Below are 55861 nucleotides of genomic sequence, written 5' to 3'. Positions count from 1 at the left end.
GTCGCTGTTCACATGCTGGACGGCTCGACCCTCACCCACGGTCTGAACGACTCCCCCATCGGGATGCTCGCCTGGCTGCTGCGGCGGTGGAAGAAGTGGAGCGACAAGCGGGGCGACTTCGAAGAGGCTTTCCCCCGCGACTTCATCCTCACCCAGGCCACCATCTTCTGGGTGACGGAGTCCATCGGCACCTCGATCCGCATGTACCGCAACGCGGTGCGCCACCCGTGGGTGCCCTCCCACAACCGCCGGCCCGTCGTCGAGCCGCCGGCCGGCTTCACCTTCCTGCTCGGTGACGCCTATCCGCCCGCCATCAACACCGTCGAAGAGCGCATCGCCCTCTTCGAGAACGGGCCTACGCGCGGCTCCTTCAACGTGGTCAACGCCAACGCCCACATGAAGGGCGGCCACTTCGTCCACTACGAGAACCCCGAGGCGTTCGCGTCCGACCTCGTTGAGACCTTCCGCAGGATCGGCGGCTGACCCTGCAAGCGACGGGCCTCCGGTTCCGATCCCGGAACAGGAGGCCCGTCGTCGTGGCGCCGCTTCAGCGGGTGCTGCCCGAGGACCCTCGTAACCCGATAGAGCGGTGGAGTGCGGTAAGTGTGTGCACATGTGTCTCACGCGCTCCGAATCGAATGTGAGGAAACGAAATGATCAGCAGACGGAGGCTGACCCAGGCCATGACGGCAGCAGCGGCGACCGGAGCCGCCGGTCTCACCGGATCGGGTCAGGCGTCGGCACTGACGGACACGGCGCCGACGGGCCGGAACGCACGTGGTCTGGGACCGGTCCGCCACACCCGCACCGACGTCCTGGACATCGCTTACCACGACGTCGGACCGGCCCACGGCACCCCGGTGATCCTCCTCCACGGCTGGCCCTTCAGTCCTGTCGGCTCCTACGCCGAGGTGGCACCCGTGCTCGCCCGGCGCGGCTACCGCTGCTACATCCCCTACCTGCGCGGCCACGGAGAGACCCGGTTTCTCCGTGAGGACACCCTCCGGTCCGGCGAGCAGGCGGCGCTCGGCGCGGACCTGATCGCCTTCATGGACGCCGTGCGTCTTCCCCGGGCCCTGTTCGCCGGATACGACTGGGGCGGGCGGGCCGGTGACGTCGCCGCGGCATTGTGGCCGCAGCGCTGCACCGGCGTGGTCTCCGTGAACGGCTACCTCATCCAGAACCTCGCCGTCGCCCAGGAGCCGCTGCCACCCGCGATCGAGGAGGGCACCTGGTACTTCTTCTACTTCCTCACCGAGCGCGGGCGGAAGGGACTCCAGCGCAACCGGGAGGACCTGGCGCGGGTCGTCTGGCACCGCAACTCGCCCGAATGGCAGTTCACCGAGGCCGAGTTCGCGCAGGCGGCGGAACTGTGGACCAACCCGGACTACGTCGACGTCGTGATCCACAGCTACCGGCACCGCCTCGCCGCGGCCCCCGGCGATCCCCGTTACGCGGACCTGGAGAAGCGGTTGCTCGCGCAGCCGAAGATCACCGTTCCTGCCGTCACCCTGGACGGACAGGCCGACGGCGTCATCCCGCCGACCGACGGGAGCGGTTACGCCGCCCACTTCTCGGGCCCCTGGAAGCACCACGTCGTCCCGGCAGCCGGCCACAACCTCCCCCAGGAGCGGCCCGACGCCTTCACCGCCGCGATCCTCGAAGTCGACGCCATGGGCTGACAGGCCTGCGCCCGACATTCGTCACCGCCTTGACGGGTGACGCAAGCGGAGGCATGCTGATAGTCGTCCAAGGCAACAACCGGGACGTTTGCCCACGTCACCGCAGCCCTTGGAGACAGCGGCCCGACGAACGACTTGGACCGCCCGGCCCGCCCTGCCCCGGCACGGCTGGTCGGGCGGGACAACTTCGACGTCATACGGTCCCACTTCAGCGGCTCCGCGATCCACGGCGGGGCTCTCCTGCTGACCGACGAGGCCGGCAGGAGCAAGAGCGCCCTTCTCGACGCACGGCACCCCGCTCGTGCCGGTGGAACCGCCCGCCGCGCTGGGGCGCGAACAGCACACGGCGGCGACGGCGGTCCCGGCCGTCCTGCCCCTCGGCGAGCGCCTCGTGGCATTGTTCGCCTGACGCGTGGCCGATCTGCCGGATCCGAGCCGGGAGTTGCCGCTGCCGCGGTGATCGATGGCACGGGCGATCTCACCATGTTGGAGGCCGGCGCGACCGTCAGTCGGTGCGCCCGCGGAAGGTACGGCGCACGTCGTCGACCCAGGCGTCGGGTACTTCCCAGAACACGAAGTGGCCTCCGCCCGGGTGTGCGGTGACGTTGACGTGGTTGAACCAGGGCGCCCGGGGGCTGTCCAGGAAGTCCTGGACCCGGTTCTCGGTGGTCACGCCGGGCGGGTTCTCGTAGCCGACCAGGGTGATGCCGGTGGGCGCCTGAACGGGCGGGGCGAGGTCGTGGGACGGGGTCCACGGGTAGCGGTTGGCGTTGGCGTACATCCGCATGGACGTACTGATCGAGTTGGTGGCCCAGTAGATCGTCGCGTTGGTGAGGATGTCGTCCTTGCTGAAGACCTTCTCGACGTTGCCGTCGTTGTCGCTCCAGTTCGTCCACCGTTCGAGGATCCAGGCCAGCATGCCGGCCGGGGAGTCGCTCAGCGCGTGGCCGAGGGTGCTGGAGTCGAGGACATGCACGGCGACGTGGGCGACGAAGCGCTTGTGGACGGAGAGGATCCCGGCGCGGATGTCCTCGGGCGTGCCCTCGGGGATCGTCTTGCCGCCGGTGAGGTCCCAGGCCCGGTCGCCGTTGAACATGTTCAGCGGGATCGGTGAGCCGACATGAATGGCGTACAGGGACTCGTAGTACTTGTGGCCGAGTTGAGCGGTCACCATGGAACCGAGGTCGGAGCCGGTGGCCGCGTACTTCTCATAGCCGAGGACTTCCGTCATCAGCTTGTGGAACAGGTCGGCGGCCTTCCAGAAGTTCATGTCCGGGTTGTCGGGCAGGGGCGTGGACCAGCCGAAGCCGGGCGTCGAGGGGACGATGACGTCGAACGCCTCGGCCGGGTCCGCGCCGTGGGCACCCGGATCGGCGAGTTTGTCGATGACCTTGGTGGACATCGCGACGGTCCAGGGCCAGCCATGAAGGAGCAGCATCGGCTTGGGATTGGGCCCGACACCGGCCCTGCGCATGAAGTGGATGGGCACGCCGTCGACTTCGACCTGATACTGCTCGTACTGGTTGAGCCCGGCTTCTGCCTTGCGCCAGTCGTAGCCGTCGATCCAGTAGTCGATCAGTTCTTTCAGGTACTGGCCGTCCACGCCGTAGTACCAGTCGCGATTGCCGGCGTCCACGGCGTAACGGGTGCGCTGCAGACGCTCCTTGAGGTCGACGAGCACCTCGTCGGGGACGTGGATGGTGGTGGGGGTCAGCGGGAAGGGCTTGCTGGACATGGGGGAATCTCTCTTGGGTGATGAGGCGTCGCCGGGACAGCGCCGGGTCAGGGAACGATCTTGAGCCGCAGCCGGGTGAGCTCGCAGTCGGAGATGCGCCACTCGCCGTCGACCTTGCGATACGTGTCGTGGTAGTGGCCGAAGCCGTGCAGGAAGGAGTAAGGAGACTCCGGATGGGCCTCGCGGTCGTGGTAGATCCGGTCCTCCATGGCCCACACACCCTGAGCAGTTGTGTCCGAGGTGAACGTGACCTCGTGCGTGAACAGGTGGTGGATGGGCCGGCCTGCCCCGACACGGCCGCCGATGGTCTTCGCGAATTCGGCGGCGGTGACTTCGTTGGCAAGCGTGCCGTCGACGTTGCGGAATCGCATGACGGCGTCGTCGGTGAAGACCCCCGCCATCTTCTCCCACTGCCTGGTGTCGGCGTACCGGACGTAGCGGGCCCTCAGTTCGCGGATCAGGTCGAGGTCGGTATGTGTCGTGGCGGTCATGTATCCGCCCTCCTTCGCCGAGATGTATCTATTGCCTAACAGATGTGTCTTGCGCACGTATCAGTCATCTGACTGCCGGTGACACATGTGGGGGTGGGCTGAGCTTCGCCCGCCTTCTCAGGAACGGGGTACCGGGGCGGCGCTTTCCGCGGTCTGGTCCGCGCCGATGTGCATGTCCTGCGACTCCTTCTCCTGGTCGCCGGTGGGTATCAGGAGACACGAGGCGAGTCCGGCGACCGCGGCGACGGCCAGTACCAGGAACACGGCGACCCAGCCGCCTTCGCTCGGGTATCCACCCGCCCGCGCGGTGGAGGCGAGAATCGTGGTGACGACGGCCGCGCCGACCGCACCGCCGATGGTGCGGATGTTGGCGTTCATTCCGCTCGCGGCACCTGTGTGTTCGGCGGGCACCGCGTGCACGACGAGCGCCGACAGTGCGGAGAGGCCGATGCCGAATCCGATGCCGCCCATCGCCATGGCGAGAGCGATCTGCCACGGTTCTCCGTGGAAGGCGGCCAGCAGCAGGAGGCTGACCACGACGGGTACGGAGCCGAGGATGAGCAGCGCCTTGGCCGGCATCCGGGTGGCGAGCGGACCGGTCACGACCCCGCTCGCGAACTGAGTCAGCGTCACCGGCAGGAACAGCAGGCCGGACACGGTGATCGACTCGCCGAGCCCGTACCCGGTGGTCGTGGGCACCTGGAGGAAGGACGGGACGAAGCCGAAGACCGAGTAGAGGGTGAAACCGAAGAGGAACGAAGCCAGGTTCGCCGTCCACACAGGGCGCATCCGGAAGACGCGCATGTCGATCAGGGGGTGGCGGGACCGGTTCTCCCACCAGACCCACAGCGTCCCGACCACAAGTGCCCCGGCGAGCAGGCCGAGCGTCCGCCCGGACAGCCATCCCCAGTCCTGGCCGAGACTCAGAGGCAGCAGCAGGAGGACCAGAGTGCCGGCCAGCGTCACGGTGGCACCCACGTTCAGCCGGCCGGCGGCTGTGGCGCCGCTGGACCGCGGCAGGAAGAAGAACACGGTGATTGCCACGAGCCCATTGGCGATGGCGGGAAGCCAGAACAGCCAGGCGACACCCAGCGAGGAGACGATGGGGCCGGCCACCAGTACCCCGAGTGCCCCGCCGACGGAACTGACGGCGGCGATCGTGCCCACCGCGGTGCCGACCTGACGTCGCGGCACCAGGTCGCGTACCAGGCCGAAGGCCAGAGGCAGTGTGGCACCGCCGGCGCCCTGGAGGACGCGGGCGAGGACGAGCACGGGGAGGCTGGTGGCGAGGGCGCCGATCACGCTGCCGAGAGCGAGCAGCGCGAGGACCGAGACGAGTACGCGGCGCTTGCCGACCTGGTCACCGACTCGTCCCAGGACGGGTGTCAGGACGGCGCTCGAGAACAGGAAGCCGGTGAGTACCCATCCCACTCCCAGCTGGCTCGTGTGGACGTGATCGCGCAGCGCCTCCAGACCGGGGTTCACCACGGACTGGACCAGGGCGTACGAGACCGAGGCGACCGACAGAAGCACCAGCGAGGCCTGCGCCCCTTTCGCGCGGAAGGGGCGCGTCCGGGGTGTGGGGTCGGGGGAGCGCTCCAAAGCAGGATTGGATGGCATGGTCCAATCTTGGCTCGCTAAAAATGGACCGTCAAGTCCAATCGCGCGTTCGCGCCTACTCGGCGCTCACGGTCACAGGCCGCAGCGGACTGATCGCAGCGGTCAGGGCCGCGTCGAGATAGTCCGTGCGCCCCGTCCCCTGGAGCATCACCACACCCCCCTGTACGGCCGCCAGGATGCTCCGCGCCCGGCGCCGCACGGCTTCCTCCCCGTCAGAGGTGACTGCCTCCACGCCGCGCACGAGAGCCGCCTCCCATTCGTCGTAGAGGGAGGTGGCGATCGAGCGGGCCTGGGGCGAGGACTTGCCCAGTTCGGTGGTGAGGCTGCCGAGGGGGCACTTCTGTCCCAGCTCCGTGTAGTGGTCGAGCACTGCCTGCCGCCACCCCTGCCAGGACTCCCACGTGGAGAGATCGCCGAGATGCGGCTGCTGCGCCTCGAGGACCTGCCCTGCCTCGTACTCGGCCACGGCCGCAAGGATGTCGGACCTGCCCTCGGGAAAGTAGTGGAACAGCTGGCTCTTGCTGGTGGCCGTGGCTGCCCGCACGTCGTCGAGCGTCGTCTCCGCAGCTCCCTTGTCCCTGGTCAGCATCGCGGCGGCGACGATGATGCGCTGTCGGGTGGCTCTGCCCTTGGCGGTCATTCCCTTGTTCATCCCACCATCATCCCACTTCTTTGGACCTTGCGGTCCATCCTGGTGTCCAGCGCGGAACAGTCCAGGCCCGCCGCGCAAGGTGTGCTTCCCACTGGGATTCCACCGTGCACACCTCGACCGCGCCTTCCCATAGCAAACGTGAACTTCCTCCGGCGCTCGACACGTGTTCGGTGTGAACAGCTCATGTGAACGGGAAGGTGGCAATGCAGCGTTCCTCCAAGGACATGGCAACCGGCGGCCCCGGAATGCCACCTCACGACACCGCAGCCCCCGCGATCGCGAACGTCCGGCACGACGGAAGGCGATGTGTGTGCGGCGGGCGAGCAGACAGGACGGGGGCCGAGGGATGACGACCCTGGCCGAGGCGATCGGACAGACACTCGCCGAGGACGGCGTCCGGCACGCCTTCGGCGTCGTGGCCAACGGCAACGTCCTTGCCGTCGCCGGTCTCACCCGCCACGGCGTGCGGTACCTGTCCGCACGTCACGAAGGCGGAGCGGCCACCATGGCGGACGCCTACTACCGGACCACCGGTGAGGTCGCCGTGTGCACCACGGGCAGCGGTCCTGGACTCACCAACACCGCCACGGGCCTGGCCGACGCGGTCAAACACCGCAGTGGTGTGCTGCTGTTGTGCGGCGATGTGCCCTCGACGGGGCCGCGCAGGATCGACATCGACCAGAACGCCTTCCTGGACTCCCTCGGCGTACCCGTGATGCGGCTGACCGACCTCGCCACGGCGCGCACCGACACCCTGCGGGCACTGCGGCGGGCGCGCGGGGAGCAGCGGCCGGTGGCGCTGTGCCTGCCGCACGACCTGATCACGGCCCAGGTCACCGAGGAAGTGCCGGCCGAGCGGCTGCCGGAGCGACCCCGCCGGAAGGCGGCGGACGCCACCGGGACGGCCGCGGCGCTGGAAGCACTGGCCGCCGCGGAACGGCCCCTCGTCCTGGGCGGGCTGGGCGCCTGGCGTTCGGGAGCCGCCAAGGTCGTCACCGAACTGGGAGACCGGCTCGGCGCGCTCTACGCGACCAGCGCCATGGCCGGCGGCCTCTTCGCCGGAAACACCTGGTCGCTGGGTGTGTGCGGCGGATTCGCCTCGCCGCGCGCCGCAGAGCTGATCGGCCAGGCCGACGTGGTGCTCGCCTTCGGGGCGAGCCTCGACCAGTGGACGCTGGCCGATGGCGGGCTGCTCGCCCCCGAGGCGATGCTCGTGCAGGTGGACACCGCGCCCGCCCCGACCACCGACCGCGTCGACCTCCTCGTCACCGGCGACGCCACCGACGTGGCCGCGGCCCTGCTCGACGGCGTCCAGGAGCGCGGCCTTTCCCGGTCCACCTGGCGCGACGAAGTCACCGACCAGTTCACGAACCTGGGCTGGGACCAGGAGCCCTTCGAGGAGGCGCGTACGGACGGCCGGATCGATCCGCGCACGCTGACCCTCGGCCTGGCCGGGCTCCTGCCCGAAGCACGCACACTCGTCACCGACGGCGGCCACTTCGTGGGCTGGCCGGCCATGTACTGGTCGGTGCCCGATCCGGCCGGCTACGTCTTCACCGGGGCCGCCTTCCAGAGCATCGGCCTCGGCTTCGCGGGCGCGGTCGGCGCGGCCGTGGGCCGACCGGACCGGACGACCGTGGTCGCCCTGGGCGACGGCGGAGCGCTCATGGGCCTGCCCGAACTGGAGACCCTGGTGCGCACCGGACGCTCGGTGCTCGTGGTGATCTACGACGACGGCGGCTACGGCATGGAGGTCGTCCTGTTCGGCGACCGCGGTGCCGACCCCGGCTCCATGCTGTTCGGCGACACCGACTTCGCCGCAACGGCCCGTGCGCTCGGCGCCCGGAGCGCCACCGTGCGCTCCGTGGACGACCTCGCCGTGGTCCGCGACTGGCAGGCCCAGGGAGCCGAAGGCGTCCTGCTCCTCGACTGCAAGGTCGTCCCCGGGGTCGTGGCCGACTGCTTCGCAGGGCTCACCGCGCTCATCAGCGGCCGGCACGCCGACCGTCCGTAGCGGAGAAGGCGCCAACGGGTCTCGGACGGCGTGAGAAGCGACGCCAACTGCGGCCGGCTCGGCGCCGCCTTGGGTACAAGCACCCTTGGCGGCGCCGGCGAACGGGCCCTCACGCGGCGGAGCGTACCTGCGTACCACCGTCGGCGGTCGTGCTCCGGGGGCTCAGGGCGTGGAGCAAGGCCGTCATGGCACGGTTCAGGGGGACGTCGATCCCGTGGGCCTCGGCGTGCCTGACCACGGCCCCGTTGAGCGCTTCCCATTCCAGCGCGTTGCCCGCGAGCCGGTCGTACAGCATCGACGTACCGTTTCCCTCGCTGAACTCGCCCATGAAGGCCAGCGTCTGCTCCACGTCGGCCTCGGTGAGTTCGGCCCCGACCGCGACGGCCACCGCGAGCGTCTCGTGCATGAGGCCCGCGGCGAGCTCGAGAATCATGGAGTCCTGCATCACTTCCATACGGCGCAGGGTGAGAGCCGTCAGAGGGTTCACCGCGGCGTTGAGCATGAGTTTGCGCCAGGCGGCCGTGGTCAGATCCGTCTGCTGACGTACCTTCATCCCGCTGCCGCGGAACAGCCGCACCAGTCGTTCGGCCTCGGGCCCGGCCGGGACGTCGATGCTGTTTCCGTAGCCGAGACGGACCCGCCCCGGTGCCTGACGCTCGGCCTGGATGTACACCAGTGACGGCAGGACGGTCGCTCCGGGAGCCAGGCCGTGTACGCCGTCGGCCTGGTCGACGCCGTTCTGCAGCACGACGACGGTGGTGTCCTGGTCGCACAGCGCGGCCAGCCAGCGTGCGGTGCCGACGGTGTCGAAGGACTTCACCGCCAGCAGTACCCAGTTCACCGGCTTCACATCGTGGAGATCGGTGACCACGCGTACGGGCACACGCTCCTCGCCGCCGGCCGTCTGTATCACCAGTTCGTCGAACGGGGTCCTCACACATAGCGAGACGTCGTGTCCGGCCTTGTGCATGGCCCACGCAAACACACCTCCGACCGCTCCCGCGCCGATCACGGCCACTGACTGGCGGGCACGGCTCTCTGCAGACGTCATGGGTCTCTCCATGTCTCACATACGTGTCGATGTCGACAGAACCTGTGGGCTGTCGCCTGAGGCGATGACAGGTGTTTGATTCATGCTACATGTATGTGCAAAAGTAGGCTGGTGCATAAGCGGGTTATGGACGCGGAGCGGGCACACGCGCTGCACTTGCTCATCAAGGAGTTGTCCTAGCCCGAGCGGCGGGCGGTACGCATCGCCCTGCCCGCCCTCGCCCGGGCCATCGAGGACCACCAGGCCCACACCTGACCCCGCCCCGCGTTCACACCCGCTCCACTGGACGCGGGCGGACAGTTCGAGCTGCTCGCGTCGGCCTTCGCAGCCCCGCCCCGATATCGTCCGTCAGGCCGTGAAGGAGGCCCAGAACTCCTCGGTGCGGAAACCGACTTGCTCGAAGAGCGGCACCGCTTCGTCGCTGGAGTGGAGATACGCCGTGCGCGCCCCGGCAGTCCGCGCGTCCCGCAGGATCGCCTCGGTGATCGCCCGGCCGAGCCCGCGTCGCCGGTTCTCGGGCAGAGTGCCGATGTTGGCAAGCCCGACATGCCGCTCGGTGAGGATCGCCAGCCCCGCCGCCGCAGGCTCGCCGTCCACTTCGGCGATGTACGCGCGGACGAAGGACTGTCCGAGGACGAGAGGGGGTGTAGAGGCTGGTGATGACCGCGGGCGGGGCCCCGAACGCGGCGCCGAGGACCGCGGCGCCGAGGACCGCGGCGAAGGTCTCGTACTCGTCCTCCCGCAGCGGCCGTACGGACGCGGTGGCCCGGTCGGACTCCGCCCCGACCGGCTCGCTTTCCAACCGGAGCAGCATGAAGGGCTGCGAGGTGAGCGTGGTGAGCCCGTGGGCGGCGGCGAGGCCGACGATCTCCGCTTCCGGCTCGCCCCGCAACCGGATGCTCCAGGGAAGTCCCTGGACGCGCGCCTCGGCCTTCTCGCAGAGCAGGCCGATCTCCGCCTTGTCCGGTGTGGGAGCCACGCCAGTGATCCCGTTCAGCGCGGGGATCTGCGAGCCGGTGATCGCCAGCAGAGCACCACCGGGACCATGCTCACGAAAGCCGTTCGGAACAACCTCGGCAAGTGCCTCCACCGCCGCCTGAAAGGCCTCGGCGGCCTGGGAAACCACGTCTTCTTCGGTCATACGTGTGAGTGTAGCGCGCGAGAAACATGTGAAGTGTGTACGGTTTCGACGATGGGCCCCGTTTTGAAGCGGCCGAGGGGGTGCAATTTTCTGGACTTGCCGGTCCAAAAGTTCCGTCCTACGCTCGCCGACATCCGAACACACGCATACAACGATCCTGGAGGCCTTGATATGGATGCCACCGGCAACGACACGTTCGTCCGCGACTTCGTGAACACCTTCAACACACAGGACGCCGACGCCCTCGCCCCGTTCCTGGCCGACGACGTCGTCTTCAACGCCTACGGCGACTCACCGGTCAAGGGGCGCGACGCGGTGATCGCCCTGTGGAAGGGCGTCTTCGCGAACTTCGCGCAGATCAAGTTCGAGACCGTGCACCAGGCGGTGAACGGTGACGTCGTCATCGCCGAGCAGATCCACGGGCTAGCCCTGCCCGGCGGCAAGCTCGCCCCGGTGATGAACATGGCGGTCTACGAACTCCGCGAGGGCAGGATCGCGGCCTGGCGCGACTACACCAACCCCGCCTACGCGTCCACCCTGCTGCAGGCCTGAGCGCACCGCTCCGCCGAAGACGCTGCGCGAGGCCGCCGCCTTCGCGAGCAACCCGGGACAACAAGGTCTCTCCGATGCATTCGCCGGTCATTCGGCGGTCGTACCGACAGAAAGAGGTGTGCGCCATGCGCGCTGTAGTAGTGGAAGAGCTGGGCGGACCTGAAGTACTCCAGCTGAAGGAATGGCCCGACCCCGAGGCCGGGCCGGGCGAACTGGTGGTGGACGTCGACTTCTCCGGTATCAACTTCATGGACACCGGCACCCGTGCTGGATTCGCAGTGCCCGGCAACCCGCCCTTCGTCCCCGGGGTCGAGGGGGCCGGCAGGGTCACCGCCATCGGTGAGGGCGTCAGCGGCTTCGCGATCGGCGACCGGGTGGCCTGGGTCTCCGTCTACGGCAGCTACGCGGAGAGAATCGCGGTCCCCGCCGCCCAGGTCGTCCCCGTCCCGGACGACATTCCCAGCGACATCGCCGCCGCGACGATGATGCAGGGACTCACCGCGCACCACTTCGTCACGGAGTCCGCACCCCTGGCCGAGGGCGAGACCGCGCTCGTACACTCCGCCGCCGGTGGTGTGGGGCGCATCGTCACCCAACTGCTCAAGCTGCGTGGCGCGCATGTGATCGGCCTGGTCTCCCGCGAGGAGAAGGTCCAGGCCGCGAAGGCGGCGGGTGCGGACGAGATCCTCGTCTCCTCGGGCGGTGACTTCGTGGACCGGGTCAAGGACCTGACCGACGGCGAGGGTGTGCACGCGGTCTTCGACGGCGGCGGTGCCACCACGTTCTGGCCCTCGATCGAGTCCCTGCGACGGGTCGGGACGCTGGTCTACTACGGCCCGCTGATCGGCGACATCCCCACGGTGCGGCTGCTCGACCTGCCCAAGAGCATCAGGGTTACCTACGCGGTGTACGCGGACCACATCCACAACCGGGAGCTGCTGCTCAAGCACGCCGGAGACCTGTTCGACAAGATCCGCGAGGGCAAGCTGCGGATCGACATCACCGAGCGCTACGCGCTGGGCGCCGCCGAGCAGGCACACGCCGACATCGAATCGCGGCGCACCTCCGGCAAGCTCCTGCTCGACCCCAGCCTCTGAGCCGGCCACAGGCACACCGGACAACCTCGCACGACGGCACGACGATCCCCCAACGGCAGGTGACATCCCGCCGGCCGGGACGAACCGAATGCGCGATGCGTCGTGGCTCTGGCGCCGGCGGCCGCCGGCACAGCTGCGCTACCCCGAGGTCGTCGGCCGGTTCAGTTCACCAGCGCAGCGATCACACGCCGGACGGTCTCGCGGCGCTGCTCACGGTCGTCGATGTCCACCACCGCCAGTACCTCGGGATTGGCCGCCTCCCACAGCATCGCGATGTGGATCACCAGGGCCAGCAGTACCCGGGCCTCGAACCGGGTGGAGACCACGCCCTTGGCCTGTGCCGCGGCGATGGCGGCGCTCCTGCTGCGGACGTCTTCCACCCCCTGCTCGTTGATCGTCTCGTCCCGTTCCATGCGCTGCCAGGTGATCAGCCGGGGAAACTCCGGATACGTGGCGTAGATGTCACTCAGGTGCGCCGCGACCTCGGGGAGGTCCTCCGCATCGCGGGGCAGGTTCGTGACGATGTGCTCGACCAGACTGTTCCAGACCGCTTCGAACAGTCCGGCCTTGTTCTTGAAGTAGTGGTAGATCTGCGCCTTGTTGCACTGTGCGGCGTCCGCGATGCGGTCGACGCGGGCGCCGTGCAGCCCGTACGCGGCAAACTCGGCCCGACCGGCCGCGATGAGTCGTTGCTTGGTGGCTTCGGCGTCGCGCTGCATGCGGTGAGCGTAGCGCAGCTCCTAACTAACCGTTTACTTGACAGCCCCGACACAGCGTCGTCTAATCAACTAACCGGGTAGTTGACTATGGCCCGCGGCAGAACCCCGAGTACTGCCCACCGCGACAAGGGCCGCAGCATTCATCGGCACGGGGGCCCGTGGTGAGGGAGCGGGAACGTGGAATCAGTCATGACGATGGTCGGCCGGGACGGTGAGCAGGCGCAGCTGTCCGCGTTCGTACGAGCCGGCGAGGGACAGTGCCTCGTCCTCGGAGGCGAGTCGGGGGTCGGCAAGACCACTCTGCTGAACTACGCGGCAGGAATGGCGGCCCGGGATGGCCACCTCGTGATCCGGTCCACAGGAGTGGAGACGGAGTCCGAGCTGCCCTACGCCGGGCTGCGCCAGCTCCTCCACCCGTTGATCTCCGACGCCTCGCAACTGGACACCGGCACCGGCGCGGCGTTCGACGCGGTCTTCGGCCGGATGATGGGCCCGCCTCCGTCAGTCATGACCCTTGGTTTGGCGGTGCTCCGTCTGCTGTCGTCGGTCGCCTCGGAACGGCCCCTGCTGCTGGTCCTCGACGACGGTCACTGGCTGGACGACGCCAGTGCCGCGGTATGCGGATACGTAGGCCGTCGGCTGGCCGACAGCCCGGTGAAGCTGCTCGTGGCCGTACGTAGCGACATCGCTTCGCGCTTCCACGCCGTCGAGGTGACACAGGCACCAGTCACCGCACTCGCCGACAACGATGCCGCGCTCCTGCTGGACCGATACCGGCCGGCGTTGAGCAAGCAGGTCCGCCGACTCGTGCTGAACCAGGCCCAGGGCAACCCGCTCGCGCTACTGGAACTGCCTCCCCACATCGCCGACCGCGCCGGTGACCGACTGCCGGAGGATCTGCTCGGCCGGCCCGGCATGCCGCTCGCCGGGCGACTGCAACACATCTACGGCGCCCGCATCGCGGGCTTGAACGACACCGTCCGCGCGGAGCTGCTGAAAGGCGCTCTCGACGGAGCGGGGGCCGGGCCGGGCTACGGCGCGGCCCCGTCCGCGCGATATCGCATGCGCGACGTCGAGGAGGCGGTGGCATGCGGCCTGCTCGTGGACGAACCCGGCGTCGGCGAACTCGCCTTCCGGCATCCCCTCGTACGCACGAGCGTCGTGCGGTCGGCCACACCCAACCAGCGCCGCGCCGCCCATCATGCGCTGGCACGGACACACCAGGAAGACCTCGACCGGCGCGCCGCGCACTTGTCGGCGGCCACGGTCGACCCCGACGAGGAGGTGGCCGGAATCCTGGAGGCGGCGGCCGAGTCGGCGACCCGGCGCGGTGGTGCGCTCACGGCTGTGACCTGGCTGACCCGTGCCGCCGAGCTCAGCGACAACCACGCAGACCGGTCCAGACGACTGGACGACGCGGCGTTCATCGCAGGGCATGCGGCCCGCCTCGGCCAGGCGCGCAGGCTCGTGCAGGCCGGCCTCGCACCCGGGGCCCGCCAGTCCCCGGCCGCGGTCCTGACCTCCGGATACCTGGCGCTGTATCAGGAAGGCGAAGTGCGCTCCACGCACCGCCGGATCACAGCTGCGATCGAGAGGCTCCGCGACGGCGGGCCGGACCGGCAGGACGAAGTGCTCGGTCGGCTGGTGGCCCTCCTGCTCGCCGTCAGCCAGTACGCCGCGGACCGCACACTGTGGGAACGCACACATGAGCTGCTCGCGTCCCTGGAGGACCTCGTCACCGAGCGGTCGAGGATGTACAGCGGCACCTGGAGCGACGTCATCCGTCACGGAGCCGGCTGGTCCGGCCCGGTGGAACGGGCCGCGGCGAGCCTGCACGGCCAGGAACCATGGGACGTCACACGGCTGGCCGTGTCGGCGTACCACCTCGACATCCTGAGCCAGGTGCGCCCCCATCTCCAGCGCGTCGTGGACCGGGAGTTGGAGACCGGTGCCATGTCCAGCGGCATGGTCATGTTGCAGCTGATCATGCTCGACCAGATGGCCGTCGGGGAGTGGGCCGCGGCTGAGCGCACAGGAGAGCGCGCGTTGGCCCTGGAAGCCGAGCATGGTCACGACCTGTTCGCGCACCAGACCCGGGGATATCTGGCCCAGTTGGCGGCGATGCGCGGCCAGGTGGACAAGGCGCGCGAGCTTCGGGCGGTGGTCGATTCCTGGGCCCGCCCGCGCGGGGTCGGATTCCTGACCCAGATCGCCGGCGCCGCAGGGGCGACGGCCGCGCTGAGCGACGGCGACTACGAAACCGCGTACTTCCACGCCACCGGCATCACGGCCCCGGGAACGTTCCAGCACTACACACATCAGGCTTCGCGTACCCTGCTCGACCTCGTCGAGGCAGCCCAGCACACCGGGCGTACGAAGCAGGCCCGCGAGCATGCGCTGGCCGCGCGGGACGCCGGTCTTCCCGGCATCTCACCGCGCCTGGCCGTGATCACATACGGGGCCTTGGCGATCACGGCCGAAGACGAGAAGGAAGCCGCCGACATGTACGCGCGCGCCGAATCCCACCCGGCCGCCGTGTTCTTCCCGTTCGAGCTGGCACGCATCCGGCTGGCGCAAGGGATCCGCTTGCGCCACGCCCAGGGCGACGCGGCGGCCCGGCGGCCACTGACCCTGGCCGCCGACTCGTTCGATCGGCTGGGCGCAACCCCGTGGGCCGAGCGGGCCCGGGCCGAGTTGAGGGCCACCGGGCTCTCGTCCCGAACCTCGGCGCACACCCCGGTCTCGTTGACGTGGCAGGAGCGCCGCATCGCCGAACTGGCCGCCGACGGCCTGACGAACAAGGAGATCGGCGAGCAGACGCACCTGTCTCCGCGCACCGTGAGCACCCACCTGTACCGTCTCTTCCCCAGACTGGGCGTCACGACGCGGACCGCACTCCGCCACGCTTTGAACAGGCTGGATGAAACGTCACCCGCCGCGGCCACGGCGGCACCGGAGCGGTCGGCCATGACCGGCCCGACCGAGTCCCTGGCGGCGACGGGGCAATGACCCCTTCCGATCATCTCACTGCGTCGGCTGGGCAGTTGGCCTGACAGGCGGATGAAGCCCCTGGTAGACGGGTTCTCGACCAAGAGAACCGTCGGCACCAGAGGCTTTGCACGCCTGTCACGCCTGTCTACCGTCCGGCGTCGACGTGTCCAGCTCTGCCCGCTGCCCTCCGCTTCCCCGCCGCCCGCTTGAGGGAACGCCGACGCGCCCTCGGCACCGAAGGGCGGCGCCTGAGCGCGGGCCGACAGGCCCTGCGCGCCCTCGCTCACCTCCGCAACGGCCGGACACAGAACACGTTCGTAGCGGGGATACGTGTATGTATCCCGTCGCTGTACCGAGACACCTCTCTCCCGCACTTGGGGGTGTCGGCGGAACGCCCGCTCACTTCGCGCCCCCACATGTTCGTCACCGGCTTGACGGGTGACCGAAGGTGCGTAATGATCGATATGTGTGACCAGATCACCAGCTTAGCGGGTGTCGGTGCGCCAGATGTTTCAGCCAAGGTGTCTCTGCTCCCCGTTCTCCCCCGGCCGTCAGTTGCCAACTCTTCACCACCGAGACAAGGAGTTCCACACATGAATCCGACCGGAGATACCAACCCCACCACCACAGGCCGTCGCCGGTTCCTGGGTCTCGCCGCGGGTGCGGTCGCCGCCACTCAACTCGGTATGCCAGGCCAGGCGCAGGCGGCGACAGGCGGGGCGGCATCGGCGGGTCCCACGTCGGTGACAGGCGCCTCCTCCGGCTCAGCCCAGCCGATCCCCGGAGTCCGTCCCTACCGCATCAGGGTTCCGCAGCGGGAGATCAGTGACCTTCGGCGGCGGCTGCGGGCCATACGCTGGCCGGAGCGCGAGACCGTCGGCGACCGATCCCAGGGCGCCCAGCTGGCGAAGGTCCGCCCGCTGGTCGAGTACTGGGGGACCGGGTACGACTGGCGCAAGGTCGAGGCGAGGCTCAACGCGTTGCCGCAGTTCATCACCGAGATCGACGGGGTGGACATCCAGTTCGCCCACATCCGCTCGCCGCACCCCGACGCTCTGCCGATGCTCATGACGCACGGCTGGCCGGGTTCGATCATCGAGCTCCTGAAGGTCATCGACCCGCTCACCAACCCGACAGCCCACGGCGGGCGCGCCGAGGACGCCTTCCACCTCGTCCTGCCGACGCTGCCCGGCCACGGTTTCTCCGGCAAGCCGACGTCGACCGGGTGGAACCCGGCCCGCATGGCGACCGCGCTCCACCAGCTCATGCTCCGGCTCGGGTATCAGCAGTACGTCTCCCAGGGCGGCGACCACGGCTCGATCATCGCTCAGATCCAGGCCACACAGCGGCTGAAGGGTCTGCTCGGCATCCACATCAACATGCCGGGCACCGTGCCGCCGGACGTCCTGCGCCACCTGCGCAACTTCGATGCCGCGCCCTCGAAGCTGTCCGCTCGCGAGAAGGTCGCCTATGACCGGCTGCTGCACTTCTACCGCGACGGTTTCGGCTATGCGGCGATGATGAACGAGAGCCCGCAGACCATCGGTTACGCCCTCGCCGACTCGCCCCTCGCGATGGCGGCGTACTACTACGACAAGATCGCGGAGTGGACCGACTCCGGCGGCGAGCCCGAGAAGGTCCTCACCTACGACGAGATGCTCGACGCCATCTCGCTGTACTGGCTGACCAACACCGGGGCGTCGTCCTCCCGGCTGTACTGGGAAGGCACCCAGGCCGGCGGCGGCCCGTTCAACGCGCGCGACATCCCCGATGTCCCGGTGGCGGTCACGGTGTTCCCGGCCGAGATCTACCCCGCGCCGCGGAGCTGGGGCGAGCGGGCCTACGGCAACCTCATCCACTGGAACGAGGTCGACAGGGGAGGCCACTTCGCCGCCTGGGAGCAGCCGCAACTGCTGTCCCAGGAGCTGCGCACGGCCTTCAGGTCATTGCGGGGCTGAGACCGGGCGTGGAGGCCTGTGAGCTTGCAGCCGTGTGTGAGTACCTGGGACTGGATGGATGCCGGTCTTGCGGCACATATCTGCCCAGCGACATCGAGCATGTGTCCTTCCTCACTCCCTGAGCGGTTGTGTGAACCCCGCACCGGCCCGGCTCCGGTTGTCAGGCATGGGAAGCAATGAACTCACCGACAGGGTGGCTCGACTCATCGAGAAGCCAGGGCCGTTGAGCATCGTCCAGGCCGGCGATCCGGTGCTCCGGAAGAAGACCGCTTCCTACGACGGGCAGCTCGACGACGACATGCTGCGGCAGCTGATCGCCAGGATGCGCGAGACGATGGAGCAGCTCCACGGAGCTGTCGGACTGGCCGCGCCGCAGGTCGGGCTGCCGCTGCGGCTCGCGGTGCTGTCGACACCCGCAGAGTTCTCCGCCCGGTTGATCGAGCGCGGGCAACAGCCCGTGCCGTTCACCGTGCTGGTCAATCCCTCGTACAAGGCTGTCGGACGACCGCGGAGGGCGAGCTTCGAAGGGTGCCTGAGCGTGGACGGCTGGCAGGCCGTGGTGACTCGTCCCGACCGGATCAGGCTGACCCGCGATGACGAGACGGGGCAGCGCCATGTGGAAGAGCATGCCGGGCTCGGGGCGCGGATCATCCAGCATGAGACCGACCACCTCGACGGGACGCTCTACCTTGACCGCGCCGAGCTGCGGTCCCTGTCCACGACGGAGCAGGCAGTGGTGCGGTGGGGTGCCAACGGCCTGGCGGACGCCGCCAGGCAGCTCGGCTTCCCGCTGCCGTAACGGACTTCTGGGGCAGAGGGGGTAAACCGGGCGGGGTCCGCCCTCTCGGAGCCGGCCGCGGCGGGCGGCCTACCAGGCGCGCTGCGTGCGGACTTGTCGGCGACTCCCGCGGCCGGCAGGGACAGCAGACTGCGGCCCCGGCCGGCCGCGGGAGTCGGTTGGTGAGGCAGGTGTCACTCGATACGACTGGCACAGCTGGGACATGTCACAAGGCCGCGACAAGGGACATGTGCAACCCGCGAAGTCATTAATCACCGGCTTGACGGGTGACGGTAGCGGCTGCCATGATTGCGTCACCGCCTCAACCGGTGACGCAAAAGTGTCCTGGTCGGCAGGCGCCCGAAGTCCTTTCGACCCAGATGGGGAGCACCAGTCATGGCAGTCAGCTACACCGCCGTTGTCGACGTCGACGGAGAAGGCCGGAACGGCGGTCACGTCCGCTCCTCCGACGGTCTGCTGGAGACCGGCCTCGCCCTCCCCAAGGAGCTCGGCGGCGCCGGCACCGCGACCAACCCCGAGCAGCTCCTGGCCGCAGGCTGGGCCGCCTGCTTCCTCGGCGCCCTGCGCCGCGCCGCCACCCTCCGCAAGATCCGGCTCACCAGCACCACCATCACCGCCGAAATAACCCTCACGCACGGCGACGACGGCGAGTTCTCCCTCTCCGCGGTCCTGAACCCGGTGCTCGGCGGTGTGGACCAGGCCACCGCCGAGGAGCTCGCGCAGGCCGCCCACCAGATCTGCCCGTACTCCAAGGCCACGCGCGACAACATCCCGGTCACCATCAACGCCGGCGTCGCCGCCTGACCCCTCCCCCTGGACCGCGGGTCCCGTGTTCCCCCTGCACGGGACCCGCCACCCCCTCAGCCGTACCCACACCGCCGACCGAAGAGTTAGGGCAGGACATGGCTTCCATGACGCACACATACGTACGGATCGCCCCGCAGCCTCGTTCGGATCGCGACTGCCTCCCCGGCGAGCGGCCGTCCCGAGACGCGGCAAGCTCCGAGGACCGTGACTTGCCGACGGACACGCAGGTGTGGAACTGGGCGGAGAGTGCGGCGCTGTTGGGCTACGGCCCGTCGGCCTCCAGCTTCCTCTGACCGGCGGAAGGACCGCTCCGGCACCGGACCGTGCCGGACCCGGCGAGCCAGCGTCGCGTTGAGCTCCCATCGGTCGAGTGCCTCCTCCCCGGCGCGCGTTCGCGTCCGAAGGCGGAGCGCCAAGATTCACACGTATCCCAAAGCCGTCAGGCGCGTGGCTCCGGTAACGAATTGAGTCAGGTGACTGAGGCGACACATGTCGACCGCGGCCGACACTGAGAGTGCAGTGCCGGCCGACGTATGCCGAACCATCGAAAGTGAGATCACAGCCATGGACATGAAGCTCGAAGTCGTCATCCTGCCCGTCTCCGACGTGGACCGGGCCAAGGGCTTCTACGTGGAGCAGCTCGGCTGGCGCCTCGACGCCGACTTCCCGATCAACGACGGCTACCGGATCGTGCAGGTGACCCCGCCCGGCTCCGAATGCTCGATCATCTTCGGCCAGGGCCTCACCCAGCAGGAGGCGGGCACGCTCCACGGTCTCCAGCTGACCGTCACCGACATCGTCAAGGCCCAGGAGGAGCTGACCTCCCGCGGTGTGGAGGTCTCCGGCCCGTTCCGCGACGAGACCGGCGCCTTCCACCACGCCGGTGGCTCCCACCGGGTGCCCGGCCTGCACCCCGAGCGGGCCAGCTACGGCACCTTCGCCGCCTTCAAGGACCTCGACGGCAACGAGTGGTTCCTCCAGGAGGTCACCGAGCGCGCCCCGGGCCGCTGAGACCGCCACCCCGCCACGACCACGACACCCGTCCGACCGACACCCGTCCGACCGAGACCCATCCGACCGGCTCCGTCACCGGAGGACACATGCCGACCGAGAACATCCGCACGTACGACGTCATAGTGATCGGCGCAGGTCCGGTCGGCGAGAACGTCGCGGACCGGACCGCCGCCGCGGGCCTGAGCTCCGTCATCGTGGAGAGCGAACTGGCCGGCGGCGAGTGCTCGTACTGGGCCTGCGAACCCAGCAAGGCCCTGCTGCGCCCCGTCCTGCTCCGCGCCGACGCCGTGCATGTTCCGGGTCTCGACCCCGCCGTCAAGGGCCCGCTGGACGTCGATGCCGTTCTGGCGCACCGCAACCGCATGTCGGCCGACTGGAAGGACGACGGCCAGGTCGAGTGGATCAAGTCGGCCGGCATCGACCTGCTGCGCGGTCACGGACGGCTGGCTGGGGAGCGGGAGGTGTCCGTGGAGACTCCCGAGGGCGACACCGTCCGCCTGCGGGCCCGGCACGCCGTCGCCGTCTGCACCGGCAGCCACGCGGCCCTGCCCGCGCTGCCCGGGATCGAGAGCCTGCGGCCCTGGACCAGCAGGGAGGCGACCAGTGCCCAGCAGCCGCCGAAGCGCCTCGTGATCGTCGGCGCCGGTGTGGTGGGCGTCGAGATGGCCGCCGCCTGGCAGGCCCTGGGCAGCCGGGTGACGCTGCTCGCCCGGGAGGACGGACTGCTGCCGCGGATGGAGCCCTTCGCGGGTGAACTGGTCACCGAGCGGTTGCGGGAGGCCGGTGCGGACGTACGCTTCAACGTCTCCGTCGTCGGCGCGGAGCGGATGGGCGACGGCGAGGATGAGGTCCGTGTCGCCCTGTCGGACGGCGGTGAGATCACCGCCGACGAGATCCTCTTCGCCACCGGTCGCGCCCCGCGGTCGCAGGACATCGGCCTCGGCGCCGTCGGCCTGAAGCCGGGTGACTGGCTCGCCACCGACGACAGCCTGACCGTGACCGCTGTACCCGGGGACTGGTTGTACGCCGTCGGCGACGTCAATCGCCGGGCTCTGTTCACCCATCAGGGCAAGTACCAGGCCCGCGTCGCCGGGTCCGTGATCGCCGCCCGCGCCCGCGGGGAGCGACTGGACACCGGCCGTTGGGCCCCGCACAGCAGTACGGCCGACATCGAGGCCGTCCCCGGCGTCGTCTTCACCGACCCCGAGGTGGCTTCCGTGGGCCTGACCGTCCGCGAGGCCGAGCGCACCGGCCGGGCCGTCGAAGTCGTCGACTACGAGATCGGTCACCTCGCGGGTGCCGTCCAGTACCGCCCCGACTACCGGGGCAGGGCGCGGATCCTCATCGACCGGGACCGTCAGGTCGTCGTCGGCGCCACCTTCGTAGGACCGGGCGTCGCCGAGTTGCTGTACTCGGCCACCGTCGCCATCACCGGGGAGGTGCCGGTCGAGCGTCTGTGGCACGCCGTACCCGCGTTCCCCACCATCAGCGAGGTGTGGCTGCGCCTGCTGGAGACGAGGAGGGACTCATGACCACCGCACGCGACCTCGCGCTCGTCGCCCTGGGTATGCCGTCCGATCGGCCCGTGGCACAGGGAGACCTGTCCCTTGCGCTCGCGGGGGCCGAGGCGATCGATCTCCTGGAGAGCGGAGCGCTGAGCCTGGACGGCGACCGCATGGTGCCCGGCCCTCGGGCGGCGACGGGTGACCGTCTGCTGGACCAGGCGCACGCCTCGCTCACCCGGCGGGAACCGTACGAGACGGTCGACGAGTGGCTGTGGCGCAGCGGTGGCGAGCTCGCCGCGGCTTATGTCGAAGACCTGGAGCGGGCAGGGCTCGTCACCCACCCACGAGGCCACTTCCGGCTGCGGTCCGCGCGGACCGTCCTGGCCGACTCGCAGGCCCGCCGCAGTGCGGAGGAACGCAGGGCGTCCGGCGAGCCCGTCCTCGCCGCTCTGCTGGCGGCCGCAGGGATCGGGGAGGACCCGGCCGAGGCCCGCGAGAGCCTCACCGGAGACGCGGTCACGACGGTGCTGGCCGCCGTCGGCGACGCGGTGACACAGCTGGAGGCCCTACGACTGCGACGGGACGTCGAGAACGCCGCGTTCGACAACATGTGGCGGGGGTAGCTCGCATCAGCGCCGCCGGCTCCGCCAGACGCGGGTGACAACTCGTGTGAACCTTTCTCCCTGGGACATCCGTGGAAGTAGGGGGAACAGAGGAAGTCCTCGCGGGACTTTCCGCCCGTCGGTCCCGTCGTGAGGAGAAGGAACACCCTGTGATGCCTCACCCGTCCCGCGTGGCGGGCTCTGTCGCGCGAGGTGTACAGCGGCGGCCTCCTGGGGATCACCGCGCCAGCGGGACGAGCGGAGGTGTCAGTAGGAACTGTCCGCCTCTCCCTGCTTCACCAGGGTGTACATGACGGCACGCTGCTGCTTGTGGCGCCGGATACGTCCCTTGGCGACCAGGGATTCGAGGGTGTTCCGCACTACCTGCGGTGTGGGGTTGCGGTCCGGGTGCTTCTCGAGGAGTTCGTCCCGCAGCTCCTTCGCCAGACGTGGCTCCTCGTACTGGCCGAGCAGGTCCGCCAGCAGGTCACCGAGCAGCGGCTGGTGCGACTTCCCCTTCGCACCGGCCTGCGCGGTCTTGGCGGCCGGAGTGGTCCTGGCCGACGTGGAGCGTCGTGCAGCGGTTCCGGCAGGGGCCTTCTTCGCCTTTTCGACGACGGGCTCTTCCTGCAACTGCTCGGGCAGACGGGACGCGTCCGCGAAACCCTCGTACTGCTCGGCGAGTTTGATGATGTCTGCCAGGAGGGCCTCCTCCTGCTTCAACATCGTGATCTTCTCCGCCAGCTCCTGCTGTCGCCGACGGTTCTCCTCCAGGTCCGACGCGGCTTGTGCTACGTACCGCGATCGGAGCGTGGCGGCTGATTGGCTGGTCACACCGTTCACTCCCTCGATATGGATGACGCTGCGCATGGTACCCACGCCGGGGGTCCCGTGCGGATAGGTGTCAGCACCAGATGGTTCGTCTGGCATGCCCACTGTTCACGATAGGCGCTGATGTGCCTGCGCATGTCGGAAGTGTGGACCCTTTTGACCTCCTGAAGGATCTACGACATCACTCTCGCGCGGCTCCCTTCCGGACATACTGCCCGGTAAGTGTGTCGTAGAACCGCTGCACTGACGACCCAGGGTGCGCCGCCGGTGTATGTGTGGGCCCTTACCGAGTCTGGCCTGGGGGACGGGCGCGGGTGTCGGCCCGCCCTTCGGATCCGGGCCTGTCACCTGACGGCCTGCTCGTGGGCCGTCACAGCGGCCTCCTTGGCCGACCCATGGTGCACGGGTCCGTGACCAGGCAGGACGAGGTCCGCGTCCAGGCTCTCGAGCACGGTCAGGGAGTCGAGAGCCCGGGCACGGTCGGTGTGGAACATGTCGGGCAACAACTGCGGTCCACTGATCCGCGACGTGGGGTGTGCGGTCACCAAAGCGTCGCCGGTGATCAGGACGCCGCTGCCGGGCAGGTGGTAGGCGCAGTGGCCCTTGGTGTGCCCCGGTGTGTGCACGGGCACCGGCGCACCGGGCAGGTCCAGTGCCCCCGGCGCGGGGAACCCCTGCGGCTCGCTGACCGGAACATGCGTGGTTCCGCCGGCTCGGAGGGCGTGTACGGCCCACGGGAGCACACCGGGCCGCCATGCCTGCGCGAGCACCTGGCCGACGGACACCTGGTCGAGGAAGTCGCGGCGGGCGTGCGGTACCTCCTCCTGGTGCATGAGAACCGGCACGTCGTACGTGGCGCGCAGGTGCTCGGCCGCGCCGATGTGGTCGTTGTGCGCGTGTGTGACCAGGACGGCGGCCACGGAGCGGGCGTTCAGCCCGACCGCCTGCAGTGAGGCGAGCACGGCGTCGCGGTCGCCCGGGTAGCCGGTGTCGACGAGGGTGCAGCTGTCGCCGTCCTTGACGATGACCCAGTTGGTGTTGCTGCCTGACACCGAATAGACGTTGCTCTCGACGCGGACGATGTCGTCCTCACGCAGAAGCTTCGGCATGGTCGCTCTGATCCTCTCGGTGCTGCCGGATCCCGGAGGGGGCCCGGCCGCTGGGTGAGCGGCAGGGCCCCGGTCGTGTTGGTTGGCGACTCGTGTTAGTCGGCGTCGCGCTGGAGGTCGGCCGGAGTCGCTCCGGGCGGGCCGAGGATGACGTCGCCGAACTCCTCGGTGACGGCCTGGAACAGCCCCATGTCCCACTCGGTCTCGGTAGTGGCCAGGTGGGCGGGCGTACCGGTGCGGCTGATGAGCTCCGCGAACCTGGCGGGAGAGGTGATGGCGAGGGTGCGCGTACCGTCGTCCCCCGCCTTGATGGTGTGGGGCGTGTTCATCTTGATGGCGTAGAAGTCCCCGGACCGCAGGGTGAAGGCGTCCGAGCCCGCCCAGACCGTCAGCGAACCGGAGACGACCCAGATGCGCTCCTCGTAGCCGGTGTGCAGATGCAGCGGCGTCCCGGCGCCCGGGGGCAGGATGACATCGGAGACGTCGTGCCGGCCCTCGGTCTCCTCCCCGGAGGCGAGGACCGACAGGCGCAGATGCTGGCCGAGAACGAACTGACGGTCCTGGGGAACCGGCGGCGGAGAGGGGAAGTCGGTCATACGTGTGACTCCTGCTCGGAGGTGACAAAGGATCAACGAACACAAAAGTGGGACGCACCGGAGAACACCCGGCGGAGACCGGAACATTTCTCGGCGGGGTTTCTCCAGCAACAGAGTAACGTGTGAGAGGTCAAACCTGTGTGTCCGCCCTCGGTCCTGAACGCATCCGATGGTCCGGACGGAATGCCGTCAGGCGGACCCGGCGGCCATGCCCGCACCTCTCCCTGGCTGTTCCGGCACCCCCGCGCACCCGCACATCGAGGGCCGGCAGGAGTCGCTCATGGCATCGCACACGGAGTCTCTCAGCGCCATGACGGCCTCGCGCAGCTCCGGCGGCAGGGGAGTGGGCAGCGAGGGCCCACGGCCCCACAGCGGCCCCTGCGGCCGTGACCTCGTCGGCTCGCCTCCGGGCACGGGTTGCGCGGGCAACGCCGGCAGGAGGTTCGCGGCCGTCATCACGGCGGCCGCCCTGGCCGCGACCTCGGCCCGGGCCGTCGTCAGAGCCTCCAGGACACTGTCGCCCAGCTGTTGGGCGGCCATCTCGCGGAACCGATCGTCGACGAAGCGGATCCACGACGCGTGGCCGTCGGCACCCACGGTGACCTCCACGACGCCGTCCCTGGAACGCGCCGTCACCGACAGCGCCCTCAGCTGTTCCCGGGCCCTGGACAGAGTTCCGTACCGCTCGGCGAACTCGGCGAGGACCTTCTCCAGACGGCTTCCCGGTGACGTCTCCATCGTCCTCCTCTGCCGGTGAAGCCACCCGCAGGCGGCACGCACATCCTCGCCGCATGTCTCCGAAAGGGGAAGAGGACGGGTGTGTCAGAGGTCACCCGGCCTGGGCTTTCCGACACATGAAGGACACGAGAGGACCGCGCAATTGGTTCACATGTGCGCCGGTTATGCTCCGTGCCGAACGCACACCCCACTTGGAGGACTCTTGTTCAGCATCACCGTACGTGACCACATGATGGTCGCCCACAGCTTCCGCGGCGAGGTCTTCGGCCCGGCCCAGCGGCTGCACGGGGCGACGTTCCTCGTGGACGCGACGTTCCGGCGCCCGGAGCTCGACGACGACAACATCGTCGTCGACATCGGTCTGGCAACCGCGGAACTCGGCAAGGTGATCGGCGAGTTCAACTACCGCAACCTCGACGACGAGGAGCGGTTCCACCAGATCAACACCTCGACGGAGTACCTGGCCAAGGTGATCGCCGACCGCCTGGTCGAGGTGATCCACGCGGGCACGCTGGGGGAGGGCGCCCGGGGGATCCGCGAGGTCGTCGTGACGCTGCACGAGTCGCACATCGCGTGGGCCAGTTACGAGCGCAGCGTGTGACACACGCACGGGGGCCGGTGCCGCCGACACGGCAGCACCGGCCCCCGGCCTCTCCCGGCACGGCTCAGCCGCGCACCGTGACCGGGGGAGTGTTGTACCCCTCGATCCGCAGCTTCGGCCGGCCCGAGGGCAGGGCGGACGCGGGCCACGACAGGGTGACCGTGCGTGTCTCACCGGGCAGCAGCCACAGGTAGTTGTCGTCGTAGAGGGTCGGCAGGACGCGGGCGCCGTCCTCGCCCAGCAGGGAGAGCCGGACCATCGCGGCGACCATGGACCCCCTGTTGCGGACCGTGGCGGTCGCCGTACGCCGGTCCCCGTCGCGCGACACCTGTGTGAGGGAGGCCGACAGCCTGGCCTGCTGGACCTGGTTGAGGGCACGCAGCGCCTCGGGGGTGCGGCAGCGCCAGTAGGTGTTGCGTGACAGGACCTGGCCCCTGTCGTCCGCGAGGGTCAGCCGCAGCAGGTGCAGGTCCGGCAGGTCGTCCGCGGGGGCCGCGGTGAACGCCGCCGCCGAGGCCGCGGGATCCACGTCCACGCGCGCTTGCCGGGTGTTCGCGATCCGGCGGCCGGACAGGTCGTACGTATCCGCCGTGACTGTCGCGCGCTTGAGTGCCTGCCGGGTGTGGTTGACCGCGATGACCTGCCACTTCACCGGGTCGGCCTGGACGTGCAGGGGTTCGCAGGCGTTCCGGCAGCCGAAGTAGGCGCCGTTGACGTCGAAGTCGTAGTCGTAGGTCTGCCAGACGGTGCTGTGCCAGGCCGGGTGGGACATCCACAGCATCAACCCGCTGGCGTTGTCCCACAGGTCGGCGTTCCAGGCCTCGAACGTGCTGGAGGCGGTCGCCTGTTGGCGCAGCGCGAGATCGGTGCCCGGCTCGGCGCTGTCGATGACGGCCAGGGACCGCAGGGACTGATCAGCCATGTGTAGTGGTCCAATCACAGGGGGTGGGGCGTGGCAGGTGTCGCCAGTAACGGGGTGCCTCTAGCGCCCTGACAACGTTGCCATAGGCTGTTGCGGCGGACACTTCCCTGTCAAGGCCCGTGCCGATGACGAAACCTCCAGCCGTGCCGGACGAAGAAACATGTGAACGGTGATGACACCCTTTGACGACGGCGCCACGCCGATGACCCTGTCTGTGCTGCCCACCGACCCCGCCTTCGCGGAGCTGCTGCTCTCCAGCCATCTGCGGCTGGTGGGCGAGCCGCTGTGTCCGGCGGTGTGGGAGACCGGGCGGGATGCCGCGCGGTGGCTGTACGAGCAGGCCTCGTTCGGGCTGCTGGCGCACGACACGTCCGCCGACCCGCGCTTCGTCTACGCCAACAGGACGGCGCAGGACTGTTTCGGCTACTCCTGGGACGAGTTCGTCGGCCTGCCGTCCCGGCTCTCGGCGCGCCCGGACGGCCAGGAGGACCGGGAGGCCTTCGTGCGCGCCGTGACAGTCCACCACTACGCCACCGGCTACCGGGGAATACGCGTCGGCAAGAGCGGCCAGGCCTTCTGGATCGAGGACGTGACCATGTGGGACCTGATGGACACCCACGGGCGGATCCACGGCCAGGCCGCGGTGTTCCGCTCCTGGTCGACCGTGGACATGTGAAGGAACCTCGAGGCTCTGCGGTGCGACGAGCCCGCCACGGTGTGTCGGCCGTGGCGGGCTCGTCATGTGATGCGCAAGGGCTGGGGTCTACTGGAAGTCGCAGCCCGGGTTGGGGGCGTCCTCCGACAGCGGGGCGCCGTGCGGCAGGACGTACAGGACGTCGAGGACGACATCGGTCGTGCCGAGGTTGCGGCCGATGTGCACGTGGTCCGCGCCGGAAGGCTCGGTGAGGCCGTTGCCGGCCTTGTAGACGCCGTCGGACTCGCAGTCCGAGTCGAAGTGGCTGAGCGTGCCCTGCTGGACGAAGCCGTAGAGCGTTCCGTCGTGGTAGTGCCAGCCCGTGCTCTGGCCTGGGGGAACGGTGACCTGGCGGAGGATGTAGTCCTTCCCGTCGAACGTGGTCTGGGAGATGATCTTGCCCGTCACGCCCGGACCGCCCGGGGTGGCGAACGCGGTGCCTGCGCCGAGGGACAGACCGATGGCGGCAACCGTGGTCACTCCCAGCCGCAGCAGGTTCTTACGCAATGTGCTCATACCTTTCAGGTGACTTTCAGGTGACTCTCCAGCACGCCGATCCCGGCCGTGGCGTACCCGGAACGGTCGGTGCACTGGCTCGCGGGAACACGCGCTCACAAAGGGCGCAGTCGGCGACAGTGGCACGGGGGCCGCACTGCGCGGTGCGTGCCGAGCAGACAGTGTCACATACCTGGTTCGGGCCGTCGGGCCCGCACACCTTCCACGCAGTTGCCTCACGACTGTCACATGTATTTCCATGAGGAGTCGGCCCCAGGCGGGTGAAAGCGACTCGACACATGTGACATGCAACTCACGTCTTGCAGCTGTTTGGAGTACGTCAAGACGGGGAATCGGTGTCCGGAGTGGGAAACTCCCTGGTGGGAAGGCATTCTTCGGCGCCGAAGGACACCTCGTGAGCATATGTGTTCGCCTGTCGAGGGCCGCGGCACTACGGCGGCACAGATGCGGCATGTTTCTGGCACTTGCCGCTGCCTAAAGTGCGCACGCGGGGGTTACATCCGGCCCCCGGTCGCCGTACGACAGAGAACCAGGATGGTTCAGAACACTATGGCTACGCCCCTCACGGCTATGTCCCGGTCCGATCTGCTCGGCACCATCATGAGGGAACACCGGGACGGTCTTGTCTCGTACGCCGAGAAGATGCTGGGTGACCACGGACTCGCTGAGGACATCGTCCAGGAGACCACCATCCGGGCCTGGCGGAACATCGACAGACTGCTGGGGATGGAGGGGTCGGTCCGCGGCTGGCTGTTCACCGTGACCCGGCACCTGGTCATCGACTGGGTGCGCAAACCCCACGCCCGAAAGGAGGTTGTCGGAGTCACCTACAGCGACCCCGTGTCGCGTACCGACAGCACCGAGGCGGTGCACGACGCCCTGGTGGCCAGGCCCTTACTGCGCCGGCTGTCTCCCGATCACCGTGCCGTGCTGGTCCACATATACCTGTGCGACCGCAGCATTCAGGAAACCGCCGGCATCCTCGGCATCCCGGCCGGCACCGTCAAGAGCCGTCACCACAACGCCCTGCGCAAGCTGCGGAGCGTCGTGCGACCGGAGGCCGCGTAAGCGCTCCGCTGGCGGCACGGTGATGAACCTGCGGGTCGGTGGGGGCTGGTCGCGCCGTTCCCCGCGCCCCTTACGGGGCTGCTCAGAAGCCGGTTGAGTGCAGACACATCTCCAGCGTCGAGATCAGTTGTCGTCGGAATGTCTCGCCGCGGGGGTCGTGGCCGATGGCGCGGACGAGCTCCGGCAGCAGGTACTGCTCGGAGACGATCCATTCGGCGGCGTCCGCGCGTTCGCCGAACTCCTGGGGCCGGACTCCTGGTCTCGGCGGCGGCAGGATCACGCTGCTGCCGTGCGGTGCGAGCAAGGCCGTGGCGGCGTTGGCGCTGTGCAGATAGTGCTCGAACATCCTGGCCAGCGCCTCGGACCGCACGGTCGGGGAATCCAGGAGCGAGCTGAGCTCCCTCGCGTAGGTGCGCAGCAGTTCGTGACAGGTGTACCGGCCGGCGGCCAGTTCGACGAGCAGGTGGTGGTCCATCAGCTCGGCCACGTCCTGCCGGGTGCCGCGCGGGTCGGTGCCGGCCAGGCTGGCGGCGGCCGGCAGGGTGATGTCACGCGTGGGATGCAGGCCCAGCAGCCGGAACAGCCGCGCGGCGCTGCTGCTCAGCGCTTCGTAGGAGCGGTGGAACGAACTGCGGATGTCGGTGCGGGCATCGCGGCCGGACAGAACGTCGAGGCAGTCGTCGGCATCCTGGAGCCTGGCCGCGAGCGAGGCCAGCGGGAACCGCGGCTGCACCAGTGCCCGGGTGCCGGCGACGGCCAGCGCCAGCGGCAGCCCGCCGCACAGCTCCACGATCTCCTCCGCGGCGGCGTGCTCGGCTCTGGTCCGGGCGGTGCCCAGGCGCCGGTCGAGCAGTTCGAGGCCCTCTTCGTGGGTCATCGGATCCAGCGTGATGATCCGGGCGTTGTCCGTGACGGCCAGGCCCTCCAGCCGCCGTCGGCTCGTGACGATCGCGAGGCAGCCCGGCGTGGCGGGGAGCAGGGGACGTACCTGCTCGCTGTCCTCGGCGTCGTCCAGGACGAGGAGCAGCCGACGTCCGTCCAGGGCACTGCGGTAGGCGGCGGCGAGTGCGGCGGCGCTCGAGTGCGAACGGTCGTGCTCCACGCCCAGCGCGCCGAGCACCTCGGCGATGGCCTCGGCCGGGTCGAGCGGGGGCTGGGAGGCGTGGTGGCCCTGGAGGTCGACGTAGATCTGCCCGTCGGGGAAGTGGTCGGCGACCATGTGGCCCCAGTGCACGGCCAGCGTCGTCTTGCCGACGCCCGCCATGCCGCAGATGGCCGCGGTCGTCATCGGAGGCCGGCTCTCGCCCTTGAGCGGCAGCAGCTCCAGGCACTGGCTCAGTGTCTGCCGACGGCCGGCGAAGGAGGCGCAGTCCGCGGGCAGTTGGGCCGGCCTGCCGGCTTCCGTGGGACGGGGTGGGGGAGTGTCCGGGGCCCGGGAGACCCTGCGATGGAGCAGGTGCTGCTGGGCGGCTCGCAGTTCGGGGCCGGGCTCGACGCCCAGTTCCTCGGCCAGCGCGCCGCGGATGGTCTCGAACTGCTGCAGGGCCTCGGCCTGTCGGCCGGTGGCGGCCAGGGCGGCGATCACCCGGGAGTGGAGTGCCTCGTCGAAAGGGTGGCTCTCCACGGCGCGCCGCAGCATCGTCAGCACCTCCTCCGTCAGCGCGGGCGCCGCGGTCAGGACGGCGTCGGCGGCTTCCTTCACCGTCGCGACGAACTCGTGGCCGACCGAGGTGAACGCCGGATGCCGGGCCACCGATGAACCGGCGGCGACGACGGGACCGCGCCACAGCCGGAGCGCTTCGACGAAGTCCGCCGCGGCCTGTGCGGGAGCGCCGCCCCTGACCGCGAGCTGTGCCTCGGCGCGCAGGTCGCGGAAGCGCAGCAGATCCGAGGTCGAGGTGTCGGCCAGCAGGCGGTAGCCGTCGGCGGCGCGGACGAGGTGTTCCGCGTCGGTCCGGCTGCGTAGCTCGGGTTCGAGCGTCCTGCGCAGCGCACCGATGTGCCGGTGCACCACGTTGACGGCGCTGGTCGGCGGTTCCTCGTCCCACAGGATGTCGACCGCCTCGCTCAGGGTGAGCGGGCCGGGGGCGCGGAGCAGCAGCAGGGCGAGCAGGGCCAGTCGCTTCGGGGGGCCCAGGTCGATCTCGGTCTCCCCGCGCATCGCCCGCACGGTACCGAGGATTGAGTAGCGCACTGTCGCGTCCATCTCGCGGCCGGCCTCGCCATTTCTCATGAGGTGCTGTTGGTCGCCTGTCGTCACCGCGCCGCCGGGGGACCCAAGCCGTCTCCGCCCGAGGGGCTTGCGGCCAAGACCGCGAAGTGTAGCCACGATTCATGACACGTGTGCGCAGCGAAGGAGGGCTTGAGGTGTGTCATCGCGGCGGTGGTGTCCGGGTGGAACCGTCTCTCCTGAGCGGTCGCGGGCGGGACGACTCCCCAGGGTGTCGAGTGCCGCACCGTGCTCGCATGACCGACATGTGCGCCTCCGAGAGAAGAGAAGTAACCGCCTTGACAGGTGACGACTTTTTCATGGGCTTGCGTCACCTGTCAAGATGGTTACTCTTGAGGTGGTGAGGCAGAGCGCGCCCCGGTGAACCCCGCGGTGGCCTGTTCCGTTCGTTTTCATGACAGGCTGCTGTCGGCTGGGCGATTGCTGTGGGAGCCTGCTCACCGACGGACCGGTCCGAGCGGTGACGCCAGGTGGTGGCACACGTGTCTCGTGCTACGGCCGTACCGCGCTCGGGTTCGAGCGGTCATGTCGGTGGGAGGAGGAGCCCTTGTACGCCCTGGTCCCTGACGATCCCGTGTTCTTCGCGAAGTTCCAGAGCCTGGAAGAACCGCTTCTCCGCCACCTCTACCGACTGCACAGCGCGGGCCTGGAGTCCGACGACGAGCGGGTCGTCTCGGATGCCTACGACAGCTGGGTGCAGGTGCTGCTGAAGCTGCCGCTGTGGTCCCGGTGGCACACCGAAGAAGCGTCCGCCGACCCCGCTCCGGCCGAGCAGTACACCCTGCACAGCGTGCGCGGCGACCAGCTGACGAGTCTGTACCCGATCGAGCTGACCGCGGTCGATCTCGGACATCTGGCGGCCTGCCTCGACCTGTTCGTCGAGGCCGACAAGCTCTGGCGTCCGATACCGGAGCAGGCGTGTGCCGAACCGCCGGATCGGGCGGAGAGCCTCACCGATGTCTTCCGACGCGTCATGGAGGTGCTGCTGCTGCCGCCCCCGCAAGGCCTTCTGGGCTCCCTGCCGCCCGTCGTGCCCCAGGGATCCGTCGTCTCCGTTACCCTGCCGGCCGAGCAGGAGACGGAGTACCGGCGCTTCTGCGAGGAGATCGTGACCATCCTCAGCTCGGGCGACACGTTCGCCTACCGCAGTCATCGAGCCATGTATCTCTGAGACACCTCGAAGGTGACGGCCGGATGCGTCGCTCTCGTGGTCCGTTCAGTCGCCGCGCGAGCGGCCGAGTCCCCCTCGGGCCTCCAGCGCGTACATGCCGTGAACCATTGGCCCCGGCCCGTCCGTTCCTATGGTGAGCGGCTCTTGGAGACGGATCCTCCAAGACAGCCGCGGGTTCAGGCCTCATACCAAGGGACTGAGCCGGTATGGCCCGCTCCCGCGTTCCGGTGGCGGGGCGGGCCGTACCGTGAAATCCATGCCGCAAGCTCCTCAAGGACCTGGCCGCCGACTGAGCCCCGCGTGTGCCCGGACCGCGCGCCGCCCAGGTGAGGGAGTCCGCCCCGCCCAGGTGAGGGGGTCAGTGTGCGGTCGCGGCGGGCGCGGTCTTCTTGCGGGCCCGGTATGCGGCGGCCTTGATCTTGTTGCCGCAGGACTCCATGCCGCACCACTGGCGCCGCATGCCCCGGGAGCGGTCGATGTAGACCCGGGTGCACTCGGGGTTGCCGCATTCCTTCATCAAGGGGACGTCCGGGCCGCTGAGCACTTCCACGGCCTGCCGGGCGACGGTCGCCAGTGCCTGCTCGGGCGTCGCGTCGGTGTGCCGTCCGGCCACGGTGAGCTGCGGCGTCACGGGGGGCTTGCGCGCGGCGGCGTTGACCACGGCGAGGGCTTCGCGGTCAAACTCCTCGTCGAGACGGCGGTCCGTGACGAGCCGGTAGATGGCCTCGCGCACGCTCGTCGCCTCCCGGACGTCGTCCTCCTCGCCGGGAGTGATCGTGTCCACCAGCCCGGACTCCAGGTACCAGGCATTCAGCCGCTCCGGTGTCACGAACATCTCGAACCGGGTCGAGCGCCGGGCTCGGAGGGTGGCCGCGAAGTCGAGGGCCGGGTGCCCGCATACGAATACATGGTCAAGATTCACATCACCATCTTGACAGGTGACTCATGTCGAGCGCAAGGAGCGTCACCGCTCCAGACGGTTTTCGCTGGTGACAGCGTGCTCGAGATCGTACGGCTCCTCCTCCCGTCGACCGTGCCCCGGTTCCAGGAGGAGTTCGCGGCCCTGCCACCGTCGGCGCAGCCAGCGGTCGTGGCTCGCCACGACGATTGCGCCGGGGCCAGGACCCAGTGCCGCCTCCAGCTCATCGCACAGGGCAGGGGAGAGGTGGTTGGTGGGCTCGTCGAGCAGCAGCAGCTGGGGCGGGCGGGCCACCAGGAGGGCCAGCGCCAGACGGCGGCGCTGACCCACGGACAGCTGTCCGACCGGTTTGCCCAGGTCCGCCTCGTGCATCAGCCCGAGCGAGCCCAGCGGCACCTTCTCGGCCCGCTGCGGGCCCAGCGACAGTTCGTAGGTGTCCCGGACCGTGCGATCGGGCCGTTCGAACACGGTGTCCTGGGTGAGCAGCCCGACCGTCAGCCTGCGCCGCCGGTACACCTCGCCCTCTGCCGGGAGACGTCCGGCGAGCACGGCGAGCAGCGTCGACTTGCCCGCACCGTTGCCGCCCGTGATGAGCAGCCGGTCCGTCGCCGACACCTCCAGGCCGTCCAGTGCGAGTCGGCCGGGCACCCGCACGTCGTGCAGGGACACCAGGGGCCGCGGGCTCTCCTCGGCACGTGCGGCCAGGTCCCCGGCCGAGAACCGCAGCGGACGCGGCGGCTCGGCGACCTGGGAGCGCTCCAGTTCCTCCAGCCGCCGGGTGGCGTTGCGGACCCGGCGGGAGATCTGGTTCTGTACCCGGCCGGCCCGGTGGCCGTAGCCCATCTTCTCGTTGTCGGTGCGGCCCCGGTCCGGCGCGACCCGGTGCGCGGTCACCCCCGCCGCGTGCCGCAGCTCCGTCAGTTCCTCCTGTTCCTCGGCGTGCCGCCGCTCCCAGCGTTCGCGCTCGGCGCGCTTCTCCGACAGATAGGCGCTGTAGTTGCCGCCGTAGCGGACCGGGCCGTCCGCCGCCGGGTCGAGGTCGATCAGGTCGGTGCAGACGGCGTCGAGGAACGCCCGGTCGTGGCCGGCGACGACCACGGTCCCGGGGAGGCCGCGGATCTGCTCCTCCAAGAAGGCGGCGGCGCCGTCGTCGAGATGGTTGGTCGGCTCGTCCAGCAACAACGCCGACGGCCGCCGGACGAGCAGTGCGGCCAGGGCCAGCCGGCCGCGCTGCCCGCCGGAGAGTGAACCGAGCGTGCGGTCGTGCCCGAACGTGCCGAGGCCCAGGCCGTCAAGGACCAGGGCCGCACGACGGTCGGCGTCCCAGGACTCCCGGTCCTGGGCCTGCTCAAGGCGCCTTCCGTAGGCGTCGAGGAGCTCTTGATGGCCGGGGTCGTGCTCCGGGACGCGGGCGAGTTCCTCGCCGAGCCGGTCCAGCTCGGCGAGGTCCTCGCGAGGCTCGCGCAGCGCCTCGTCCAGCACGTGGGCGAGCGTCGAGTCGGCGTCGTACGGCATCTCCTGGTGGAGGAAGCCGAGGTCGCCCGGGCGGGTGACGCTTCCCGCGTCGGGTTCGTCCACGCCTGCGAGCACCCGCAGCAGGGTGGACTTGCCGACGCCGTTCTCCCCGATCAGGCCGATGCGGTGGCCGGGCGAGGCGGTGAGAGAGATGCCGTCGAGGACGCGACGGCCGTCCAGGTTACGGACGAGGTCGTGGGCGAGCAGAGCGGGCTGGGGCATGGGGATCCGTCCGACGTGATCGGCGTTCGGCCCGTGGGGCGTACTGCCTCGGACACGGGCCACTGCACACACCGGTGGCTCACACCGCGGGGGCTCCCGTCTCCTTGAGCGTCCCTTCGGCCAGCCGCAGCCAGCGGTTCACGCCGATCTCGGCGAGGAACCGCTCGTCGTGGCTGACCACCATGAAGGCGCCCTGGTAGGAGTTCAGCGCGCTCTCCAGCTGTCCCGTGCTGATCAGGTCGAGGTTGTTGGTCGGCTCGTCGAGCAGCAGCAGATGGGGGGCGGGTTCGGCGCACAGCACGCAGGCCAGGGTGGCGCGCAGTCGTTCGCCGCCGGAGAGCACCCGGACGGGCAGGTGCGCCCGCGCGCCTCGGAAGAGGAAGCGGGCGAGCAGGTTCAGCCGCTCCGACTCGGGCCGCTCCGGGGCGAACGCGGCGAAGTTCTCGGCCACGGTGCGGTCCAGGTCCAGCAGGTCCAGGCGCTGCGAGAGGTAGGCGATCCGGCCGTCGTTGCGCTTGATCTCCCCACCGTCCGGGGCGAGTTCGCCGGTGATCAGCCGCATCAGGGTGGTCTTTCCCGCGCCGTTGGGACCTGTCAGCGCGATGCGCTCAGGGCCCCGGACGGTCAGATCGACACCGCCCGCGGCGAACACGGCCTTGTCCCCGAGGCGGACCTGCATCCCCTCGCCGAGGAAGAGGTTGCGCCCGGCGGGCACCTGGGTGTCGGGCAGTTCCAGGGCGAGGCGCTGCTCGTTGCGCAGTGCCCGCCCGGCCTCGTCGAGGCGGGCCTTGGCCTCGGTGACCCGGGAGGCGTGCATCTGGCCGGCCCGGCCCGCGGACTCCTGCGCGCCCCGCTTCATGTTGCCGGCGAAGATCTTGGGCAGGCCGGCGTTCTTGAGGTTGCGGGAGGCGTTGCCGGCGCGCCGTTCGGCGCGTTCGCGGGCCTGCTGCAACTCCCGCTTCTCGCGCTTCAGCTCCTGTTCGGCGTTGCGGACGTTCTTCTCGGCGACCTCCTGCTCGGCGCGCACGGCCTCCTCGTACTCGGTGAAGTTGCCGCCGTAGAAGCGCAGTTCGTCGCTGCTGAGCTCGGCGATGCGTTCCATGCGGTCGAGCAGTGCGCGGTCGTGGCTGACCAGCAGCAGGCAGCCGCTGAAGTCCGTGAGCACGTCGTAGAGCTTGTGCCGGGCCTCCAGGTCGAGGTTGTTGGTGGGCTCGTCGAGCAGCAGTACGTCGGGGCGCCTGAGCAGCTGGGCGGCGAGGCCGAGCGAGACGACCTGGCCGCCGCTGAGTGTGCTCAGGCTGCGGTCCAGGGTGAGGTCGGCGAGGCCCAGGCGGTCGAGCTGGGCGCGGGTGCGTTCCTCGATGTCCCAGTCGTCGCCGATGGTGGTGAAGTGCTCCTCGCTGACGTCCCCGGACTCCACGGCGTCCAGGGCGCGGATCACCGCGGCGACTCCGAGCACCTCGGCGACCGTGAGGTTGCCCGTCAGGGGGAGGCTCTGCGGGAGGTAGCCGAGTGTGCCGCCGGCGGACACCGAGCCGGTGGCGGGCTTCAGTTCGCCGGCGATCAGCTTGAGCAGGGTGCTCTTGCCGGAGCCGTTGGGGGCGACCAGGCCGGTGCGGCCTGTGGTCACGGTGAAGGACAGGTCGTGGAAGACCGGGGTCTCGTCGGGCCAGGTGAAGGAGAGGTTCGAGCAGACGACGGACGCGTCGGACATGGAGGTGACCTCAAGCGGCTTGAGGGCAGAGAACAGACCTCTGCCCTGGGCAGACGTGGAAAAGGGGGTACGACGAAACGGACCACGTCGGCAGCGCTCCTGAGCGCCGGCCGGTGGCCGTCAGGTCCGGATCTCACCCGGAGATGTCGTCTTCACCCACCACGTCTGTGACTCCTCGATACACGGTCAACGTCGCGTACAGCCTAACACCCGTCGCCCTGCTCGGTTCGGTGATGTGGGGTGGCTGGGCTCATACGTGTGCATCAACGGCTTCGTGTTGACAGCTCCGAGACCCCATGACAGCATCGTCACCAGTTAAACCGGTGACGATGCTGTGCAGGTCTCGGCAAAGTTCACACGTGTCGGAAGGAGTGCACACCATGGCAGAAAAGCCGAAACCGCAGCCGAGGACCGGAGGCGCACCGGTGGGGCGGCGGGCGATGCTGGGCATGCTCGGGGCGGGCGCGGCGGGGCTCGCCGCCGCGCCCTATCTCCAGCGTGGCTGGGAAGGGTTCCTCGGCGCCGCCTCTCAGGTCGACGCCACGGGGCTGACCGGTCTGCTGCCCAATCCGGGCGGCTTCCGGTACTACAGCGTGGTCGGCTCGGTGCCGCACAGGGACGAGACGAACTACGAACTCACGGTCGGCGGACTGGTGGAGAAGCCGAAGACCTACACGCTCGACGCCTTGCGCGCGATGCCGCAGACCCGGGTCGTCCACGATGTCGTGTGCACCGACGGCTGGCGCGTGGAGAAGACGCCTTTCGAGGGTGTGAAGCTGGCGGACGTCCTCGACGACGCCGGGGTGCGTTCTCCGGGCGCGGCGATCCGGTTCACCTGCTTCGACGGCGCCTACAGCGAGAGCCTCACGCTGGAACAGGCGCGCCGCTCGGACGTCCTGGTGGCGCTGAACATGCAGGACAAGCCCATCACCCACGAGCACGGCGGACCGGTCCGCCTCTACGTGGCCCCCATGTACTTCTACAAGTCGGCCAAGTGGCTGTCCGGAATCTCGGTCACCGACAAGGTCGTTCCCGGCTACTGGGAGGAGCGCGGATATGCGGTCGACGGCTGGCTCGACGACGCCGACCGGCACAGCGACGCGGCCTGAACACGACGGCAGGGTCCGCCGGTTCAGCACCGCCGAACGCATGGTCCACCGGGCCACGGGCTACCTGATGCTGCTGTGCCTGGTCTCCGCCGCCTGTCTCTACCTCGGGCCGCTGGCCCAACTCGTCGGACGGCGGCACCTGGTGGCCACCGTCCACGAGTGGTCCGGCATCTCGCTGCCCCTGCCCTTCCTGCTGGGGCTCTTGTCTCCCGCCTTCCGTGCGGACCTGCGCAGGCTGAACCGCTTCGCGGTGTACGACCGGCAGTGGCTGCGCGCCGTCCGCAGGCGCCGTACCTCGCCCGAGGCCCGCCCGGCGGGCAAGTTCAACGCGGGCCAGAAGCTCTACGCGGGCTGGATCGCCGGCGCCGTGCTGGTGATGATGTTCACCGGCCTGCTGATGTGGTTCATGGGGCTGCTGCCCTTCATCTCCCGCACCAGTGCGATCTTCGTCCACGACATCGTGGCCTGGGCGATCACGCTTGTCGTGCTCGGGCACATGCGCAAGGCGTTCGAGGACCCCGAGGCACGGCTGGGGATGCGCACCGGATACGTCAGCCGGTCGTGGGCACAGCGACATCACTCGCGGTGGCTGCGGGAGGAGCAGGTGGCTGACGTGTCCGAACGGCGGACCGTCGAATGACCTAACACGTCCGTCACAGATCTCGGCCGGTGCTCCCGGGTATGGACCGTCAACTGACTGTGGTGGGGACGTGTGGTGTGCGGCCAGAGTGGGTCCGGAGCGGTGAACCCTTCGCGCCGCTCACTGTCCGCCTCAGGTGACGTGCACATGTGTCGCCATGGCCGGGCGCACACCAACTTCTTGGATGGGAAAACAATGAGACGACTTCTGACGGTCCTCGCGGCCGGTGTGCCGCTGGCTGCAGTGGTGTACCTGCCGACCGCCTCGGCGGAGCCCCAGGACGATTCCGCCTCCGTGCCGTTCGCCTGCTCGGCGCCGTCCGTGAAGGCCCCGACCGGGACCAGGGTGGAGTCCGTGACCGCGGTCAGCCAGGCGGGCGGCACCATCACCGGTACCGGCGTCCTGGGCGGTTCGGTCTCCGGCGTCCCGGCCTACTGCGAGGTGACGGTCACCCTCACCCACCCGGGCGACGGCGACCACGCCAAGGTGCGGACCTGGCTGCCCGTCAGCGGCTGGAACGGCCGATTCCAGGGGATCGGCGGCGCCGCCTACCTGGCCGGCGACAACGGCGTCGGCCTGGGCACCGCGGTCAAGAACGGCTACGCCGCCGTCTCCACCGACGCCGGTGTCGGCGACGCCCTGGACACCAGCTGGGCGCTGAACAGCGAGGGCCAGGTCAACACCGCGCTGCTGAAGAACTTCGCCTCCCGCTCCCAGCACGAGGCGGCGGTCGTCGGCAAGGCTGTCGTCGCCGGGATCTACGGCAAGGGTCCCGCCTACTCCTACTTCACCGGCTGCTCCACTGGAGGACGCCAGGGCTACATGGAGGCCCAGCGCTACCCCGACGACTACGACGGCATCCTCGCCGACGCTCCCGCCGTCAACTGGGACGAGTTCGAGGTCGCCACCCTGTGGCCGCAGGTGGTCATGAACAACGAGAAGACCTACCCGTCCAAGTGTGAGTTCGACGCCTTCACCAACGCCGCCGTCAAGGCCTGCGACTCCCTCGACGGCGTCAAGGACGGCCTGGTCAACGACCCGTCCCGCTGCGACTTCGACCCGCGCCGGCTGATCGGCACCAAGGTCGTGTGCGAGGGCAAGGAGCTGACCGTCACGGCGGCCGACGCGACCGTCGTGCGCAAGATCTGGGACGGCCCGCGCACCACCTCCGGCAAGAAGCTGTGGCCCGGCGTCCCGGTCGGCGCCGACATCTCGGCTCTGGCCGGCGTCACCGGGGCCGATGGCAACGTCGCGGGCGCGCCGTTCAAGGTGCCCGCCGACTGGGTCAAGCTCTGGGTGGCGAAGGATGCCTCCCTCGACATCTCGAAGATCACCTACAGCCGGTTCACGCAGTTGTTCAAGCAGTCCCAGGCCGAGTTCGACAAGGTCATCGGCACGGACGACCCGGACCTGTCCGGCTTCCGCAAGTCCGGGGGCAAGCTGCTGACCTGGCATGGCCAGGCCGACCAGTACATCCCCACCCAGGGCACCGTGAAGTACCGCGAGCAGGTCGAGCGGGAGATGGGCGGAACCAAGCGGGTCGACGACTTCTACCGCCTCTTCCTCGCCCCGGGGACCAACCACTGCGGCCTCAACGGCTTTGACGGCTCGGCCGACGGCCTCGCCGCGCTGACCGCCTGGGTCGAGCACGGCAAGGCGCCCAGGACCCTGCCCGCCACCCTGATCAACGACTCCCAGCAGAGCGTCACCCGCGACCTGTGCAGCTACCCGCAGGTGTCCCGCTACAACGGCCACGGCGACCCGGCCGTTGCCTCCAGCTTCACGTGCGTCTCCCCCTCCCGGTACTGACCGGGTCGGCGACCACCCCTGACCTGAGAAAGGCCGAACCCACATGAGCACGCAGACATCGACGCCGGCGGATCCGGCGGCCACCACGGACGAACGCTTCTCCCTGCTGAGGCTGTACCTGGGCCGCGGCGTCCTGGCCGTGGCGTGGGCCTTGGCGTTCGCCGGAGCCCACAAGGACGTCGATGCCGTGGCGATCACGCTGCTGGTCGTCTACCCGCTGATCGACGCGGCGTCCTCGCTGATCGACTACCGGGCACTCCCCGACGGATCGGAGCGCCGGGTCACGGCGTTCAACGGGGTGCTGAGCACGCTCGCCGCCATCGCGGTCGGCATCGCCGGGGCCGGTGGCGTGGCGCCGGTGCTCCATGTGTTCGGTGCCTGGGCCGTCATATCCGGTGCCGCCCAGGTGGCCGTCGGGCTCAAGCGGCGCGGCCCCGAGCTGGGCAAGCAGTGGCCGATGCTGATCGCGGGCGGACTGTCCTTCGTCGTCGGCATCTTCTACAACATCCAGGCCGCGGGCAGCGATCCCTCGCTCGACGTACTGTCCGTCTACGCCACGGGTGGCGGGGTGTTCTTCATCGTCCAGGCGGGCCTGCTGGGCTGGAAGGCCCGCCAGCTGCGCACCCGGACCGTCTGACCGCCGTACCCCTTCTGTTCCGTCCCGGCCCGCGTCTTTACGACGCGGGCCGGGACGTTTCTCATGTCGTCAGCCGACGCGGGCGAGCAGGGTGCGCAGGGCGTTGGTCGTCTCTCGGCGGGCGAGCGGGGCGCCCAGGCAGTAGTGGATGCCGTGTCCGAAGGCCAGATGGCGGGGGGCCGGCTGGGTCACGGTGTTTTCGTTACCGGCGACGACCAGCATCAGGGCCGTGCCCACGAGTTCCTCCTCGGTCGGCCGGCAACCCGTGCAGACCGGCCAGCGCCGGGCGGTGCTCGGGCGAGGCGATCCGGAGCGGATGGGCCGACCAGCGGCGGAAGCCTACGTGGTGCTCCTCGGGGATGCCAGGGAGCTCGGCGATGACCGCGGCCGGCAGCGGGGCGTAGAACGCTTCGACGAGGTCGTACGGCGTGGGGTGAGGGCGGCCGAGGCCAGTCGGTGCAGACGGGGTGTGCCAGGGCGGGTCGGCCTCCATCATCTGTGCGTCGAGCCCGACCGAGGGTTTGTTCAGGAGGTAGCCGGCGGCTGCGAGGGCCTCGGCGGCGGGCGCGCAGCCGGACACGTCTGAGGGGCATGCGCGGTGCGCATGCCCCTCAGACGCCGGAGAACTCAGTTGTCACTGTTGAAGATGGTCAGCACGCGCAGCACCTCCAGGTAGATCCACACCAGCGTCAAGGTGAGACCGAAAGCGGCCAGCCAAGCCTCCTCGCGCGGGGCACCGTAGGCGACGGCGTCCTCGACCTGCTTGAAGTCCATGGCGAGGAAGGCCGCGCCGAGCAGGATGCCGATGACGCCGAAGAGGATGCCGAGGCCGCCGCTGTGAAAGCCGAGGCCGTTGCCCGCGCCGAAGGCGGAGAAGAGGAGGTCGGCGACGAGCAGCAGGAGGAAGCCGGTCGCGGCGGCGGCGACGAACCCGGTGAACCTCTGGGTCACGCGGATCCAGCGCATCCGGTACGCGACGAGCACACCCGCGGACACCGCGAAGGTGCCGAGCACCGCCTGTACGACCACACCCGGCGCGACGTAGGTCGAGATCGTGCTGGAGAGCACGCCGAGGAAGACACCCTCGAACGCGGCGTACCCAAGGATCAGTCCCGGGGACGGCGTCCGCCTGAAGGCCTGGACCATCGACAGGACGAAGGCGACGAGAGCCGCGCCCAGGGCGATCCCGTAGGACCGGCCTAGGTTCGCCTCGTCGACGGGCAGCAAGAGCCAGGACAGCACCGCCGTAAGGGCCACGGTGCCGAGCGTCGTCGCGGTGCGGACGATGACGTCGTCGATCGTCACCGCGGTCCCGTCGGTCCGCGGTGACGTGTCGGCACCGGGGGCGTAGGGGTTGGTCGCGTAGTCGTCCGTCGGCCGGCTTCCGACCGTGGTGCCCACCGGTCGGCGCGTGTGGGCGTCTGCCGGGCCGGCGCCACGGGCGGCACCCCAGCGGGAAAAGATCGGGTTGCTGGTCCTCACGTCATTCCTCCTTGTCCGCCGCACACTCGCGGCCTGCGGCAAGCGTTGTCATCGGGTGCCCGGGGCGGCATACGTGTGCCGCTGGCCACGCACCGGGCCGACGACAGCAACCCTGTGCGTCACCACTTTGACAGGTGACGCAATGCGAAGCAAGTCATCCGTGCGCGCGCCCGGTGGCGGTCATTCGGGCGGTGCCGCCGGGCCGTCGAGCAGATCCATGAGGAAGCCGTCCCAGTTCAGGCTGTCCATCTCCGCCGCGGCCGAGGTGATCCGGTAGGTCGCCTCCAGCCACTCCGTCAGCGGCGCAGCGGGCACCTCGAACAGGGCCTCCACCTCCTGCGATTCGAGGAGCAGCCAGGACGAGGGCCGCTCCCTGGGCAGCGCCGGCCACATCCGTACGTCGCCGCAGCCGCTCATCGATGTCAGGCCGTGGTGCAGGAGCTCACGGCCGATGCGCCAGATGAGGCTCGGTCCTCGCTCCGACAAGAACTCGACCGTGATCACCGCGGGCATGTCCGGGTCGAAACGGAACTCCGCACGTATCGGCAGCGGGGTGAACTCGTCGAGCATCTGGTCGAGGTCCAGGAACAGCGAAGGCGCGAGCTCGGGCGCCGTACGCGCCTGCAGGGGTGACTGATCGCGGTGCATGACAGGAGTTCCCCTCCGTCGAACGAAGTCTGCGCCTACAACTCTTCACCGGGAACAGAACGCGCACATCGGTCACTTGACGGTCAAAGGGCATCGCTGGTGAGGGGCGTGGAAGAACACCGGCGGCCAAGGAGTGGCTCCTGAAGTCGTCGAACGGGCCGCGTGGGAGGTGACGTAAGTCAATTGGCTGCGGAAGTCGAAAGCCGACGGGCGGAAACACGTTTCTCGAAAACGCGAAACCCCGCCTGCTGCCGGGGTGAGGCACTGCAGGGTGCCCGGCTCGCGCTGTGCACGGCTGCACGGCGGACACCCACTCGGACCTGGTCGCCGTCGAGCTGTACGTCGCGCTCGCCATAAGCGGACTCGTGGGTCCGGTATGATGATTACCGGACCCGCTGGTCCGCTTATGGCATCCCTCCACAACCGAAGGACACACCCACGATGAGTCACGTACGTATCTCCGAAGCGCTCCGCGCCCTGGTCTTCGAGCCCGACCCCGCGCTGGAGCTGCACCAGGTCCTCGACCGCTACTACGCCCCGGACTACACGCACCGCAGCGACGGAAAGACGATGAACCGCGACGAGTTCACGCAGATGGTCGCGGGCATCCGCGGCCAGGTCACCGGAGGCACGGTCACTGTGCTCGACGAACTGACCGATGGCCACACCTACGCCGAACGGCACGTCTTCCGCATCACCCTGAGGAACGGCACCACCCAGACCCGGGAGATCGCGATCTTCGGCACCCTCGCCGAGGACGGCCGCTTCCGGCACCTGAGCGAGACGGGTTTCGACGTCGAGCCCGCCCGGACCGTCTGAGCCACCCACGATCGGAGGACCATCATGCCCCGTCTCACCGACCCGGACCCCGCCTCGTTCCCGGACGAGGTCGCCACGTTCCTCGGCAAGCTGCCGCCCGACCCGATGGTCAAGATGATGTCCCACTCGGCGGGCACCGTGAAGCCGTTCGTCGAGTTCGCCAGGACGCTGTTCACCGCGCTCGAACTGCCTGCCCGCGCGCGCGAACTGGTGATCCTCACCGTCGCCGCCCATACCGACGGCACCTTCGTCGCGGCCCAGCACGACCCCATGGCACGTTCGGCCGGCGTCGACGAGCGGACCCGTCAGCTCGTCCGCGAGCGGCAGATCGACAGCCCGGAGCTGTCCGAGGCCGACCACGCCCTCATCCGGTTCACCGCCGAGGTGGTGCGGCACCCACGCGTCTCCGACGAGGTCTTCGCCGAGGCCCGCCGCTTCCTCAGCGACCGCGAACTGGTCGAGGTACTGCAAGTGGCCGGCTATTACTGGTCGTTCGGACGGATCGCCACCGTGCTGAACGTCGAGGTGACCAAGGTGTACGACGACGAACCGGTGCTCGGCACCTCCGGTGACACCAGCAGCGTCTGACCTCCGGCTGGGGACGACCGCATCGCGCCGCCGGGAACCCCGGGGCGCGCCCGGCCTCTCAAGGGGCCGGCGCGGGCGCCGGGTCGATACGGATCGTCGCGGCGGTCGCGCCGGCCGCCGTGCCCGTCGCGCCGTTGCCGGAGGCGGCGAAGGCCGAGGGCCCTGCCAGCGCGGCCGAGGCCATGGGCACCGCGATCGCGAGCACGACGGCACGCCGGACCCCCGAACCGCCCTGTCTCGTCCTGCGATGCCGACGTCGGCCGCCCGGTGTGTAGGCGCTCGTCTGCTGTGTTTCCTCTGCCGAGTTACTCATGGAATCCCAAGGTCCGAGTACAGATACGTGTGAGAAGAAGATCGGCGCGCACACTACCACCGTCATGTGTGGCGTTGGGGACGGTCTCAGCGGTCACCGAGCATCAGACATGTGTGTATTGACTCGCGCAGGTGTCCTGGCCTGGCACTGGCCCATCCGGCACTGCTCAAGGAACCGCAGCAGGCCGCGGAGATGCTGGAGGCTGGAGGCATCCCGGGCACAAGCGCGGCACCGGGTTGCAGCGCCGGGATGACCGGACCCCTTGACTGGGCGGGCGTGTTAGCCAGCCATGAAGCTCACACATATCAATTCGTCACCGCCTTGACTGGTGACGGATTCGGATGCAAGATGAAGGCAGTCCCGTCGACCGACAGGACCGTGCACGATCCACGAAGTGGAGGCTGGTCATGAACCAGGAAGTCATGATGGACACCGCCGCGGCGGCACGGCGTGCGCGCTTCGGCAAGCTGCCCGAGCGCATCCGGTACGAGGACATGACCGAATTGGCGGAGTCCGGGCCGAACGGCGGAGCGAACACCTCGTCCGAGGACACGGCCGCGTGGCGCACCTCCTCGTGTCTGGCCCTCGATCTGGGGCTGTAGCACTCAGGCGCAGGTCCGTACCGCATCCATCGCTGAGCACCCACCGTCGACAGGGCAGGTCATGAACACCTACGAATACCCCCTCTTCCCGGGCCGTCTGGGCAAGGAGCAGGAGGCCCTCGATGAGCTGCTCCGCCGGGTCAACCACAACGACCGGCGGGAGCCGGACCGCCAGGTGGAGGAGTACACCCGGAAGACACGCCAACTGGCGGCCATCACCTTCCTCAGCGCCGTTCTGTGACCGCCGTGTCCGCGGTGAGGGAGAGGGCGAGCAGGGCGGTCGCCGTGAAGTCGTCCGCCGGGGCGACCGTCTGCCAGGCGGCCACGTCGTCGAGGTAGCCGACACCGTGCCCGTCGAAGTCGGACCACCGGTGTCCGGACGGCTCGGCGGAGCACGGACGCGCTGTCGAACCTCGCCAGGTCGCCCAACAGGTCCGCCCTGTTGGGGCCGTTGACCATGGCGCCCCGCAGGATGTCCCCCCACCCGGTGCGGCTCATGGCGAAGTTCGCCACTTGGTGCTCCGGGCAGTGCGGGTACGTCTTGCCCGCGCCGAACGGGCCCCGCGCGGCCTGCCGCGTGCCCTCTGCCGACTGCCGACTGCCGCCTGAAGTCCGCATCGAGCGCGCTCCCCGTCCCTCCGTCCAGCCCGGGCGAGGGCAGCAGATCCGCGTGGGCGAGGCGCTGACGTCCGACACGCCAGAGTGACGGGCTCGCCGGACTGGCCGTACGCCTCCGCTCGGCCGGAGCCCGGCAGTCGTCCGACCGAGAAGCCGAGGGTGCCCGAGCGTCGGTTACACAGTCATTCGACGGATGTGTGCGCAATGTCGGTCCCGGAGGCTGAACGGACACGCTCACGACCGACGAAAGGCAACCCGCATGCCCACCTTCGCCGACCACGTCATCGCTTCGCTCAAGGCATCCGGTGTGCGCCGTCTGTACGGCCTGCCCGGTGACTCGCTCAACGGGCTGACGGACGCCATACGCCGGGACGACGGCGTCGACTGGGTGCATGTGCGGCACGAGGAGAGCGCCGCCTTCGCGGCGGCGGCCGAGGCCGGGCTGACCGGAGAGCTCAACGTCTGTGTCGGCAGCTGCGGTCCGGGCAACCTGCACCTGATCAACGGGCTCTTCGACGCCCAGCGCAGCCGCGTGCCGGTCCTCGCCATCGCCGCCCAGATCCCCGGTAGCGAGATCGGCTCCGGCTACTTCCAGGAGACCCGCCCGCAGGAGCTGTTCGCCGAGTGCAGCGTCTACGCGGAGGTGGTCACCAGCCCGGAGTCCGGGCCGCGCATCCTGGAGATGGCGATGCGGGCGGCCGTCGAGCGCAGGGGAGTGGCGGTCGTGGTCGTGCCCGGCGAGATCTTCCTCGCCAAGACCGGCCGGGACCTGGCTCCCACGGTCGTACGCCCGGCCCGGACCGTCGTCCGCCCGGACGACGACGCCCTGAACGAGGCCGCCGCGCTGCTGAACGACGGGCAGCGGGTGACGATCCTGGCGGGCGTCGGCGCGGCCGGAGCCCACGACGACCTGGTCCGGCTCGCCGAGACCGTCAAGGCCCCGATCGTGCACGCTCTGCGTGGCAAGGAGCATGTGGAGTACGACAACCCGTACGACGTCGGGCTCACCGGACTGCTCGGCTTCGCCTCCGGCTACAAGGCGATCGAGGAGGCCGACACCCTGCTCATGCTGGGCACCGACTTCCCCTACCGGCAGTTCTATCCGCGCGGGGCGAAGGTCATCCAGCTCGACATCCGCGGCGAGCAGATCGGCCGGCGCACCCATGTCGACCTGCCCCTGGTCGGCAGTGTGCGGGACACCCTGCCCGCGCTGCTGCCGCTGCTGACCGTCAAGAGGGAGCGCAAGCACCTCGATGAGGCCCTTGCCCACTATGCCCGCACCCGAAAGTCGCTGGACGCGCTCGCCGTCAACGACCGCGAACGCACCCCGATCCACCCGCAGTTCGTGGCGCGCACCATCGACCGGCTCGCGGACCAGGACGCGGTCTTCACCGTCGACGTGGGCTCTCCGGTGGTGTGGGCGGCCCGCTATCTGACCTTCAACGGGCAGCGGCGGCTGCTCGGCTCGTTCAACCACGGCAGCATGGCCTGCGCGCTGCCGCACGCCGTGGGCGCGCAGGCGGCGTACCCGGGCCGTCAGGTGGTCTCGCTGTCGGGCGACGGCGGGCTCACCATGCTCCTCGGCGAGCTGTTCACCCTCCGGCAGAACCGCCTGCCCGCCAAGATCGTCGTCTTCAACAACGGCTCGCTGAACTTCGTCGAGCTGGAGATGAAGGCGGCCGGCATCGTCAACTACGCGACCGAGCTGGACAATCCGCAGCTCGCCGAGGTCGCCGCCGCGATCGGGCTGTGGACGCGTCGGGTCGAACGGCCCGGTGACCTGGAGGACGCGCTGAAGGATGCCTTCGCCCACGAGGGCCCGGCGCTGGTCGAGGTCATGACGGCACGTCAGGAGCTCTCTGTGCCTCCCGCGGTCACCGGGGAGCAGGCCAAGGGCTTTGCCCTCTACGCGATCCGCACCATCCTGTCCGGCCGGGGCGAGGAACTGCTCGACCTGGTAACCACCAATGTCGCCCGCCGGATCCTGCACTGACCGACCGAGGCCGTAACACATATCTCAGCGAGCGTATGTGACGCACACCTGAAACACTTGCCCAGGGCAACCGAGCAACCTCATGGTTGCCCTGGGCAATGACATTGGAGGCACATGTGTCCGAGAACGCTCAGTACGAGGAGCTGATGCGCCAGCTGAGCGCCGTCGGCTCCGTGCGACGGCAGCTGGACCGGGCCCTGCCGAACGGCTCCTCCAGCGGATCCGCCATGGTGCTTGCGCTGCTCGCCCGCGACGGCGACATGCGCACCGGCAGGCTCGCGGAGCTGCTCGCCGTCGACATGTCGGTCACCAGCCGCCACGTCGCGCACCTGGCCGCGCAGGGCTGGATCGACCGCAGCCCCGATCCCGGCGACCGGCGCTCGCGCATCCTGCGCCTTACCCCCGAGGGCCGGACCCGGCTCGCCGAACTGTCCGAACGCACCGCCCGGTTGCTCGCCCGGCGGCTGAGCGACTGGAGCGACGAGGACGTCCGCCGGCTGACGTGGCTCCTGTCCCGGCTCCGGGCGAGCTTCGACGACCTGTGGACCGCACAGGACTCGTACGCCGAGCCGCCCGAGGACGACCACTCGTGTCCTACACCCGCTGTCACCACGCAAGGAAAGAAGCCTCATGACAACCACCCCAAGAGCAGGTGTGCGGGCACCTGCCCACCACGGAGGAGAAGCCGCGCACGCTCCGATGACACACGCGCAGATCATGCGCGCCCTGTCCGGACTGCTGCTCGGCCTCTTCGCCGCCATCCTGTCCTCGACCGTCGTCACCAACGCGCTGCCGAAGATCATCGGCGACCTCGGCGGCGGTCAGAGCGCCTATACCTGGGTCGTCACCGCGTCGCTGCTGGCGGTCACCGCCTCCACACCCCTGTGGGGCAGGCTCGCGGACCAGTTCAGCAAGAAGATCCTGGTCCAGTCGGCCTTGATCATCTACGCCGTCGGTTCCCTGGTGGCCGGTCTGGCGCAGAACCCCACGACGCTGATCAGCGCCCGTGTCATCCAGGGTCTGGGCGGTGGCGGCCTGTCCGCGCTGGCGCAGGTCGTGCTGGCCGCGATGATCTCCCCGCGCGAGCGCGGGCGCTACTCCGGCTACCTGGGCGCCACCTTCGCCGTCGCCACCGTCGGCGGCCCGCTGCTCGGCGGTGTCATCACCGACACCAGCTGGCTCGGCTGGCGCTGGTGTCTGTTCGTCGGCATCCCGTTCGCGCTCGTCGCGCTGGTCGTGCTCCAGCGGACGCTGAACCTGCCGGTGCTCAAGCGCCGGGTCAAGGTCGACTGGGCCGGCGCCTTCTTCGTCACCGCGGCCGTCTGCGCCCTGCTGATCTGGGTCACCTTCGCCGACAACAAGTACGACTGGCTGTCCTGGCAGACGTACACGCTGGTCGGCGCGTCGATCGTGCTGACGGGCATCTTCCTGTTCGTCGAGACGAAGGCGAGCGAACCGATCATCCCGCTGCGGCTGTTCCGCAACCGCACCATCACCCTGGCCTCCCTCGCCTCCCTGTTCTCCGGTATCGCGCTGTTCGCGGGCACCGTCTTCTTCAGCCAGTACTTCCAACTGGCACGCGGCGACTCCCCGACCATGTCGGGCGTCATGACGATCCCGTTCATCGCGGGCCTGTTCGTCTCCTCCACGGTCTCCGGCCGGATCATCACCCGCACCGGGAGGTGGAAGGGCTGGCTGCTGGCGGGCGGTGTCCTGCTGACGGCGGGCCTGGCCCTGCTGGGCATGCTCCGCCACGACACCCCGTACCTGTTCATCGCGCTCTGCATGGTGCTGATGGGCCTCGGCGTCGGCATGACGCTGCAGAACCTCGTGCTGGCCACGCAGAACCAGGTGTCCCCGGGCGACCTGGGCGCCGCGTCGTCCACGGTGACCTTCTTCCGGTCCCTCGGCGGCGCGGTGGGCGTCTCGGTGCTCGGCTCGGTCCTCACCACCCGGATCGGCCACTACGCCCGCGACACCATCACCCAGCTCGGCCCGCAGGACCGGGCGACGGCCGCCAAGGCCTCCGGCGGCGGCGAACTGCCCGACCTCGCCCTGCTGCCCGCCCCGGTACGCACCTGGCTGGAGAGTGCCTACGGCCACGGCATCGGCGACATCTTCCTGTACGTCGCCCCGGTCGCCCTGATCGCCTTCCTGGTGACGCTGTTCATCAAGGAGGTCCCGCTGCGCGCCTCCAGCGGCCTGGTCCAGGCGGCCCAGGCAGCCCGGACAGTGCAGGACGCCGACGCCGAGGCCGTCGCCGGGGCGCCCAGCGGCATCCCGGTCCGCGGCCGCGTCCGCGGCGTCGAGAGCGCGCCCGTCCCGCGGGGCGCGGTCACGCTGACCTCCGTGGAGGGCCGCGTGCTGAGCCGGTCGGCCGTCCGGCCCGACGGCTCCTACACGCTGGACGCCCCGGCCACCGGACCGTACGTCCTGATCACCTCCGCCGCCGGCTACCAGGCGCAGACGTCCCCGATCGTGGTGGAGGAGGAGCCGGCCGTCCACGACGTCGTGCTGACGGTGCCCACCGCCTGACCGGTCCGGTCAGCGCGACGCGACGGACCCGACGGACCCGACGACACCGACGGCCCGGGGGGACGGAGCCGACCGGTCGGGCACCGGACGTCCCGGGCCGCGGCCGTGCTCGACGGCGTACACCCGGACCAGGGCGTGCAGCCGGTGGTGCCCGGGCAGATACTCCGTCAGCAGCTGCGCGTCCGCCAGTTCGGCGAGCAGCAGCCGTACCGTCTCCTCCGGCTCACCGCTCAGGGCCGCCGCGGCGGACCGGGAGAACTCCGCGTCCCCGCGGCGGGCGAGCAGTCCGAGCAGGTGCCGTGTCGGTGTACTCAGCCGGTCGAAGGACCACGAGAACGCGTCCCGCAGCGCCCCGTCGTACCGGTGGCCCAGCTCGCTCACCCCGCTCGGTCCGGTGGGCAGTTCGGCGGCCATCCGCGCCAGCGGGAAGGAACCGCGGGACACCGTGTGCGCCGCGACGGCCGCCAGTGCCTGGGGCAGTCGTCCGCATCCCGCCACGATGGCGTCGACGGCCTCCGGCTCCCGTCCGGCGCGCTCCGCCCCGACCCGGCCGATGAAGAGCGCGCGGGCGTCGGCCCGGCTCGGCAGCCCCAGCGACAGCAGACGGGCGCCGTGGCTTGCGACGAGTCCGGCGAGACAGGTCCTGCTGGTGACGACCACGCAGCTGCCCCCGTCGCCGGGAAGGAGGGGGCCGACGTCCTGGGCGGCGGGCACGTTGTCCAGCACCACGAGGACCCGTCTGCCGGTCAGCAGACTGCGGTACAGGCCCGTCCGCGCGGCGAGTCCTTCCGGTACATCACCCCCGGGCACGCCCAGGGCGACCAGCAGCGCGTGCAGGGCCTCGGTGGGGCTCATCGCGGGCCCGCCGCCCCCGAAGCCCCGCAGGTCCAGATGGAGCCGCCCGTCGGGGAAGCGGCCCGCCACGCGGTGCGCCCACCGCACGGCCAGCGTCGTCTTGCCCACCCCGGACATACCGTCGATCGCGACGAGGGCCGTGGCGTGCGGCTCCGCCGCGCTGTCCTCCAACAGGGCGTCCAGCCGCGCCAGTTCCTCCGCGCGCCCGGCGAAGACCGGGAGCATGGGCGGAAGTTGGGAGGGACTCGTCCAGGAGCCCGCCACCTGTCCGGGCCGCCCGCCGGTGCCGGAACCCGGCGTCGGCAGCAGCCTGCGATCGTCCTCCAGAACGCGCTGGTGTACCTCGCGCAGACCGGGCCCGGGGTCGATGCCCAGTTCGTCGGCGAGCAGCCGCCGCCCGGCGTCGTACGCCTCCAGCGCCTCGGTCCGCCGCCCGGACCGGTACAGCGCCAGCATGAACAGCTCGCGCAGCCGCTCCCGCAGCGGATTGCGGTCCATCAGGACGGACAACTCCACCGCGGCCTCACGGTGCGCGCCGGAGGACACCTCCAGCGCCAGGCACTCCTCCAGGGCCGCCAGCCGCAGTTCCTCCAGCATGGCCCGGTGTCGGCCGGCGAACGGAGCGTCGACACCCTCCAGGGGCTCGCCGGACCACAGCGCGAGCCCCTGACGCAGCACCGCCACCGCCCGTGCCAGATCTCCCTGTGCCGCCAGGTTCCTGGCGCGGGACACACCGGCGCGGAACTCGTCCAGGTCGAGACGGACGGCCGACAGGGCGTAACCGCGGCCGGTGGTCTCGATGACCGAGGGGCCGGACGCGCCCAGGACGGCGCGCAGCCGCGACACGTAGGTGCGGATCACGGCCGGTGCCGTGGGCGGTGCGACCGGACCCCACAGCGCGTCGACCAGGCTGTCCATCGAGGCCCGTCTGCCGTCGCCGAGGAGCAGCGCGGCGAGGGTGGCACGCTGCTGAGGCGACCCGAGGTCCACCTCCACGCCGTCGCGCCGGGCGCTCACACGCCCCAGCACGAAGAACCTCAGGCCGTCGTCTTCCATCGAGTGTTCCCCTCGTCACCGCTGCCGACGGTCCACTGCGGCCGTCGGCATAGGTTCAAACGAGAGGCAGAACAGAAGCGTTCACACCGGGCTCAGTGATGTGTGTGCGCAGCGTGACGTGTTTGCGTGGCGCTCATGTCCATTCCGCCCATGTTCATGGACTGCATCATGTGGTGGATGGTGAGCACGGACGGCGGCATGATCACCAGAGGCCGCATCATGCCCTCGTCCTCATGGTCGAGGATGTGGCAGTGGTACATGAACCGGCCGCTGAGCGCGCCGTACCGCCCCAGCACCGTGACGGCCGTGTTCGTGGCGAGGGCGAAGGTGTCCTTCCAGCCGCTCTCCTCCGGCGCGACGGGCAGCGCGGCGCCCAGTTCGACCGGCTTGGTGGTGCCGCCCAGGGCGAAGTCCATGCCGGCGGCGTCGACCGAACGCCGGTCCACGACCTGGAAGTTCATCAGGTGGATGTGCATGGGGTGGACGATCGGCGGGCCGCCGGCCGGCGCGAGGCTGAGGAACGTCCACTTCTCCCAGGCGCCGGAGGAGCCGAAGAAGGTGGTGGTGTCCTCGAAGACCGTTCCCACGCGGCGCAGGGTCTTCGTGCCGCCGGCGAGCTTGACCCGGACGACGCCGTCCCCCTGCTTCGTGGAGCCGTCGGCCTCTTGCATCTCCCACATCTGCGGCATGGTCCGGGTCTTGTCGAACGCGACCACCACGAAGCGCTCCACGGCCCCCTTGGGGGCGTCCGCGGTCGTCAGCCGCTTGAAGTCACGCGACAGCGTGGCGGGCGCCTTGTACGGCGACTTGGCGTGCCGTGCCACGCGGAACTGCATGACGTCGGGGAACGGTATGTTCGCCGGCGGCACCGGCACTCCGACGGGCGCGCCCGGCACCGTGTTGACCAGTTTCAGCCGTTTGCCGGCGAAGGCGGCGAAGTCGACGACGACGTCCGCGCGCTCGCCGGGATTGAGGGTCAGCGCCTCCTCGATCACCTGGGGCTTGCCGAGAAGGCCCAGGTCGGTGCCGATCAGCTTCATGGCTTTCGGCACCGCCTTGCCGGTCTCCTCGTCGATCACGACCAACCGGTAGGCCCTGCTCAGCGCGGAGTTGACGATGCGGAAGCGGTAGGCGCGCGCCTGAACCGACAGATACGGCCACACCACGCCGTTGACCATGGTGTACGGGCCGAAGAAGCCGACGGCGGTGGGCAGTTCGCCCGGCACCGGCTTCCCCAGCGAGACTCGCTTGGCGAGGATGCGTCCGTCGAGCCGCCCCGCGGAGTCCGTGTCGAAGTTGACGTCGGCCAGGGCCAGCGGGACCTCGTAGGCGCCGCGCGGAAGGTCCAGCCGCTCCTCGGCCTCGTCCCGGACGATGTAGTGCCCCATCAGCCCTGACATCACGTTCAGCGCGGTGACCGGCATGGCGTGGTCGTGGTAGAAGAGGTGCGCCGCGGCCAGGTCGTTCGGGTATTCCGACAGCTGCGAGCCGCCGTAGGTGACACCCGAGTCCGGAGCGCCGTCACTGGTCGCATGCTGGTGCCCGCCATGCAGGTGTACGGAGGTGTAGGCGACGAGGTCGTCGACCTCGGGCCTGCCGATCGCCCCCTGGGAACCCGGGCTGTTGAACGGCTCCAGCCCTGGCGCGGCACCTGCCGGCAGGGCCCAGACCGCCTTGACCGGGTGCGTGCCGCGCAGTCGGTTGGCCCAGGCGATGCGGGTGCGCCGGCCCCGCTCGACCTCGATGGTGGGGCCGGGGTAGTGGCCGTCGTAGGTCCACAGTGGCGTGGGAGGCATCTGGGAGTGCAGCCGGAGCTGTGCCTCCACCAGCGGGATCTCCGTGGTGCCGTCCTTCTTGGGCCGCAGCGTGGGCGGGATGCGCAACGCGTCCTTGAAGGGAGTCAGCTTCGTCGTGGACGGCCGTGACACCCCGTCCAGGGGGCCGGACGCGGCTTTCGCCTCTTCTTCGCTGAGCAGGTTCGTTGTCGCGTAGAGCGCGGCACCCGCCGTCGCAGCGCCTGCCATGCCTAGAAACGTCCGTCGACTTCTGTGCTTCACGTACTTTCCTCTGTTGCAAGGGTGTGTGGCAAGGACGCGGGACCGGATCGAAGAAGGTGTGATGCCCACGTGTCGACTCAGCCTAGGAGGCGCGGATATACGACCTGCAGACATGCCCTATACGGCCGGGAGGTCTGTGTGCGTGATGCCGTCACTCGCCTGCCTCCCCCCGCACGCATGTGTGCACACGTGTGAACGTTGGCCGACTTACACTCTTGTGTGTCTACTGAGACATGTGATTGCTTTGCGTTGGAAGAACCTTCTGCCTGTCTGGTCGGCTTTGATGCCTACCGACCGAAAGGACATGTGATGATCGATCGCCGCTCCCTTCTTCGTACCAGCGGTGCCGCGGCGGCCGGCGCGCTCGGCGCAGCCGCTCTGTCGTCGACCGCCGCGGCCGCGACTCCCGACTCCGATCCGACCGCAGGCGTCACACGCACCCTGCTCCAGGAGCACCCTTCGCCCGCCAAGGGATGGGAGGCCGTGCAGACGCTCGTGGAGATTCCCCGGCACAAGGAGTCGGGCCGGCACAGCCATCCCGGTGTCGAGGTCGGATACATCATCCGCGGCGACGTCCTGATGGAGTTCGACGACAGGCCGCCTCTCCGGCTGTGCACGGGTGACCCGTTCTTCATCCCGAACGGTGTCATCCACAACGCCCGCAACGTCGGCACGGTGACCACGATGATGCTCTCCACATACGTGGTCGACGAGACGAAGCCCCTGGTGACGACCTACTAGTGTCCTGCGCCAGTAGTTGATCGTTAGTAGTTGCGTGACTTCTGCTGCTGGTGCGTCAGTTCCTCGTCGGGGCCCGAAGCTTG

General features: G+C 69.5%; 51 protein-coding genes and 3 pseudogenes (1 of these 54 cut by a window edge). 30 read left to right on the top strand and 24 right to left on the bottom strand.

Annotated features, from left to right (window positions below):
* Both GAS53_RS42700 and GAS53_RS42695 read left to right on the top strand, forming a co-directional pair.
* Positions 1-483, top strand: partial view of an epoxide hydrolase family protein gene (locus tag GAS53_RS42700; protein WP_151483162.1) — the final stretch only. The gene continues 756 nt to the left of window position 1, outside the view; the window shows 483 of its 1239 coding nt (coding positions 757-1239); its start codon lies beyond the left edge, outside the window; it ends in the stop codon at positions 481-483.
* Positions 484-653: 170 nt separating this feature from the next.
* The gene (locus GAS53_RS42695; protein ID WP_151483161.1) at positions 654-1682 is read left to right on the top strand and encodes an alpha/beta fold hydrolase; all 1029 of its coding nucleotides are present in this window, start codon (positions 654-656) and stop codon (positions 1680-1682) included.
* A gap of 505 nt (positions 1683-2187) precedes the next feature.
* Here GAS53_RS42695 and GAS53_RS42690 read toward each other — a convergent pair.
* The 4 genes from GAS53_RS42690 to GAS53_RS42675 form a co-directional block, all read right to left on the bottom strand.
* Positions 2188-3417, bottom strand: coding sequence for an epoxide hydrolase family protein (locus GAS53_RS42690; protein ID WP_151483160.1), 1230 nt, complete (start codon positions 3415-3417; stop codon positions 2188-2190).
* Positions 3418-3464: 47 nt separating this feature from the next.
* Positions 3465-3908, bottom strand: coding sequence for a nuclear transport factor 2 family protein (locus tag GAS53_RS42685; RefSeq protein ID WP_151483159.1), 444 nt, complete (start codon positions 3906-3908; stop codon positions 3465-3467).
* Between the two features lie 117 nt (positions 3909-4025).
* Complete coding sequence (locus tag GAS53_RS42680; RefSeq protein ID WP_225859430.1) at positions 4026-5528, bottom strand: MFS transporter; 1503 nt, start codon at positions 5526-5528, stop codon at positions 4026-4028.
* Positions 5529-5583: 55 nt separating this feature from the next.
* Positions 5584-6180, bottom strand: coding sequence for a TetR/AcrR family transcriptional regulator (locus tag GAS53_RS42675; protein ID WP_225859429.1), 597 nt, complete (start codon positions 6178-6180; stop codon positions 5584-5586).
* Positions 6181-6526: 346 nt separating this feature from the next.
* Here GAS53_RS42675 and GAS53_RS42670 point away from each other — a divergent pair, with 346 nt between their 5' ends.
* Positions 6527-8194: a thiamine pyrophosphate-binding protein gene (locus GAS53_RS42670; RefSeq protein WP_151483158.1), complete on the top strand. Its 1668-nt coding sequence runs from the start codon at positions 6527-6529 to the stop codon at positions 8192-8194.
* Between the two features lie 109 nt (positions 8195-8303).
* On the opposite strand, the gene GAS53_RS42665 is transcribed toward GAS53_RS42670, so the two are convergent.
* Positions 8304-9245 carry a 2-dehydropantoate 2-reductase gene (locus GAS53_RS42665; protein WP_192583519.1) on the bottom strand — a complete coding sequence of 314 codons (942 nt, stop codon included), beginning with the start codon at positions 9243-9245 and terminating at the stop codon, positions 8304-8306.
* Between the two features lie 348 nt (positions 9246-9593).
* Positions 9594-9842: a GNAT family N-acetyltransferase gene (locus GAS53_RS57045; protein ID WP_263974216.1), complete on the bottom strand. Its 249-nt coding sequence runs from the start codon at positions 9840-9842 to the stop codon at positions 9594-9596.
* A gap of 715 nt (positions 9843-10557) precedes the next feature.
* Here GAS53_RS57045 and GAS53_RS42655 point away from each other — a divergent pair.
* Complete coding sequence (locus GAS53_RS42655) at positions 10558-10938, top strand: nuclear transport factor 2 family protein (RefSeq protein ID WP_151483156.1); 381 nt, start codon at positions 10558-10560, stop codon at positions 10936-10938.
* A 125-nt stretch (positions 10939-11063) separates the two neighbouring features.
* A complete protein-coding gene (locus GAS53_RS42650) occupies positions 11064-12035 on the top strand; it encodes a quinone oxidoreductase family protein (protein WP_151483155.1) in 972 nt (323 codons plus the stop codon).
* A gap of 161 nt (positions 12036-12196) precedes the next feature.
* Here the strand turns inward: GAS53_RS42650 and GAS53_RS42645 are convergent, their stop codons facing one another.
* Positions 12197-12754, bottom strand: a complete 558-nt coding sequence (locus tag GAS53_RS42645; protein ID WP_151483154.1) for a TetR/AcrR family transcriptional regulator — start codon at positions 12752-12754, stop codon at positions 12197-12199.
* Positions 12755-12931: 177 nt separating this feature from the next.
* Here GAS53_RS42645 and GAS53_RS42640 point away from each other — a divergent pair, with 177 nt between their 5' ends.
* The 9 genes and pseudogenes from GAS53_RS42640 to GAS53_RS42605 all read left to right on the top strand — a co-directional run bounded on the left by GAS53_RS42640 (position 12932) and on the right by GAS53_RS42605 (position 22451).
* The gene (locus tag GAS53_RS42640; protein ID WP_151483153.1) at positions 12932-15763 is read left to right on the top strand and encodes a helix-turn-helix transcriptional regulator; all 2832 of its coding nucleotides are present in this window, start codon (positions 12932-12934) and stop codon (positions 15761-15763) included.
* Positions 15764-15869: 106 nt separating this feature from the next.
* Positions 15870-16101 (top strand): annotated as a pseudogene (locus tag GAS53_RS58575) (hypothetical protein); the annotation flags it as partial.
* Positions 16102-16338: 237 nt separating this feature from the next.
* A complete protein-coding gene (locus GAS53_RS42635) occupies positions 16339-17703 on the top strand; it encodes an epoxide hydrolase family protein (RefSeq protein WP_225859432.1) in 1365 nt (454 codons plus the stop codon).
* 166 nt (positions 17704-17869) lie between these two features.
* The gene (locus tag GAS53_RS42630) at positions 17870-18502 is read left to right on the top strand and encodes a peptide deformylase (RefSeq protein ID WP_151483152.1); all 633 of its coding nucleotides are present in this window, start codon (positions 17870-17872) and stop codon (positions 18500-18502) included.
* A 375-nt stretch (positions 18503-18877) separates the two neighbouring features.
* The gene (locus GAS53_RS42625) at positions 18878-19306 is read left to right on the top strand and encodes an organic hydroperoxide resistance protein (protein WP_151483151.1); all 429 of its coding nucleotides are present in this window, start codon (positions 18878-18880) and stop codon (positions 19304-19306) included.
* A 107-nt stretch (positions 19307-19413) separates the two neighbouring features.
* Positions 19414-19602 carry a hypothetical protein gene (locus tag GAS53_RS42620; protein WP_225859428.1) on the top strand — a complete coding sequence of 63 codons (189 nt, stop codon included), beginning with the start codon at positions 19414-19416 and terminating at the stop codon, positions 19600-19602.
* A gap of 271 nt (positions 19603-19873) precedes the next feature.
* Positions 19874-20320, top strand: coding sequence for a VOC family protein (locus tag GAS53_RS42615; RefSeq protein ID WP_151483149.1), 447 nt, complete (start codon positions 19874-19876; stop codon positions 20318-20320).
* Positions 20321-20409: 89 nt separating this feature from the next.
* Positions 20410-21855 (top strand): dihydrolipoyl dehydrogenase family protein, encoded by a 1446-nt coding sequence (locus GAS53_RS42610; protein ID WP_151483148.1) that lies wholly within the window; start codon positions 20410-20412, stop codon positions 21853-21855.
* Entirely contained in the window at positions 21852-22451 is a 600-nt protein-coding gene (locus GAS53_RS42605) for a GOLPH3/VPS74 family protein (protein WP_151483147.1), read from the top strand. The genes GAS53_RS42610 and GAS53_RS42605 overlap by 4 nt, the downstream gene beginning before the upstream one ends.
* Before the next feature lie 246 nt (positions 22452-22697).
* Here GAS53_RS42605 and GAS53_RS42600 read toward each other — a convergent pair whose 3' ends face one another.
* From GAS53_RS42600 to GAS53_RS42585, 4 genes are all read right to left on the bottom strand, one after another.
* Entirely contained in the window at positions 22698-23264 is a 567-nt protein-coding gene (locus GAS53_RS42600; RefSeq protein ID WP_151483146.1) for a hypothetical protein, read from the bottom strand.
* 341 nt (positions 23265-23605) lie between these two features.
* Entirely contained in the window at positions 23606-24370 is a 765-nt protein-coding gene (locus tag GAS53_RS42595; RefSeq protein ID WP_151483145.1) for an MBL fold metallo-hydrolase, read from the bottom strand.
* 95 nt (positions 24371-24465) lie between these two features.
* Positions 24466-24966: a cupin domain-containing protein gene (locus GAS53_RS42590; protein ID WP_151483144.1), complete on the bottom strand. Its 501-nt coding sequence runs from the start codon at positions 24964-24966 to the stop codon at positions 24466-24468.
* A 189-nt stretch (positions 24967-25155) separates the two neighbouring features.
* Positions 25156-25704: a YbaB/EbfC family nucleoid-associated protein gene (locus GAS53_RS42585; protein ID WP_151483143.1), complete on the bottom strand. Its 549-nt coding sequence runs from the start codon at positions 25702-25704 to the stop codon at positions 25156-25158.
* 202 nt (positions 25705-25906) lie between these two features.
* Here GAS53_RS42585 and GAS53_RS42580 point away from each other — a divergent pair, with 202 nt between their 5' ends.
* On the top strand, positions 25907-26305 hold the full coding sequence (locus GAS53_RS42580; protein ID WP_151483142.1) for a 6-pyruvoyl trahydropterin synthase family protein: 399 nt from the start codon (positions 25907-25909) through the stop codon (positions 26303-26305).
* A 64-nt stretch (positions 26306-26369) separates the two neighbouring features.
* On the opposite strand, the pseudogene GAS53_RS42575 reads toward GAS53_RS42580, so the two are convergent.
* Positions 26370-27131 (bottom strand): annotated as a pseudogene (locus tag GAS53_RS42575) (glycoside hydrolase family 2 protein); the annotation flags it as partial.
* A gap of 268 nt (positions 27132-27399) precedes the next feature.
* Between GAS53_RS42575 and GAS53_RS42570 the strand changes: the two are divergent.
* Positions 27400-27903 carry an MEKHLA domain-containing protein gene (locus GAS53_RS42570; RefSeq protein ID WP_225859431.1) on the top strand — a complete coding sequence of 168 codons (504 nt, stop codon included), beginning with the start codon at positions 27400-27402 and terminating at the stop codon, positions 27901-27903.
* Positions 27904-27990: 87 nt separating this feature from the next.
* Here GAS53_RS42570 and GAS53_RS42565 read toward each other — a convergent pair whose 3' ends face one another.
* Positions 27991-28437 (bottom strand): cupin domain-containing protein, encoded by a 447-nt coding sequence (locus GAS53_RS42565; protein ID WP_151483141.1) that lies wholly within the window; start codon positions 28435-28437, stop codon positions 27991-27993.
* 570 nt (positions 28438-29007) lie between these two features.
* Between GAS53_RS42565 and GAS53_RS42560 the strand changes: the two genes are divergently transcribed.
* Positions 29008-29505 carry a sigma-70 family RNA polymerase sigma factor gene (locus GAS53_RS42560; protein ID WP_151483140.1) on the top strand — a complete coding sequence of 166 codons (498 nt, stop codon included), beginning with the start codon at positions 29008-29010 and terminating at the stop codon, positions 29503-29505.
* A gap of 82 nt (positions 29506-29587) precedes the next feature.
* On the opposite strand, the gene GAS53_RS42555 is transcribed toward GAS53_RS42560, so the two are convergent.
* Complete coding sequence (locus tag GAS53_RS42555; protein ID WP_225859427.1) at positions 29588-31666, bottom strand: AfsR/SARP family transcriptional regulator; 2079 nt, start codon at positions 31664-31666, stop codon at positions 29588-29590.
* A gap of 616 nt (positions 31667-32282) precedes the next feature.
* On the opposite strand from GAS53_RS42555, the gene GAS53_RS42550 reads away from it, so the two are divergent.
* Complete coding sequence (locus tag GAS53_RS42550; RefSeq protein ID WP_151483139.1) at positions 32283-32906, top strand: hypothetical protein; 624 nt, start codon at positions 32283-32285, stop codon at positions 32904-32906.
* 358 nt (positions 32907-33264) lie between these two features.
* Here the strand turns inward: GAS53_RS42550 and GAS53_RS42545 are convergent, their stop codons facing one another.
* From GAS53_RS42545 to abc-f, 3 genes are all read right to left on the bottom strand, one after another.
* Complete coding sequence (locus GAS53_RS42545) at positions 33265-33828, bottom strand: CGNR zinc finger domain-containing protein (protein WP_151483138.1); 564 nt, start codon at positions 33826-33828, stop codon at positions 33265-33267.
* A 42-nt stretch (positions 33829-33870) separates the two neighbouring features.
* Positions 33871-35562, bottom strand: coding sequence for an ABC-F family ATP-binding cassette domain-containing protein (locus GAS53_RS42540; RefSeq protein WP_151483137.1), 1692 nt, complete (start codon positions 35560-35562; stop codon positions 33871-33873).
* 79 nt (positions 35563-35641) lie between these two features.
* Positions 35642-37276, bottom strand: a complete 1635-nt coding sequence (abc-f, locus tag GAS53_RS42535; RefSeq protein ID WP_151483136.1) for a ribosomal protection-like ABC-F family protein — start codon at positions 37274-37276, stop codon at positions 35642-35644.
* 380 nt (positions 37277-37656) lie between these two features.
* Between abc-f and GAS53_RS42525 the strand changes: the two genes are divergently transcribed.
* The 4 genes from GAS53_RS42525 (at position 37657) to GAS53_RS42510 (ending at position 41471) form a co-directional block, all read left to right on the top strand.
* A complete protein-coding gene (locus GAS53_RS42525) occupies positions 37657-38385 on the top strand; it encodes a molybdopterin-dependent oxidoreductase (RefSeq protein WP_192583518.1) in 729 nt (242 codons plus the stop codon).
* A complete protein-coding gene (locus GAS53_RS42520) occupies positions 38333-39025 on the top strand; it encodes a cytochrome b/b6 domain-containing protein (protein WP_151483134.1) in 693 nt (230 codons plus the stop codon). The genes GAS53_RS42525 and GAS53_RS42520 overlap by 53 nt, the downstream gene beginning before the upstream one ends.
* Before the next feature lie 195 nt (positions 39026-39220).
* Positions 39221-40834, top strand: coding sequence for a tannase/feruloyl esterase family alpha/beta hydrolase (locus GAS53_RS42515; RefSeq protein ID WP_151483133.1), 1614 nt, complete (start codon positions 39221-39223; stop codon positions 40832-40834).
* A gap of 43 nt (positions 40835-40877) precedes the next feature.
* Entirely contained in the window at positions 40878-41471 is a 594-nt protein-coding gene (locus GAS53_RS42510) for a DUF308 domain-containing protein (protein WP_151483132.1), read from the top strand.
* A gap of 69 nt (positions 41472-41540) precedes the next feature.
* Here the strand turns inward: GAS53_RS42510 and GAS53_RS55580 are convergent, their stop codons facing one another.
* The 4 genes from GAS53_RS55580 to GAS53_RS42495 form a co-directional block, all read right to left on the bottom strand.
* Complete coding sequence (locus GAS53_RS55580; RefSeq protein WP_318723619.1) at positions 41541-41663, bottom strand: hypothetical protein; 123 nt, start codon at positions 41661-41663, stop codon at positions 41541-41543.
* 10 nt (positions 41664-41673) lie between these two features.
* Complete coding sequence (locus tag GAS53_RS42505; RefSeq protein WP_192583517.1) at positions 41674-42051, bottom strand: hypothetical protein; 378 nt, start codon at positions 42049-42051, stop codon at positions 41674-41676.
* 47 nt (positions 42052-42098) lie between these two features.
* The gene (locus GAS53_RS42500; RefSeq protein WP_151483131.1) at positions 42099-42953 is read right to left on the bottom strand and encodes a Bax inhibitor-1/YccA family protein; all 855 of its coding nucleotides are present in this window, start codon (positions 42951-42953) and stop codon (positions 42099-42101) included.
* 180 nt (positions 42954-43133) lie between these two features.
* Positions 43134-43601, bottom strand: a complete 468-nt coding sequence (locus GAS53_RS42495) for an SsgA family sporulation/cell division regulator (RefSeq protein WP_151483130.1) — start codon at positions 43599-43601, stop codon at positions 43134-43136.
* Between the two features lie 441 nt (positions 43602-44042).
* On the opposite strand from GAS53_RS42495, the gene GAS53_RS42490 reads away from it, so the two are divergent.
* Both GAS53_RS42490 and GAS53_RS42485 read left to right on the top strand, forming a co-directional pair.
* Positions 44043-44420: a nuclear transport factor 2 family protein gene (locus tag GAS53_RS42490; protein WP_151483129.1), complete on the top strand. Its 378-nt coding sequence runs from the start codon at positions 44043-44045 to the stop codon at positions 44418-44420.
* A gap of 24 nt (positions 44421-44444) precedes the next feature.
* Positions 44445-45008: a carboxymuconolactone decarboxylase family protein gene (locus tag GAS53_RS42485; RefSeq protein ID WP_151483128.1), complete on the top strand. Its 564-nt coding sequence runs from the start codon at positions 44445-44447 to the stop codon at positions 45006-45008.
* A gap of 58 nt (positions 45009-45066) precedes the next feature.
* Here GAS53_RS42485 and GAS53_RS42480 read toward each other — a convergent pair whose 3' ends face one another.
* On the bottom strand, positions 45067-45321 hold the full coding sequence (locus GAS53_RS42480; RefSeq protein WP_225859426.1) for a hypothetical protein: 255 nt from the start codon (positions 45319-45321) through the stop codon (positions 45067-45069).
* A 407-nt stretch (positions 45322-45728) separates the two neighbouring features.
* Here GAS53_RS42480 and GAS53_RS42475 point away from each other — a divergent pair, with 407 nt between their 5' ends.
* From GAS53_RS42475 to GAS53_RS42450, 5 genes and pseudogenes are all read left to right on the top strand, one after another.
* On the top strand, positions 45729-45923 hold the full coding sequence (locus GAS53_RS42475; protein ID WP_151483127.1) for a hypothetical protein: 195 nt from the start codon (positions 45729-45731) through the stop codon (positions 45921-45923).
* A gap of 61 nt (positions 45924-45984) precedes the next feature.
* Positions 45985-46164: a hypothetical protein gene (locus tag GAS53_RS42470; protein WP_151483126.1), complete on the top strand. Its 180-nt coding sequence runs from the start codon at positions 45985-45987 to the stop codon at positions 46162-46164.
* A 636-nt stretch (positions 46165-46800) separates the two neighbouring features.
* A complete protein-coding gene (poxB, locus tag GAS53_RS42460; protein ID WP_151483125.1) occupies positions 46801-48534 on the top strand; it encodes a ubiquinone-dependent pyruvate dehydrogenase in 1734 nt (577 codons plus the stop codon).
* 116 nt (positions 48535-48650) lie between these two features.
* Positions 48651-49145 (top strand): annotated as a pseudogene (locus GAS53_RS42455) (MarR family winged helix-turn-helix transcriptional regulator); the annotation flags it as partial.
* Positions 49146-49233: 88 nt separating this feature from the next.
* The gene (locus GAS53_RS42450) at positions 49234-51069 is read left to right on the top strand and encodes an MFS transporter (protein ID WP_151483124.1); all 1836 of its coding nucleotides are present in this window, start codon (positions 49234-49236) and stop codon (positions 51067-51069) included.
* Positions 51070-51078: 9 nt separating this feature from the next.
* Here the strand turns inward: GAS53_RS42450 and GAS53_RS42445 are convergent, their stop codons facing one another.
* Complete coding sequence (locus GAS53_RS42445) at positions 51079-52980, bottom strand: AfsR/SARP family transcriptional regulator (protein WP_151483123.1); 1902 nt, start codon at positions 52978-52980, stop codon at positions 51079-51081.
* Positions 52981-53072: 92 nt separating this feature from the next.
* Positions 53073-55004, bottom strand: a complete 1932-nt coding sequence (locus GAS53_RS42440) for a multicopper oxidase family protein (RefSeq protein WP_151483122.1) — start codon at positions 55002-55004, stop codon at positions 53073-53075.
* Positions 55005-55346: 342 nt separating this feature from the next.
* Between GAS53_RS42440 and GAS53_RS42435 the strand changes: the two genes are divergently transcribed.
* A complete protein-coding gene (locus tag GAS53_RS42435) occupies positions 55347-55778 on the top strand; it encodes a cupin domain-containing protein (protein WP_151483121.1) in 432 nt (143 codons plus the stop codon).
* Positions 55779-55861: the final 83 nt, after the last annotated feature.

The organism is Streptomyces albicerus (assembly GCF_008905045.1).
Lineage (GTDB): Bacteria > Actinomycetota > Actinomycetes > Streptomycetales > Streptomycetaceae > Streptomyces > Streptomyces albicerus.
The sequence above is the reverse complement of the archived record's forward strand: the minus strand, read 5'-3'. Positions and strand labels throughout refer to the sequence as shown.

What these genes read in the sequence shown, in the direction of transcription:
- GAS53_RS42655 (WP_151483156.1), top strand. Translation starts at nt 10,558, where the DNA reads ATGGATGCCACCGGCAACGACACGTTCGTCCGCGACTTCGTGAACACC.
- GAS53_RS42670 (WP_151483158.1), top strand. Translation starts at nt 6,527, where the DNA reads ATGACGACCCTGGCCGAGGCGATCGGACAGACACTCGCCGAGGACGGC.
- GAS53_RS42650 (WP_151483155.1), top strand. Translation starts at nt 11,064, where the DNA reads ATGCGCGCTGTAGTAGTGGAAGAGCTGGGCGGACCTGAAGTACTCCAG.
- GAS53_RS42690 (WP_151483160.1), bottom strand. Translation starts at nt 3,417, where the DNA reads ATGTCCAGCAAGCCCTTCCCGCTGACCCCCACCACCATCCACGTCCCC.
- GAS53_RS42520 (WP_151483134.1), top strand. Translation starts at nt 38,333, where the DNA reads ATGCGGTCGACGGCTGGCTCGACGACGCCGACCGGCACAGCGACGCGG.
- GAS53_RS42450 (WP_151483124.1), top strand. Translation starts at nt 49,234, where the DNA reads ATGACACACGCGCAGATCATGCGCGCCCTGTCCGGACTGCTGCTCGGC.
- GAS53_RS42435 (WP_151483121.1), top strand. Translation starts at nt 55,347, where the DNA reads ATGATCGATCGCCGCTCCCTTCTTCGTACCAGCGGTGCCGCGGCGGCC.
- poxB (WP_151483125.1), top strand. Translation starts at nt 46,801, where the DNA reads ATGCCCACCTTCGCCGACCACGTCATCGCTTCGCTCAAGGCATCCGGT.
- GAS53_RS42590 (WP_151483144.1), bottom strand. Translation starts at nt 24,966, where the DNA reads ATGACCGACTTCCCCTCTCCGCCGCCGGTTCCCCAGGACCGTCAGTTC.
- GAS53_RS42635 (WP_225859432.1), top strand. Translation starts at nt 16,339, where the DNA reads ATGAATCCGACCGGAGATACCAACCCCACCACCACAGGCCGTCGCCGG.
- GAS53_RS42555 (WP_225859427.1), bottom strand. Translation starts at nt 31,666, where the DNA reads ATGCGCGGGGAGACCGAGATCGACCTGGGCCCCCCGAAGCGACTGGCC.
- GAS53_RS42540 (WP_151483137.1), bottom strand. Translation starts at nt 35,562, where the DNA reads ATGCCCCAGCCCGCTCTGCTCGCCCACGACCTCGTCCGTAACCTGGAC.
- GAS53_RS42630 (WP_151483152.1), top strand. Translation starts at nt 17,870, where the DNA reads ATGGGAAGCAATGAACTCACCGACAGGGTGGCTCGACTCATCGAGAAG.
- GAS53_RS42515 (WP_151483133.1), top strand. Translation starts at nt 39,221, where the DNA reads ATGAGACGACTTCTGACGGTCCTCGCGGCCGGTGTGCCGCTGGCTGCA.
- GAS53_RS42685 (WP_151483159.1), bottom strand. Translation starts at nt 3,908, where the DNA reads ATGACCGCCACGACACATACCGACCTCGACCTGATCCGCGAACTGAGG.
- abc-f (WP_151483136.1), bottom strand. Translation starts at nt 37,276, where the DNA reads ATGTCCGACGCGTCCGTCGTCTGCTCGAACCTCTCCTTCACCTGGCCC.
- GAS53_RS42495 (WP_151483130.1), bottom strand. Translation starts at nt 43,601, where the DNA reads ATGCACCGCGATCAGTCACCCCTGCAGGCGCGTACGGCGCCCGAGCTC.
- GAS53_RS42695 (WP_151483161.1), top strand. Translation starts at nt 654, where the DNA reads ATGATCAGCAGACGGAGGCTGACCCAGGCCATGACGGCAGCAGCGGCG.
- GAS53_RS42675 (WP_225859429.1), bottom strand. Translation starts at nt 6,180, where the DNA reads ATGAACAAGGGAATGACCGCCAAGGGCAGAGCCACCCGACAGCGCATC.
- GAS53_RS42570 (WP_225859431.1), top strand. Translation starts at nt 27,400, where the DNA reads ATGACACCCTTTGACGACGGCGCCACGCCGATGACCCTGTCTGTGCTG.
- GAS53_RS42510 (WP_151483132.1), top strand. Translation starts at nt 40,878, where the DNA reads ATGAGCACGCAGACATCGACGCCGGCGGATCCGGCGGCCACCACGGAC.
- GAS53_RS42595 (WP_151483145.1), bottom strand. Translation starts at nt 24,370, where the DNA reads ATGCCGAAGCTTCTGCGTGAGGACGACATCGTCCGCGTCGAGAGCAAC.
- GAS53_RS42485 (WP_151483128.1), top strand. Translation starts at nt 44,445, where the DNA reads ATGCCCCGTCTCACCGACCCGGACCCCGCCTCGTTCCCGGACGAGGTC.
- GAS53_RS42480 (WP_225859426.1), bottom strand. Translation starts at nt 45,321, where the DNA reads ATGAGTAACTCGGCAGAGGAAACACAGCAGACGAGCGCCTACACACCG.
- GAS53_RS42610 (WP_151483148.1), top strand. Translation starts at nt 20,410, where the DNA reads ATGCCGACCGAGAACATCCGCACGTACGACGTCATAGTGATCGGCGCA.
- GAS53_RS42445 (WP_151483123.1), bottom strand. Translation starts at nt 52,980, where the DNA reads ATGGAAGACGACGGCCTGAGGTTCTTCGTGCTGGGGCGTGTGAGCGCC.
- GAS53_RS42605 (WP_151483147.1), top strand. Translation starts at nt 21,852, where the DNA reads ATGACCACCGCACGCGACCTCGCGCTCGTCGCCCTGGGTATGCCGTCC.
- GAS53_RS42680 (WP_225859430.1), bottom strand. Translation starts at nt 5,528, where the DNA reads ATGCCATCCAATCCTGCTTTGGAGCGCTCCCCCGACCCCACACCCCGG.
- GAS53_RS42625 (WP_151483151.1), top strand. Translation starts at nt 18,878, where the DNA reads ATGGCAGTCAGCTACACCGCCGTTGTCGACGTCGACGGAGAAGGCCGG.
- GAS53_RS42565 (WP_151483141.1), bottom strand. Translation starts at nt 28,437, where the DNA reads ATGAGCACATTGCGTAAGAACCTGCTGCGGCTGGGAGTGACCACGGTT.
- GAS53_RS42560 (WP_151483140.1), top strand. Translation starts at nt 29,008, where the DNA reads ATGTCCCGGTCCGATCTGCTCGGCACCATCATGAGGGAACACCGGGAC.
- GAS53_RS42470 (WP_151483126.1), top strand. Translation starts at nt 45,985, where the DNA reads ATGAACACCTACGAATACCCCCTCTTCCCGGGCCGTCTGGGCAAGGAG.
- GAS53_RS42645 (WP_151483154.1), bottom strand. Translation starts at nt 12,754, where the DNA reads ATGCAGCGCGACGCCGAAGCCACCAAGCAACGACTCATCGCGGCCGGT.
- GAS53_RS42585 (WP_151483143.1), bottom strand. Translation starts at nt 25,704, where the DNA reads ATGGAGACGTCACCGGGAAGCCGTCTGGAGAAGGTCCTCGCCGAGTTC.
- GAS53_RS42440 (WP_151483122.1), bottom strand. Translation starts at nt 55,004, where the DNA reads ATGGCAGGCGCTGCGACGGCGGGTGCCGCGCTCTACGCGACAACGAAC.
- GAS53_RS42475 (WP_151483127.1), top strand. Translation starts at nt 45,729, where the DNA reads ATGAACCAGGAAGTCATGATGGACACCGCCGCGGCGGCACGGCGTGCG.
- GAS53_RS42525 (WP_192583518.1), top strand. Translation starts at nt 37,657, where the DNA reads ATGGCAGAAAAGCCGAAACCGCAGCCGAGGACCGGAGGCGCACCGGTG.
- GAS53_RS42615 (WP_151483149.1), top strand. Translation starts at nt 19,874, where the DNA reads ATGGACATGAAGCTCGAAGTCGTCATCCTGCCCGTCTCCGACGTGGAC.
- GAS53_RS42620 (WP_225859428.1), top strand. Translation starts at nt 19,414, where the DNA reads ATGACGCACACATACGTACGGATCGCCCCGCAGCCTCGTTCGGATCGC.
- GAS53_RS42665 (WP_192583519.1), bottom strand. Translation starts at nt 9,245, where the DNA reads ATGACGTCTGCAGAGAGCCGTGCCCGCCAGTCAGTGGCCGTGATCGGC.
- GAS53_RS42490 (WP_151483129.1), top strand. Translation starts at nt 44,043, where the DNA reads ATGAGTCACGTACGTATCTCCGAAGCGCTCCGCGCCCTGGTCTTCGAG.